Source organism: Bacteroides sp. 4_1_36 (assembly GCF_003466325.1).
Lineage (GTDB): Bacteria > Bacteroidota > Bacteroidia > Bacteroidales > Bacteroidaceae > Bacteroides > Bacteroides uniformis.
The window spans coordinates 346,029-403,228 of the sequence record NZ_QSOX01000001.1 but is presented as its reverse complement, the minus strand read 5'-3'; the positions used below and the strand labels follow the sequence as shown (position 1 = coordinate 403,228).

General features: G+C 47.3%; 57 protein-coding genes and 1 tRNA gene (2 of these 58 cut by a window edge). 36 read left to right on the top strand and 22 right to left on the bottom strand.

What is annotated here, in order from left to right; translation table 11 throughout:
- The 10 genes from DXD65_RS01785 to DXD65_RS01740 all read left to right on the top strand — a co-directional run.
- Positions 1-444: the 3' portion of a hypothetical protein gene (locus DXD65_RS01785; RefSeq protein WP_129643886.1), read on the top strand. The gene continues 141 nt to the left of window position 1, outside the view; only the last 444 of its 585 coding nucleotides appear in the window; the start codon falls outside the window, past its left edge; its stop codon occupies positions 442-444.
- Between the two features lie 19 nt (positions 445-463).
- Positions 464-1,660 carry a hypothetical protein gene (locus tag DXD65_RS01780; protein ID WP_117589264.1) on the top strand — a complete coding sequence of 399 codons (1,197 nt, stop codon included), beginning with the start codon at positions 464-466 and terminating at the stop codon, positions 1,658-1,660.
- Between the two features lie 22 nt (positions 1,661-1,682).
- Entirely contained in the window at positions 1,683-2,147 is a 465-nt protein-coding gene (locus DXD65_RS01775; RefSeq protein WP_147350688.1) for a hypothetical protein, read from the top strand.
- Entirely contained in the window at positions 2,147-3,577 is a 1,431-nt protein-coding gene (locus DXD65_RS01770) for a hypothetical protein (RefSeq protein WP_117887310.1), read from the top strand. The genes DXD65_RS01775 and DXD65_RS01770 overlap by 1 nt, the downstream gene beginning before the upstream one ends.
- A gap of 2 nt (positions 3,578-3,579) precedes the next feature.
- Positions 3,580-4,737, top strand: coding sequence for a hypothetical protein (locus tag DXD65_RS01765; RefSeq protein WP_117866137.1), 1,158 nt, complete (start codon positions 3,580-3,582; stop codon positions 4,735-4,737).
- Between the two features lie 18 nt (positions 4,738-4,755).
- Entirely contained in the window at positions 4,756-5,040 is a 285-nt protein-coding gene (locus DXD65_RS01760; RefSeq protein WP_035449790.1) for a hypothetical protein, read from the top strand.
- A gap of 40 nt (positions 5,041-5,080) precedes the next feature.
- On the top strand, positions 5,081-6,076 hold the full coding sequence (locus DXD65_RS01755; RefSeq protein WP_230373599.1) for a hypothetical protein: 996 nt from the start codon (positions 5,081-5,083) through the stop codon (positions 6,074-6,076).
- Complete coding sequence (locus DXD65_RS01750; RefSeq protein ID WP_147350687.1) at positions 5,988-6,998, top strand: hypothetical protein; 1,011 nt, start codon at positions 5,988-5,990, stop codon at positions 6,996-6,998. Before DXD65_RS01755 ends, DXD65_RS01750 begins: the two co-directional genes overlap by 89 nt.
- A gap of 91 nt (positions 6,999-7,089) precedes the next feature.
- Positions 7,090-7,431 carry a hypothetical protein gene (locus DXD65_RS01745; RefSeq protein WP_117866132.1) on the top strand — a complete coding sequence of 114 codons (342 nt, stop codon included), beginning with the start codon at positions 7,090-7,092 and terminating at the stop codon, positions 7,429-7,431.
- A gap of 62 nt (positions 7,432-7,493) precedes the next feature.
- Complete coding sequence (locus tag DXD65_RS01740) at positions 7,494-8,075, top strand: hypothetical protein (protein WP_117866133.1); 582 nt, start codon at positions 7,494-7,496, stop codon at positions 8,073-8,075.
- A 797-nt stretch (positions 8,076-8,872) separates the two neighbouring features.
- Here the strand turns inward: DXD65_RS01740 and DXD65_RS01735 are convergent.
- Together DXD65_RS01735 and DXD65_RS01730 are read right to left on the bottom strand one after the other, a co-directional pair.
- Positions 8,873-9,277 (bottom strand): hypothetical protein, encoded by a 405-nt coding sequence (locus DXD65_RS01735; protein ID WP_117887308.1) that lies wholly within the window; start codon positions 9,275-9,277, stop codon positions 8,873-8,875.
- A 130-nt stretch (positions 9,278-9,407) separates the two neighbouring features.
- Positions 9,408-9,785: a hypothetical protein gene (locus DXD65_RS01730; RefSeq protein ID WP_117589368.1), complete on the bottom strand. Its 378-nt coding sequence runs from the start codon at positions 9,783-9,785 to the stop codon at positions 9,408-9,410.
- A gap of 76 nt (positions 9,786-9,861) precedes the next feature.
- Here DXD65_RS01730 and DXD65_RS01725 point away from each other — a divergent pair, with 76 nt between their 5' ends.
- The 8 genes from DXD65_RS01725 (at position 9,862) to DXD65_RS01695 (ending at position 14,163) form a co-directional block, all read left to right on the top strand.
- Positions 9,862-10,455 carry a master DNA invertase Mpi family serine-type recombinase gene (locus tag DXD65_RS01725; RefSeq protein WP_117887307.1) on the top strand — a complete coding sequence of 198 codons (594 nt, stop codon included), beginning with the start codon at positions 9,862-9,864 and terminating at the stop codon, positions 10,453-10,455.
- A 258-nt stretch (positions 10,456-10,713) separates the two neighbouring features.
- Positions 10,714-11,055, top strand: coding sequence for a hypothetical protein (locus DXD65_RS01720; protein ID WP_117589104.1), 342 nt, complete (start codon positions 10,714-10,716; stop codon positions 11,053-11,055).
- 130 nt (positions 11,056-11,185) lie between these two features.
- Positions 11,186-11,710, top strand: a complete 525-nt coding sequence (locus DXD65_RS01715; RefSeq protein ID WP_117887306.1) for a glycoside hydrolase family 108 protein — start codon at positions 11,186-11,188, stop codon at positions 11,708-11,710.
- Positions 11,707-12,168, top strand: coding sequence for a DUF6808 domain-containing protein (locus DXD65_RS01710; RefSeq protein WP_117887305.1), 462 nt, complete (start codon positions 11,707-11,709; stop codon positions 12,166-12,168). Before DXD65_RS01715 ends, DXD65_RS01710 begins: the two co-directional genes overlap by 4 nt.
- Before the next feature lie 114 nt (positions 12,169-12,282).
- Positions 12,283-12,465 carry a hypothetical protein gene (locus DXD65_RS01705; protein ID WP_117652699.1) on the top strand — a complete coding sequence of 61 codons (183 nt, stop codon included), beginning with the start codon at positions 12,283-12,285 and terminating at the stop codon, positions 12,463-12,465.
- Positions 12,466-12,484: 19 nt separating this feature from the next.
- Positions 12,485-12,652 carry a DUF6965 family protein gene (locus DXD65_RS20950; RefSeq protein ID WP_158573893.1) on the top strand — a complete coding sequence of 56 codons (168 nt, stop codon included), beginning with the start codon at positions 12,485-12,487 and terminating at the stop codon, positions 12,650-12,652.
- A 689-nt stretch (positions 12,653-13,341) separates the two neighbouring features.
- Positions 13,342-13,668 (top strand): hypothetical protein, encoded by a 327-nt coding sequence (locus tag DXD65_RS01700; protein WP_008664637.1) that lies wholly within the window; start codon positions 13,342-13,344, stop codon positions 13,666-13,668.
- A 213-nt stretch (positions 13,669-13,881) separates the two neighbouring features.
- Positions 13,882-14,163, top strand: a complete 282-nt coding sequence (locus DXD65_RS01695; protein WP_061411824.1) for a hypothetical protein — start codon at positions 13,882-13,884, stop codon at positions 14,161-14,163.
- Between the two features lie 68 nt (positions 14,164-14,231).
- On the opposite strand, the gene DXD65_RS01690 is transcribed toward DXD65_RS01695, so the two are convergent.
- From DXD65_RS01690 to DXD65_RS01640, 9 genes are all read right to left on the bottom strand, one after another.
- On the bottom strand, positions 14,232-14,636 hold the full coding sequence (locus DXD65_RS01690) for a DUF5053 domain-containing protein (protein WP_117589095.1): 405 nt from the start codon (positions 14,634-14,636) through the stop codon (positions 14,232-14,234).
- 42 nt (positions 14,637-14,678) lie between these two features.
- Positions 14,679-14,861 carry a hypothetical protein gene (locus DXD65_RS01685; RefSeq protein ID WP_117589094.1) on the bottom strand — a complete coding sequence of 61 codons (183 nt, stop codon included), beginning with the start codon at positions 14,859-14,861 and terminating at the stop codon, positions 14,679-14,681.
- A gap of 514 nt (positions 14,862-15,375) precedes the next feature.
- Positions 15,376-16,548, bottom strand: coding sequence for a tyrosine-type recombinase/integrase (locus tag DXD65_RS01675; RefSeq protein WP_117589092.1), 1,173 nt, complete (start codon positions 16,546-16,548; stop codon positions 15,376-15,378).
- A gap of 336 nt (positions 16,549-16,884) precedes the next feature.
- The gene (locus DXD65_RS01670; protein WP_117887304.1) at positions 16,885-17,592 is read right to left on the bottom strand and encodes a LytR/AlgR family response regulator transcription factor; all 708 of its coding nucleotides are present in this window, start codon (positions 17,590-17,592) and stop codon (positions 16,885-16,887) included.
- Complete coding sequence (locus DXD65_RS01665) at positions 17,589-18,656, bottom strand: sensor histidine kinase (protein ID WP_008663111.1); 1,068 nt, start codon at positions 18,654-18,656, stop codon at positions 17,589-17,591. Before DXD65_RS01665 ends, DXD65_RS01670 begins: the two co-directional genes overlap by 4 nt.
- A gap of 245 nt (positions 18,657-18,901) precedes the next feature.
- Entirely contained in the window at positions 18,902-20,122 is a 1,221-nt protein-coding gene (locus tag DXD65_RS01655) for an ABC transporter permease (protein WP_005836280.1), read from the bottom strand.
- A 53-nt stretch (positions 20,123-20,175) separates the two neighbouring features.
- The gene (locus DXD65_RS01650; protein WP_005828066.1) at positions 20,176-20,922 is read right to left on the bottom strand and encodes an ABC transporter ATP-binding protein; all 747 of its coding nucleotides are present in this window, start codon (positions 20,920-20,922) and stop codon (positions 20,176-20,178) included.
- A gap of 16 nt (positions 20,923-20,938) precedes the next feature.
- Positions 20,939-22,168, bottom strand: a complete 1,230-nt coding sequence (locus tag DXD65_RS01645; protein WP_005836284.1) for an efflux RND transporter periplasmic adaptor subunit — start codon at positions 22,166-22,168, stop codon at positions 20,939-20,941.
- Positions 22,169-22,182: 14 nt separating this feature from the next.
- On the bottom strand, positions 22,183-23,583 hold the full coding sequence (locus DXD65_RS01640) for a TolC family protein (RefSeq protein ID WP_008663122.1): 1,401 nt from the start codon (positions 23,581-23,583) through the stop codon (positions 22,183-22,185).
- A 210-nt stretch (positions 23,584-23,793) separates the two neighbouring features.
- Here DXD65_RS01640 and DXD65_RS01635 point away from each other — a divergent pair, with 210 nt between their 5' ends.
- The 3 genes from DXD65_RS01635 to DXD65_RS01625 all read left to right on the top strand — a co-directional run bounded on the left by DXD65_RS01635 (position 23,794) and on the right by DXD65_RS01625 (position 26,875).
- On the top strand, positions 23,794-24,015 hold the full coding sequence (locus tag DXD65_RS01635; protein ID WP_005836288.1) for a DUF4492 domain-containing protein: 222 nt from the start codon (positions 23,794-23,796) through the stop codon (positions 24,013-24,015).
- Positions 24,016-24,131: 116 nt separating this feature from the next.
- Positions 24,132-25,706 (top strand): cytochrome ubiquinol oxidase subunit I, encoded by a 1,575-nt coding sequence (locus DXD65_RS01630; RefSeq protein WP_008663125.1) that lies wholly within the window; start codon positions 24,132-24,134, stop codon positions 25,704-25,706.
- 20 nt (positions 25,707-25,726) lie between these two features.
- The gene (locus DXD65_RS01625; RefSeq protein ID WP_005828073.1) at positions 25,727-26,875 is read left to right on the top strand and encodes a cytochrome d ubiquinol oxidase subunit II; all 1,149 of its coding nucleotides are present in this window, start codon (positions 25,727-25,729) and stop codon (positions 26,873-26,875) included.
- Positions 26,876-26,957: 82 nt separating this feature from the next.
- Here the strand turns inward: DXD65_RS01625 and mtgA are convergent, their stop codons facing one another.
- The 7 genes from mtgA to potA all read right to left on the bottom strand — a co-directional run bounded on the left by mtgA (position 26,958) and on the right by potA (position 34,245).
- Positions 26,958-27,662, bottom strand: coding sequence for a monofunctional biosynthetic peptidoglycan transglycosylase (gene mtgA, locus DXD65_RS01620; RefSeq protein WP_005828075.1), 705 nt, complete (start codon positions 27,660-27,662; stop codon positions 26,958-26,960).
- An 80-nt stretch (positions 27,663-27,742) separates the two neighbouring features.
- The gene (locus DXD65_RS01615) at positions 27,743-28,417 is read right to left on the bottom strand and encodes an OmpA family protein (RefSeq protein WP_005828077.1); all 675 of its coding nucleotides are present in this window, start codon (positions 28,415-28,417) and stop codon (positions 27,743-27,745) included.
- A gap of 100 nt (positions 28,418-28,517) precedes the next feature.
- Positions 28,518-29,846: an MATE family efflux transporter gene (locus tag DXD65_RS01610; protein WP_005828079.1), complete on the bottom strand. Its 1,329-nt coding sequence runs from the start codon at positions 29,844-29,846 to the stop codon at positions 28,518-28,520.
- A gap of 32 nt (positions 29,847-29,878) precedes the next feature.
- Positions 29,879-31,216 (bottom strand): ABC transporter substrate-binding protein, encoded by a 1,338-nt coding sequence (locus DXD65_RS01605; RefSeq protein WP_171028991.1) that lies wholly within the window; start codon positions 31,214-31,216, stop codon positions 29,879-29,881.
- 44 nt (positions 31,217-31,260) lie between these two features.
- Positions 31,261-32,052, bottom strand: a complete 792-nt coding sequence (locus tag DXD65_RS01600; protein ID WP_008663130.1) for an ABC transporter permease — start codon at positions 32,050-32,052, stop codon at positions 31,261-31,263.
- Positions 32,049-32,822, bottom strand: a complete 774-nt coding sequence (locus tag DXD65_RS01595; protein WP_035457908.1) for an ABC transporter permease — start codon at positions 32,820-32,822, stop codon at positions 32,049-32,051. The genes DXD65_RS01600 and DXD65_RS01595 overlap by 4 nt, the downstream gene beginning before the upstream one ends.
- A 16-nt stretch (positions 32,823-32,838) precedes the next feature.
- Entirely contained in the window at positions 32,839-34,245 is a 1,407-nt protein-coding gene (potA, locus tag DXD65_RS01590) for a polyamine ABC transporter ATP-binding protein (protein WP_005828085.1), read from the bottom strand.
- A 213-nt stretch (positions 34,246-34,458) separates the two neighbouring features.
- Here potA and DXD65_RS01585 point away from each other — a divergent pair, with 213 nt between their 5' ends.
- The gene (locus tag DXD65_RS01585; protein ID WP_009036881.1) at positions 34,459-35,220 is read left to right on the top strand and encodes an SDR family oxidoreductase; all 762 of its coding nucleotides are present in this window, start codon (positions 34,459-34,461) and stop codon (positions 35,218-35,220) included.
- Positions 35,221-35,320: 100 nt separating this feature from the next.
- A complete protein-coding gene (locus DXD65_RS01580) occupies positions 35,321-37,525 on the top strand; it encodes an alpha-galactosidase (RefSeq protein WP_117748877.1) in 2,205 nt (734 codons plus the stop codon).
- Between the two features lie 342 nt (positions 37,526-37,867).
- On the opposite strand, the gene DXD65_RS01575 is transcribed toward DXD65_RS01580, so the two are convergent.
- Positions 37,868-37,940 (bottom strand) — tRNA-Lys (locus DXD65_RS01575).
- A gap of 138 nt (positions 37,941-38,078) precedes the next feature.
- Here DXD65_RS01575 and ettA point away from each other — a divergent pair.
- From ettA to DXD65_RS01535, 8 genes are all read left to right on the top strand, one after another.
- Positions 38,079-39,776, top strand: a complete 1,698-nt coding sequence (gene ettA / locus DXD65_RS01570; protein ID WP_005828098.1) for an energy-dependent translational throttle protein EttA — start codon at positions 38,079-38,081, stop codon at positions 39,774-39,776.
- A 224-nt stretch (positions 39,777-40,000) separates the two neighbouring features.
- Positions 40,001-42,748 (top strand): TonB-dependent receptor, encoded by a 2,748-nt coding sequence (locus DXD65_RS01565; RefSeq protein WP_005828100.1) that lies wholly within the window; start codon positions 40,001-40,003, stop codon positions 42,746-42,748.
- Between the two features lie 12 nt (positions 42,749-42,760).
- Positions 42,761-45,253, top strand: a complete 2,493-nt coding sequence (locus DXD65_RS01560) for a choice-of-anchor J domain-containing protein (protein ID WP_233556109.1) — start codon at positions 42,761-42,763, stop codon at positions 45,251-45,253.
- 97 nt (positions 45,254-45,350) lie between these two features.
- The gene (locus DXD65_RS01555; RefSeq protein WP_005828102.1) at positions 45,351-46,640 is read left to right on the top strand and encodes a DNA/RNA non-specific endonuclease; all 1,290 of its coding nucleotides are present in this window, start codon (positions 45,351-45,353) and stop codon (positions 46,638-46,640) included.
- 147 nt (positions 46,641-46,787) lie between these two features.
- Positions 46,788-48,125 carry a DEAD/DEAH box helicase gene (locus tag DXD65_RS01550; RefSeq protein ID WP_057256072.1) on the top strand — a complete coding sequence of 446 codons (1,338 nt, stop codon included), beginning with the start codon at positions 46,788-46,790 and terminating at the stop codon, positions 48,123-48,125.
- A 274-nt stretch (positions 48,126-48,399) separates the two neighbouring features.
- A complete protein-coding gene (serC, locus tag DXD65_RS01545) occupies positions 48,400-49,467 on the top strand; it encodes a 3-phosphoserine/phosphohydroxythreonine transaminase (protein ID WP_005828105.1) in 1,068 nt (355 codons plus the stop codon).
- Between the two features lie 110 nt (positions 49,468-49,577).
- Positions 49,578-50,498: an NAD(P)-dependent oxidoreductase gene (locus DXD65_RS01540; RefSeq protein ID WP_005828107.1), complete on the top strand. Its 921-nt coding sequence runs from the start codon at positions 49,578-49,580 to the stop codon at positions 50,496-50,498.
- Positions 50,499-50,601: 103 nt separating this feature from the next.
- The gene (locus DXD65_RS01535) at positions 50,602-51,849 is read left to right on the top strand and encodes a DUF1015 domain-containing protein (protein ID WP_117887302.1); all 1,248 of its coding nucleotides are present in this window, start codon (positions 50,602-50,604) and stop codon (positions 51,847-51,849) included.
- Positions 51,850-51,925: 76 nt separating this feature from the next.
- Here DXD65_RS01535 and DXD65_RS01530 read toward each other — a convergent pair whose 3' ends face one another.
- Both DXD65_RS01530 and DXD65_RS01525 read right to left on the bottom strand, forming a co-directional pair.
- Positions 51,926-52,297, bottom strand: a complete 372-nt coding sequence (locus DXD65_RS01530; protein WP_117887301.1) for a hypothetical protein — start codon at positions 52,295-52,297, stop codon at positions 51,926-51,928.
- On the bottom strand, positions 52,294-52,842 hold the full coding sequence (locus DXD65_RS01525; protein ID WP_035448201.1) for an RNA polymerase sigma factor: 549 nt from the start codon (positions 52,840-52,842) through the stop codon (positions 52,294-52,296). The genes DXD65_RS01530 and DXD65_RS01525 overlap by 4 nt, the downstream gene beginning before the upstream one ends.
- Before the next feature lie 143 nt (positions 52,843-52,985).
- Here DXD65_RS01525 and DXD65_RS01520 point away from each other — a divergent pair, with 143 nt between their 5' ends.
- The 5 genes from DXD65_RS01520 to DXD65_RS01500 all read left to right on the top strand — a co-directional run bounded on the left by DXD65_RS01520 (position 52,986) and on the right by DXD65_RS01500 (position 56,124).
- Positions 52,986-53,381: a DUF6249 domain-containing protein gene (locus DXD65_RS01520; protein ID WP_016273511.1), complete on the top strand. Its 396-nt coding sequence runs from the start codon at positions 52,986-52,988 to the stop codon at positions 53,379-53,381.
- A gap of 50 nt (positions 53,382-53,431) precedes the next feature.
- Positions 53,432-54,007, top strand: a complete 576-nt coding sequence (locus DXD65_RS01515; RefSeq protein ID WP_005828115.1) for a flavodoxin family protein — start codon at positions 53,432-53,434, stop codon at positions 54,005-54,007.
- 18 nt (positions 54,008-54,025) lie between these two features.
- Entirely contained in the window at positions 54,026-54,427 is a 402-nt protein-coding gene (locus tag DXD65_RS01510; protein ID WP_008663162.1) for an FKBP-type peptidyl-prolyl cis-trans isomerase, read from the top strand.
- Positions 54,428-54,491: 64 nt separating this feature from the next.
- Positions 54,492-54,674 (top strand): hypothetical protein, encoded by a 183-nt coding sequence (locus tag DXD65_RS01505; RefSeq protein WP_005828120.1) that lies wholly within the window; start codon positions 54,492-54,494, stop codon positions 54,672-54,674.
- A gap of 109 nt (positions 54,675-54,783) precedes the next feature.
- Positions 54,784-56,124, top strand: a complete 1,341-nt coding sequence (locus DXD65_RS01500) for an MATE family efflux transporter (RefSeq protein ID WP_117887300.1) — start codon at positions 54,784-54,786, stop codon at positions 56,122-56,124.
- On the opposite strand, the gene DXD65_RS01495 is transcribed toward DXD65_RS01500, so the two are convergent.
- Positions 56,121-57,200: the 3' portion of a glycerate kinase gene (locus DXD65_RS01495; protein ID WP_087332576.1), read on the bottom strand. It continues 72 nt past the right edge of the window; 1,080 of the gene's 1,152 nt are visible here — the last part of the coding sequence; the start codon falls outside the window, past its right edge; it ends in the stop codon at positions 56,121-56,123. The two genes, DXD65_RS01500 and DXD65_RS01495, sit on opposite strands and share 4 nt — an antisense overlap.

The following is a 57,200-nucleotide window of genomic DNA, read 5'->3' as shown; positions in this document are numbered from 1 at the left end:
ATTGAAATGTATTCGTACTTAAAAAGATATGGAAAAATGAAAGAAAAATCAAGTTATGCATTGAAAAATGGTGTATTGCTCCAAGTAGGCTTTGGAAGTAGTGAAATGTACACCAACAACAATCTTACTGACGAAGCGGCAGAAAGGTATCTTGCGGAAAATCCTAAAGGGATAGTCTTTTTTGCTTCAACGCCTTCCGATTGGGAGAAAAGGGTTGAAAGACGGATGAGTCCTGCTTTACCATTGGATGAAACTTTGGTTTCAGAATTGGTGAAAGCCTTTGAAGTGGAAGGTGCTACTTCTGAGATTGTGAGAGATGCGTTCAAGACTTATAAACTGAACGGGAAGAAAGTTACAGCTAAAGTATTGGATGCTCATATTAAAGAGGCTCAATCTGTAGTTGACTCTAAGCAGACTATAGAAGCCGTAGAAACGGTGAAATAAAGAACAACCTCACGGAACGATGAATGTAAATGAATTAAAGAAGAAGAGTAATAGGCGTGTTGACACGGGCTATTTACGTAATCTTGGCATCCAAAGCTACGGTGATGATAATTTATATCCCCAACATCTAAGAAATATCATCGCTGCGAGTTCAACGGGTAGCGAATGTGCAGAACGTTATGCCAATTTCATAGAGGGAAATGGGTTTCGTGAGGTTGCTTTTTCTGAATATGTGGTTAACCGCCGTGGAGATACGGCAGATGACATCCATGCTTTCGTCTGCAAGGATGTTGCTGATTACGATGGGATGGCGATACATGTTAATTATAATATGTTCGCAGATATAGTGGAAGTACAGCACATCCCCTTTGAAAATTGCCGTTTGTTGGAGGAGGATGAATCCGGATATATCGCAAAAATCGCAGTTCATCCGGATTGGACAGGAAAGAAAACCCGTCAGGGAAAAGCCATAAAGGTAATACCAGAAAATGTAGAGTTTATAGATGTATTTAATCCACGTAAAGAGGTGGTCTATGCGCAAATTCGGGCTGCCGGAGGGATTGAAAACTATAAGGGGCAGATACTATGGATTAGCAACACAGGGAAATTCGTGTATCCTATCGGAAGAGCTGACCGTGTGATTACGGAAATGAGTACGGATGAGGGATTAGCCAATGTGAAGTATCGTAATGTGCGTTGTAACTTCATGCCTTCCGGGATGATAATTACAAAGAAAGGTGCTTCTTCGGTACGTTTTGATGAAAACGGAAATCCTATAAAAGAGGATAGGACTAATGAAGATACTGGTTTTTCTGATACTATCGTGCAATTACAAGGAGACACCAATGCGACAAAGGTCTTAGAGGTAACCTTGGAATCTGATGAAGAAAAACCGGAGTTTGTGGATATTAGTCCTAAAAATTATGATAAGGAGTTTACCGTTACTGATGCCAGTGTGGTTGAACGTATTTATTCGGCTTTCGGGCAGGAGCCTTGGTATTGTATCCGGATTGGTAAGGTCGGTTTTTCTGGGGATATATTGGAAGATGCTTTTGAATACTATAACTCTATTGTGTCAAAGCAACAACGCATGATTGAACGGGCTTTTCAGAAAATTTTTGCGCATTGGTATGAACCTCTCAATCCTTCCAATGACTTTAGTGTACAACCTCTTAAATATATAAGAAATGCTGCGATGTCTAATAACAACAGATGAGGTCTATAAGTTGGCTCGTACGATGTCAATACACATCGATACGGAAAAGATAGAGGCATATATTCGGGAGTCGGAGAACATTGATTTGAAGTCAGCTTTGGGCGATGCTTTATTCTTAGATGTGAAAGAACATCCGGAAAATTATAGTGAGTTGCTTAATGGTAGTTTTTATACCATAGAATGTGGAGGAAAACGTTCCTTTGTAGGGCTGAAAACGACATTGGCATATTATACCTATGCTCGTATCGTGAAAAATGGAGATGGAAATGTCACCCGTTTTGGATTTGTCAATAAAGATAACGAATATTCATCGCGTTCTGATTTTAAGGAGAAACTTATGGCTTATAATGATGCTTTCTCTGTTGCTGATAGGTATATGAAAGAATGTGTTCGGTATTTGAATGATAACAAAAAAGACTTTCCGCTGTATAGGGGAAGTGGAGGGATTAATGCTAATCGTGTAACTTTTAGAGTACTTGGTGAATAATGCCTGATACACTTGACATATTAAGGAAACTTGCTCTACAGATAAGGAACGCCTCTTCTGAGGGAGAGAATACCGCAGAGAGGGTTGGACGCACGCTGGTCGGAATCTTGAATCTGTTATCCAAATACTCCCCTGAAGAATTGGAGAAGATTTTTCTGAGGAAAGATCGAGCTGACGGCACAAATTTTCTGTTGAAGTTCGGCGAGTTTATCGACTCGATGGTCGCGGGCAAGGGTGCCGGAATATTCCCTGACGGCCGTATGCAGCTGTCCCGCCTCGAGGTCCGCGACAGCCTTACCGTCCTTGAGCTTATCTTCAACCGTCTCTCCGCCATGGAGAGCGACTATTCCTTCTCCGAGTCTGGTACCATCGAAAGTGTATCGCAGCTTGAAGACGGCACATACAGCCTGAAGATGAAGAAACGGTGGGATAACGACTTTACTGCACTGGCAGAAAACGATGTTGTATATGGTGTTGTCAATGACCTTGCATCAGGTGGCGGCAAGTATTATACCTCCTGGCTACGTGTCTTGCATGTTGACATCTCAGCCAATACGATCAACGCTGTGATGTACCCTGATAGCGAGGTGCCGGGTGGCAAGAATTATCCTCCTGAGCCGTTGATGATATTATCACACCGTGGCAACCCGGTTGATACTGAACGGCAGGGTTATTGGTATCTGTCATCCCGTGAGCATTGTATCTGCATGCTTAACGGGGTCACAAAACCCGTCCTTGAGGAAAGCAACTATTCGGTGATCGTCGGCAGGCTGAAGCATCTGTCTCTGTTCGACAACCTGCCCATCAACTACCTGCACTCTTATATCTACGTCCGGGGATTGGTAGCGCAGGACATCCACCGCATCGACTTCCAAGGCGTATTGCCCCGCATCGCCAACGACCGCGGAGAGTGGAACATGGAGACCGCCACCGGAGCAGAACCCTACCAAGCCGACCGCGAGGCACAGACCGAGACCGTACGTGTGATGATGTACGATACCGTGTGGCACTACGGATGCAAGTGGATGTGTCTTGTTTCCGGCACTACCGACGAACCGAAGTACGGAGCAGCGGGCTGGGCAATGGTCGAGGGCAATCCGGATTTCAGCATCGATATAGAAAGCTCCAATGGCTGGTACTTCGATGCGGAGCGTTTTGCGACCACCCTCACCATTACCGGTGAGCTGTACAACCGTGACGTTACGGCGCATATCCTTGACAGTGATGTGGAGTGGACGCGCGATACGGGCAACGTCACCGAGGACAACGCCTGGGCGGTCGCACACGCGGAAACCGGCAAGTCACTGCCGCTGACGGTCAACGACCTCGGCCCCGACTATATGAACATGACCGGGTGCAAGTTCATCGCACGGGTATTGCTGCGTGACGGGCAGAACAATTATGAGACAATGAATTATATAACTTTCTAATTATGCAGACTATACAGAAGAAGATAGAGGTCAACTACCGCCCTCTCCAGACCAGCGGCGGGATAGAGGTTGTCGGCAGCGTGCCGGACGTGCAGGTGTACCAGGCTGACAAGGCCGAGTACACTCCGGACTACACGCTTACCCCCCTGACGCTGTTCCCCCGGTGCAATGCCACCGACCCGGATGCGGTGGTCAAGGTGGGTGCGGTCAACGCGTCATTGGTCAACATGAAGTGGTACGAGCGCTTGAACGGTGTGCGGACATTGATTACATCTGCCAACAAGAGCTATGTCATTACCGAGACCGGAGCCGAGAAGGGTAAGATACAAGTGAAAAAGAATACCGTTCCCGGCAGTCCGGTAACACTGGAGTTCTACGCCGAGTATGTCGATGTGAAGCGTACTGGACAGACGCACGTCTACCGTTTCAGCCGTCTTGTCCGCGCCGTTGACGGCAGCGAGGCGCAACCTAAGCTGATGGTCGACTCTCCGTCGGCACTTGACTGGAACCCGTGTCGGGACATTGCCAGGCAGGCCATCACCGCCAGACTGCTTGTCGGTGATGTAGATGTCACAGCAACCAACAAGTGCAAGTTCTTCTTCTATCGGAAGCTGAATACGGGCGCACTGGAGCAGATTACCGACGGTAACGGCGACAATGACTGGGAGTTCGTATCACTGACAAAGAACGTGCTTACCATAGACCGGGACTATATCGGCCACGAACAGACCTACGTCGTGAAAGCATCGTACTCGAAGGACGGTGCTCCTTCATCCAAGCCGGACAGTGACATAGACTATGTCTCCACCACCATCCGCAGGCGTATTCCCAGCATCGAGATTGACTGGGAGGGATTTCCGCAGCAGGTGGCCGACGGAACCAAGATGATATACCCGAAACCGGTCATCCGTGATACGGCAGGGATTGTCCCCAATCCCCAGGCCATCCTTGAGTGCGAATGGTACACGAAGGCGGCCGGCGCCTCCTCATACGTGCTGGCCGCTGCCGGGTACTCGCCCTCCATCCCATGCACCGACGGCATGATGCTACAGCTGAAGGTGATTGACAAGGGCCCGTATGCGGCGGTGGTGACATCTGACGGCAAGTACGTGACGGATGACAGCGGTAAGTTTATAGTGGCAAGGAAAAGGGATGTTTAACCATTAATCGATAGCAGTATGGCATTTTATATCAAAGTGACGAGAGAGGTTGCGGACAAGCTGGGAGTGGCAGGAATCCGCAACAGCACTGCCGACGGCAATGTGCTGTTATGGCAGGCCGATGTGGCAGGCTTTCCCGGCGATACGGTATTCGACCGGGCGGCAGTAGTCGGGGGCGTGTGCCTTTCCCCGCAGCAGGCCAAGGGTGAGATAGACGGCGTGGAAGATCCGGTGGAGGTCGCCACTCCGGAGGGTTTCATGGATAAAGACGGGGAGGAGGTGACCGATGAGCGTAGCGAGTAAGGTCGGGCAGGTAATCTTTTCGCAAAAGTCTGGCGTTTACATGCCAGCGATTATGTGCGACAAAGGCGACCTCTATCAAGAGTATGATGGTGAATCGGGTGCTCCGACAAACATAGCCCCCGACTTCACCACGATGAAGCCGACGCTCTCCTTCCTTCTCACCTCCTCACGGGTGGCTGAGGGGGGTGTGGTGCCCTCTTCCATCAGGTGGTATTTCAATGACGTGTTGATAAGCTTCACATCCAACGTTTCCACGAACACGTTCGGCGGCGAGACGGGGCATTTCAAGTACATCCCCTACAAGGCGGGCACTACGAACTATTACGGGCTTCAGATCGTGAAGAACCTGGTGAAGGCGTCGTCCGGTGCGAGCTGCAGCGTCAAGGCGGTGGCTACGGTGACCGTGGGCAACGTGTCGGATGAGGTGCAGTTCGTTTACAGCATCCCTATCACCAAGGGTGTGGGCAACCAGAACGTGGTGACCATCGTTTCCGGAGATGACAAATACTTTGCCATCCGTGAGAAGGGAGGCAGTGTCGTTCTCACGGCAATGGCGAGACGTGGAGCGTCAGAGATCACCTCCGGACTAACCTACAAGTGGTCCAGGATGGTTAACGGTGCCTGGCAGACACTCGTCGACCAGACCGGCAAGAGTCTGACCGTTACGGACAGCCTGGTTGACACTACGGGCATCTTTAAGGTGGAGGTGTCGCAGGGCGGCAATCTGATAGGCCTTGACACGCAGACGGTGATGGACTTGTCAGACCCCTACGACATCATAACTAATCCCAATCCCGAGGATGAGACGATTGTTTCCGGTTCCGGAGGTTCGGTGACTTATACGCCTATCCTTGTCAAGCGGGGACAGACCACGAAGGCAAAGAATATGCTGTTCTATTTTGTCTTTATGGATTCGGCAGGGGTCATTCTCAATCCGGCTACGGCGAATGTGGCTGCGGCAAGCGGTACCTGCACTGAAGCTATGTGCCAGCAGGCAGGCGGCAATGTTTCATGGACAATCTCAACGGCAGCATGATATGGCAAAGAAAGCGTTGGCAAGCAAGACGGGAGAAGTGAAGTATCTCCAGCAGGGACCGATCGGTCCGCTGGTCTATCCGGCTGGAGAATATTCCGCATCCACAGGCTACACCCGTACGGCTCTATCGACACCGATGGTACTGTGTGAAGGTCAATACTACGTGTTGGCTAAGGAGGGCACATTTAAGGGTGTCAACCCCAAGACAGACTATGCGGCAAACGGCAGTAAGGCGACATGGGTAGTGATGGACAAGATACAGTATGCCTTTATCGAGGTACTGATGGCGAATTTCGCCAAGCTGGCAAGTGCGGTGTTCTATGGGCAGTATATGTTTTCGCAATACGGAATAAAAGCCGATGGCTCTGCTGTAGAAACGGTAGGCGGATATAAAGATTTTAATTACAATGACCCGATGAATCCGGCAAACAAGTTTCGACCAAACTTACTCCTTGATTTTCTGACTGGGAGCTTCAAGGGACGTAATGTTGAAGTTGAGGGGACAATTATTGCCAATGCATCATTTGTTCGGATGCATGATTTCCGTGCAAACGAGGGGTATTTCTTTTTGAATCCGGCTTTTGGCTCTGAATTTCGGAATGGCCGTCCAAACCGAATTTCCCAGAGTATGTATATGCTTCCAGAGGCTGTCCAATATAATGGGATGAAAATCTCGTTGACAATATATAATGCAGCAATGGGAAGCACTTATGGTTATACTTCAGTTGTAACAACAGATGGATTTAATGAACTTACATTTGAAAATAATGAATATCATTATTGCAATAAGATCGCTATATCAAAAAGCGGAGTATATGAGTTCATGTCATTAGGTGCAATATGGATTCTAACTAAAGGAACGGACGTAGCCTATTCTTATGCGGAATTGGAAGAACGTACTTACGAAGACCCAATTAATTAGCAAAATATTAAACAAAACGAGAATAAAAACAAAATGTTAAACCGGTTGTCGTTTTTATCCGAAAATGACGACCCTCAAAAGTACAAGGGATATGATAGAAAAGGTTAATATAACAGATGCCAATGTGGTTGAGTTAATCAGAGAAAAACTGCCTGCTGCAACAGAAGCAAACAAGGGACTTATGCAAGCTAATGGATTTGAACAAGGTAAGAATATATTAAATGAAGAATACGATAGTAAAATCAGTGCCGGTGTATATTCATCTACTGATAATTTAAATAATATGGGCACTGGAATTTTATTAGCGCTAAGAGGGTTTCAATACACAGCCCATTTATATATTACCAACTCTGCAAGAATATATATTAAAACCATTCGTAGCAATGGAGAGGTTTTGAAAGATTGGACGTTAATAAATAATACCAAAACATAAGAGACTTTTGGAGTATCCATTTTCCTACCCTATCCTTTGACCCTCAAAAGTACAAGGGATATATGATAGAGAAGGTAAACATAAGCCAAGTAATGAACCAGTGTCAGATAGTGACTGATACAAACTATGTGTATGTGGAACTGGCAGATGGTAGTCAGGGGAAAATAAAGAAAAGTGATTTGGCAAATGTGATGAATACATTAATAGGAGGCTTATTTCCAAAGTTATTTTCCACTCCTTCAGCTGGAAATGTAAAAGGCTTTATAATTAGAACAGCAATAAGTACGGCACAATATCGTGCCATAAGGTTGCAATGCTCTATAGGTTTTAACCAAAACAATATGAGTAATGAGAATTTCTCTGTTAATATAAAGTATTGGGAGAACAAATTCGCAGACAGTCGTCTATCCAAAGAAAATTACAGTTCAACAATATGTAACTATATCGTATGCTACGTTGATAATGACAATACTTTCAGTTTTTATTTAAACAGTAAATACCCAAACCATTCTGGCGGCTATCTTATGTTGTATGCCATATCAAATGTTAATGGAAACAAGAACCAAATTCTCTCCATGGAAGCGGTAACATCGGAATATGTTATTGGCTCTCATTCCAAGGAAAATAAAATTACCATTTCATAAGTCTTTCCAATTTTCTGCCTATAATTAAAATCCGTCCTATCCTCACGGACAAGACGGAAAGTCTGTATTAACTAATTGATTAAGTATAAGTTCTATAAATTCCAACTCTTCGGACTTTACTTTATAGAACAAGAACTACTTACTATGCCTAAAAAGACATGCGGTAAAATTAATAAAAATCAATCAGAATGCCAAATAAAAGCCCGCTCAAACCATCGCGGTCTGAACGGGTAGAATACTTCTTGTCAATGCAGTTTGTTCATGGGGCAAACTGCATAAAACCTAAACACTTAACTGGAATAATTGGCGGCATTACCCACCAAAAGCATCCGATCTTCACAGACTGAGAATACTTTCATTATTCCAAAGAATAAAATAGTATTAGTTAAGTAGTATATCGGCTAACTATACAAAGTTACAGTATTTAGTCGGAAACAGCAACCATCTAAGTAAAAACATCCCGATACTTCACAGACCGGGATGCAATGCCAAACAAAGAGAGTTTCCGAATGAAAATCAATATGAACAAAATGTCTTTAAACCTTAATGCAACTAATACCTATTGTCTAACCATAACAACTACAAGTTACTGATAACTTTTAAGGCATAAACCATAGTACAAAATTGATGCCAGAATGATTGCGCAACAATATTGCATTCATTTTCATTAATATAAGGCAAAATCCTCTTTTAACAATACTGTGGAATATTGTGGAGTGCTCCACGGTATTGTGGAATAATTCCACAGTTTTAAGTAAGAGTTGGTGCTTTTCACTCTGACCGTCCTGCAAAGCCTATTACGTTGATATGTCTGTTAACGATATATATTTCCATGAAGACCACTCATCTTTCCCGTTGGCAGTGACACACTTTCTTACAAGGATAAAGTTTTTCCTTGCAGGAAAATCAATATGTATTGTATATTCATCTATATACAAGACCAAGAGCACACCATGCGCGCCATAGGAAGTCCCCGTACCAATTATGGGGTCCCCATGCTTATACACACCAGGTTTCTTGAGGTTATCTATAACTTCTTGACTGTTATATATAAAGGAGCCTCTTGCACATAATATGTCACTCAAAAAAGAATCCAACGGTTCTAAAATGCCCTCTCCCTGGGTGTTCAGCCCGCGTATCTGAGCAATTATTCCGTTAGGCAAACCTCTCTCCACTTCTGACAACTTAATCTTTTCCATCATACCTTTGTACTTTTGAGGGTCAAAGGATATGACGGAAATAAGCAATAAACAGCAATGAGCACAATAAAAGTAAAAGTTACTGAGCAATTTATATCGAGAACGAGTAAGGAAGGCAGGGGAATAACCCCTGCTAATAATTAGTTATCTGCATGACATTTATTCCCGTTTCTTTATTTCCGTTGTTCTTAACAAATACAGTGCCATTGACAGCCTTCTTATTCAAAATAATCTTGCCGACCTCTGTGAAGTCCGTGGAAATACTCGCACCATTATTCAACAATATATTGGCCGATACTCCGGCGCCGATCATTATCAAGGCTGTCGCCCCAGCATCAGCCCATCGAACCATGTACATTCCATAATAGGATGTCTTCAAATCGTATTCCTCCCCCGGTTGCAATGTCAGTCTCCAGGTAGGGAACATCTCATTCCTGATATTCTTTATATTGAGCTGCCTTGTGATGGCATTTATCACGCTTGTGTCTGTAATATCAATCTTCTCTATCATATCCCTTGTACTTTTGAGGGTCATTAGAATACCCTTTTTGGTTAGGCTGTTGAATAAGACTACCTTCACCGCAAAAATGGTTTACGCATATATTCGTGTGTCGACAGACAAACAGACTGTCGAGAACCAAAGGTTCGAAGTCCAGAAATTTGCAACGGAAAAAGGACTTGTAATAGATAAATGGGTGTCCGAGAAGGTTTCCGGTACCAAAATTGCTAACGATAGGAAATTAGGTCCGCTTCTCAAGAGGATGAAGAAAGGCGACACTCTAATCATAACAGAAATCAGCCGATTAGGAAGAAACCTGATGGGTATTATGTCAATGCTTCACCTCTGTATGATTAAGGAGACTTGCGTTCTTACTGTCAAGGAACGTTACGAATTAGGTAATAACATCAACAGTAAGGTATTGGCATTCGCTTTCGGTTTATCCGCTGAGATTGAACGTGATTTGATCAGTCAGCGAACCAAGGAGGCCCTTGCTTACAGAAAAGCTGCAGGAATACGACTTGGTCGGAAAAAGGGGGATAAAAACACGCATTACAAGCTTACAGGAAAGGAACCTCTCATTAGAACTATGCTCGAATATGGTTATTCAAAGGCAGCCATATGTCGTAAGCTTAAATGTAACCCTAAAACATTGGATGACCATTTAAAAAGGATGCAATAAGTAATCGGATTTCAAATATAAATTCCTATATTTGCTTGTAGAAATGTATATAAATACCAAGAGCTTAGTGGCAACTTACGTTGTCATCGAGCTCTTTTTTTATGTCCTTTTTCAAGGTTGTGGAAGCAATTACTTTTGCTGTCACGGAATGTCAGTGGAAAATTGTAATTCAACAACTTGTTTGATTTTGCCTGATGTACATTTGTGCGGTGTCGGACAAAAAATGGTTATTAGTAGATTATTAAATGAATTGGTGAAATGGATATGAATGATTGGGTTATGCTGGTGACCGCCCTCGGTGGCATCGAGGGCATCAAGCAGCTTATTAAGTGGTGGATGTCGCGCAAGACCAATGCGCGTATTGAGGACGCACATGCTGATGTCGAGGAGTTCAAGGCATTACGGGAGTACAACGAGTTCCTGCAGAAGCAGCTTTCGGTGAAGGAACAGCGGTTTGTGGAGCAGACAGACCGGCTCCGTAAGGTGCAGGATGAGTTATTTACACTGAAGGAGGCTAATTCTGACTTGAAACTGGAACTGGCACTGAAACGGTGTGAGAGGAAGAAATGCGGTGACAGAGAACCGCAAAACGGCTACTGATTCGCGGAAAGGAAGGTGTTTCACAACGGCTCCCTTTCCCTTAATACTACACAACTTAAAGTTTAAACAAAGGCGTTTGCAAATATATTGTATTTTTATGTAAAACCAAAAATCAAGGAGGAAAATAAGAATGGCGAATGTGTATAAATTAGCGCCGTGGATTTTCAAATGGGAAGGCGGTTTTGTAAATGACCCTGACGATTTGGGAGGGGCTACGAATATGGGGGTTACTATTTCCACTTGGAAACAAGTAGGATATGATAAAGATGGTGATGGTGATATAGACGTGGATGACCTGCATCTGCTTACCCGTGAGGATGTCGTTAACCGGGTGCTCAAGCCGCATTATTGGGACAGATGGAAAGCTGACGATATTAAATCGCAATCAGTTGCTAATATATTGGTTGATTGGGTGTGGGCATCCGGTGCGCATGGGATAAAGATACCTCAACGTTTGCTTGGTGTAACAGTGGATGGAATAGTAGGTCCCAAGACCATTGCTGCGGTGAATGCCAGGAACCCGCGTGAGTTGTTCGACATGATTAAGATTGCACGGTTCGATTTCATCGAGGATATATGCAAAAAGCGTCCGGCGAACAATAAATTCAAACGGGGGTGGATGAATCGGATTAACGATTTGAGGTTCGAGGAATGAAAAAGTTACCGTGGATATTAATTGTACTGCTGCTTATAGCTTGTGTGGCGGCTTGGTTCCGTCCGCATGAGCAGTCTCCGGCAGAAGTTCGTGTAGAGACGAAGATAAAGACGGTTGTCAAGGTAGATACGATGCTTATCTCTGCGCCGATGGCTGTGTTCTGGCGTTTCGTGCCGGATGATACGACACGGATAGGTGATACCTTGCTTCATCGTAAGCAAGTAGTATATAGAGATAGTTCGTATCGTGCTGTGGTAAGTGGATATGTAGACCCTCGGCTGGATAGTATGACTGTGTATCCGAGAACGGTTTATCAGACGGTGACGAATGATATCTATCATCCGGTGGTTGTCAAGCCAAAGAAAAAGCGGTGGGGCTTTGGTTTGCAGGCTGGATATGGCTATCCGGGTGGTTTTTATGTCGGTGGTGGGGTGAGTTATAATTTGTTTATGTGGTAGAAAAAACATACCTTTGTTGCTGTAGTAGTTTTACTTATCATTCATTTGATAAGTGGCCCCGGCTTCCGTCGGGGCTTTTCATATTTATAAAAGAAATGGTATCTGCTTGTTTCAATGAAAACGGAATTGATAGAGAATATAGGTTTTACAGAGGAGGAATACAATGCCAGGACTTTGGGTGAGGGTGTTGCCTCCTTTGATGAATTCATAAATGCGATAGTCGCATTTGTGGAAGAAAGTGGCGGCAGTCTGGAGGATGCCGTTGATATGGCGAACGACGCGTATTTTCAATTATAAATGATTATATAAAGTAGCTATGGCAGAAGAAAGTAAATATGCTTACGACGAGGAATCCGTCAAGGCAATAATCGAATGGGTACAAACAGCCCGATTGCCTAAAGAGGTGGCATTAAGTGAGGCAGAACATATCTTTGACACCTCTCTGTATGTTAATGCGAATATATGCGATATTAAGCAGCATTAATTCATATCTATTGTGGGTGACATATCCCGGCTTTCGTCGGGGCTTTTTCGTTTGTGTGCCCTTTCTTTTATAAAATTCTCTCAAATCACGTAGGGAATTTCAGAAAAGCAGTTGTCTTTATAGTAGAATCCGGTATATAGTGTTAGTATAGTCCTTCTTTCAGCCATTGCAGTTTCTTTATACTGGATTTGCAGAATGTTCCAACATTGTGTGCTCTAATTGATTGTATATATTGAAAGGAACATGCTGGACCTCAGCTTTTATGCGGCTGAGGTTTTGTCGGAGACAAGAGTGCGTTGTTGAACGTGCGATGGAAATATGTGTTTAACCAAATTATTAGTTATGAAAAAAGAGTTTTGTATGGTAATTGCATTTGCTATGGCTTTAGCCGGGTTATTTATGCTTATGTTTATGTCATTTGATTAGTGAATGTCTGTTTGTTGACTGTTTTATAGAAGGGGCAGCTTATTCAGCTGCCTTGTTCCATTTCCCAGGAATTAAGTAATCCATATTGTGTAATTATTCCCCATGTGTGGTACTCAGTTCCACATATTTCCACACATAATTATTCCTTCTTGTTTTTATAATATGCTGATGTATAATGTATTATGTACTGATGTACATCATGGCATATCGTTTGTCCTATAGTTAATACAAAAACTATATTTATTTACTTAAAACTTACGATTATGAAAAAAGTATTGGTAGCATTAGCAATGGTTATGGGATTAGGCAGTTCAGTAGCATTTGCTTACGTGGTTTCTGGAACACAGTCTGTAGAGCAAACTCAGCAAAATCCTCAGGATGAGTTCACAAAAGTGGAAGTAAAAGACTTGCCTCAGGCAGTTATGAATGTCTTGGCTAAGGACTATGAGGGGGCTGTAATAAAGGAGGCTTTCATTTCCGAGAAAGAAACCGGTAAGATTTATAAGGTTGTGTTGACCATCACCAAGGAAAATCAATCCACTGAAGAAGTGACGGTACTTCTGAATGAAAAAGGAGAAACTGTAGAATGAATGGAAACTCTGTAGTGGTTCGGCATCCATCTACAGAGATGATTTGAGATACTTTTATGTCTATCTCGTTAATGCGAAAGGGGCGGCTGAATAGTCGCTCTTTTCGTTTATATTGTAATAATAGTTCGTTTCTTTTTTGTCAGAAATTCCTATTATAGAGGGTTGTTTTATACAAAATAATGTTTATATTTGTATTCTAATCCCTATTGTATTATGAATGACAAACAACAACTTCTAATTGATTGTATTTCCCTTCTTCCCGTTATAGGCATTCTGGTTTTGATAACTGTTGCCAATGACCAGCTTGTTACTATGGTTGCTGCCTATGTGCTTTGCGGAGAACTCTTATGTGTATTGGTTAGCAGGATATTAAATTTGTACTATATTGATGTGGCTTTTGTTTGGTTGGGTGGGATTATGCTTTGGTTGTGGTATTGGTTCTGGTTGGAGTCAAGCCATGTAGTGATGGAGATTGTGGAAAAGGCAGTTGAATGAATCGCTTCTTTTTCAGTAAAAATCCCCGTAGCGGCTCAACTACGGGGATGGTGTCAAATAACAGAGTATCAATATGAGATACTAAGTGAGCCTATTTTTTGAGATATGTCTTGTAGTGCATTGTTGAATGTCTGTAATTCTTCTTTGGTAAAGCGTGCCGGTTTCCCGTTTACCAGATTGCCATTTAACCTCTGATATAACCACGAACGGCTCTTGTTGAAATACTTTTTCGCAAGATAGCTTAGAGAAACTATTTCGGCAACTTCTTGTAATTGCAATTTGATTGCACTTTCTTCTATAACGTCCAGTTTCTTATCAATGTTCTGTAAGCGCTCTGATACAAAGTTGGCAATAGCTTTCTTGTCTTCTTCCGAATTGTACTTGGCTGCTATTTCTGTCATTTTGGTATAGAACTCTGGAGAGTCTGTACCAAGTAGTGGCTTTAATGCCAGTAATTCATCTTTCAGTGCCATATATTTATTTTTAGTGCCCTCTCCGGAGAGAGGGGCTTTGTTTTACTTCTTTTTTTCTAACTCTTTCAATATTTTGTCGATTGTCAGTAATCGGTCTAATCTTTTATCAATCTCTTTTTCTTGGTTAGTTCCGGTAACTTCGGCAATAAACCTTAGCTGGTCTAATTCTTTTTTGAGGAATGCTCTTTGTATAAGCAGGTCCTTTTTAATTTGTTCGTTACTCATGTTGATTACTTTTGTTATTTGACATTACAAAGATAATAATCTTTTGGTTATTAAACAACTATTGCATGAATTATTTTCGTTATTTCGCATATTTTTTCCATATTTGCAGTGCGTTACATACTTTTATTTGCGTCGGGTAGAACCTGACCGTTGGGCTACTGGTGATTGATTTTGCCAGTAGCTTATTCATATACGGTTCCGACCCCCGTGAGATAGCTTAATGGCATCCTGTATCCGACGTAAGTAGATATGTAACGCAACGGGAAAGCGGAACCGTTCTTTTTCCGCTTCTTATTCTTAATCCGGTTGCGTTATGGGTAAAACTGAATCATCCTTCCCGAAGCTCACGAAGTCCTTTATTGGTTACGGTCACTATCGGCTGACAGTCACGTTTTCCGATTGTGTGAAAACCGCGCTGACGGGAAATATGGACTTAATAGACCGCTTGAACTCCGACATAGAAAAGGAGAGGGAAGAAGCTACTATCGAGGCAATAGCTTTCGTCCAAGAACAATCACTTTAGACTGTCGAAGATTTTTCTCATTGCATCATCCGCATGTTTTCGCATGACCCTAAAATAGTTGAATATTGGTCTATTGGTTTTCATCGACTGGCCGATGCAGTATTCAAGTATTTCTAAGGAGATACCTAATTCAAATCCGTGCTGGACGAATGATTTACGGGCTGAATAATATATCACATGTTTCTTTATGCCAGCTATCTTGGCAAGTTCTTCCATTTTACGTGATACCACGGAGTAGCATTGCCCGAATGTTTTGTACTTGCCAAACACAAGCTTTCCGTTTTTTTGCATGTATTTGTTTATGATTTCTCTGGCTTCCGGTTGGATTGAAAATGCGGTTTTGCTTTCACCGCTTTTCTTGTTCTTTGTTTTCCGTCGGTAATATTCTATCCAATCTTTACGGAAATCAATGTCAAGCATATCTATAAGGTTGATTCCACCGAGGTAATAACTTAGCATAAATATGTCGCGTACTACACCTATGTTGTATTTGGGAATTTCCATATCCCGGATAGCTTTTACTTCGTCAATAGTAAGGTCTAGTTCACGAATATTAGCGGATGGCATTCGGCAGAACTCAAAAGGGTCAATCTCATATTTTACCATATTGTGCTTCTTTGCATAGTTGATAATCACTTTGAGTAATGTCAGATATATTTTGATAGTGGTAGGGGATAACCTCTTATCCTCAAGGTCCATCTCGAAATGCTTTATATTCCGAGGTGTAATCATAGAAAGTAATAAGTCACCTTGTGACTTAATGAAGGACTGGCAGGATAGCCTATATAACTTCTCTGATTTACTTCTTTTCTCTTCTGCGAGTTCAGATAGATAAGAATTCATAGCTGAGGAGAATTTGGCATTGGTATGGTCTTTCTTCTTGATGATGATTTCCCGGAGTTCGGAACATGAATATACATCCACATCATAGATGTTGTCTATGACTTTTTGGTAATGGTTGAGCAGGTTCCGGAGCTTCATGTTCATAGATGCAGCTTCGGGGTGATTGATAACTTGACCATCTTTAAATTGGGACAAGTCATCGATGATACAGTTTGTAGGAATGTATCTGGTACCGGAGTTGTGTGCCAGAGATATTCTTACTTTGTGCTTTCCGTTGATAAGCACTTTAGCTGGTACGATACAAAGTTTAAGTGTTGCCATCTTTTTGTTTAATAAAGTTGCGACAATTTGGTTATTAAAAAATACTGTCCGACAATTGTCCGACAATCAAATTTTGCAACCTGCTGCGAAGTGATGGAAATCTGCTTTTTCCGTAAGTACCTGATACACCTAAAATAAAAGCACTTCCAACGTTCGCTTACGGAGGAAGTGCTTCACACAAAAACTAAACTAGACTTAACTAAACTATTCTATTGGGGGAGTTTCACAACTCCTATCTGTTCGGTGCAAAGATAAAAAAACATATTTTAATATGCAAAAGGATTCTATAATAAATCGACGTTTTTTCCGATTTTATCGACGGATTGGTCGATTTTTTTAGCTTCTTTGGTCTAAAAATTCTTGAAAAGCTTGTTTATAGCTGTCACTTATCGGGATGTAATTCTTTCCGAACACGATGCGGCCACGGTCTATAATACGTATTTTATTCTTCTGAACAATGTAGGAACGGTGGACGCGCATGAAACGCGAGGCAGGCAGAAGTTCCTCCATTGCCTTCATGCTCATGAGAGACAGGATAGGCTTGGGAGAATCCTCCTCGTAGATTTTGAGATAGTCTTTTAGCCCCTCTATGTACAGAATTTTACTCAATTCGATTTGCACCAGCTTATACTCGCTCTTTACGAAGATGCTCTGAATCTGAATCTCTTCCTTGGACTGTTGCAGCAATTCAAACCATTGCACAGCCTTGTTGGCAGCCTGCAGAAAGTCGACGTAGGAGATGGGTTTCAGCAGGTAGTCCAGCGCATTGACTTTGTAGCCGTCTATGGCATACTGGTCGAAGGCGGTGGTAAAGACAATACGGGTGCCGGAATCGACCATCTTCGAAAATTCCAGTCCGTTCAGTTCGGGCATCTGGATGTCGAGGAAAAGCAGGTCGATGTGCTTCTCGGGCAACTCCTTGATGGCTTGTACGGCACTGGAGTATTTACCGACCAACTCCAGAAACGGGGTCTTGTTGACGTAGCTTTCCAGCAACCCTAGGGCGAGGGGCTCGTCGTCTACAATGGCGCACTTCAGATTCATATCTTTATAATTAAAATAGATTTATACTCTTTCATGTCCTCACTCACTCCTTGCTGCCAGTCGTAATGACCGGGATAGGTCAGCTCCAGACGCTTGCGCACCTGTTCCAGGCCGATGCCGCTTCCGCTTTTATCTGCCACGCTTTTGGGATGATAGCTGTTGGTTATTTCGCAATGTATCTCTCCGGGGCTTTCACTGAAGTGGATACGGATAAAGCTGGGCTCAGTGGGGGAGATGCCATGCTTGAAGGCATTCTCTATGAGGGAAATAAAGATGAGCGGAGCTATTTCCGTACGGCTGTCCGGTCGGACGTCTATCTTTGTTTCCACACGGACGTTGGCAGAGAGGCGGATGCGCATTAGTTCGATGTAGTTGCGGATGAAGTCCATCTCCTTGTCCAGGGTGACGAAGTTCTGCTGATTGTCATACAGCACATGGCGCAGCAGTCGGCTCAGTTCCTGCACGGCAGTCTGTGCCTTGTCGGCATCGAAGGCGATGAGGGCGTAGATGTTGTTCAGCGTATTGAGCAGGAAGTGCGGGTTGAGCTGGTTGCGCAGGTTCTTCAACTCGGATTCCGTGCGGCTTTTCTCGGCTTCGCGGCGGGCGGCGTCCATCTGCGCCCAGCGGCGGCTCAGCTTGATGGCAGCGCTGAGGCCGGCGGTGAGAATCATGGTCGAGACGTCGCGCAAGATGAATATCCATTTGGGAGGCCCCATGTGCTGACCGTCATCATCGCCGCGCATATGGTTTTGGAATGTGTATTCTTGCCAAAGGTGGGCGCCGGTGGTAATGCAGATGATGAGCAGTGTGTTCAGCAGGAGATACTGCCGGATGCGTCCCTCGAACAAGTAGCGGGGAATGAGGAGGCAGTAGTTGATGTAGAATACAAGGAAGAATGAGAGGGTACTGCTGCTACCGTGGCGCAGATAGTCCGCAAGGCTGATATTGAAGCCGCTGCGTGTCATCATCAGAAAGGGGAAACCGATGACGATACCCCAGACAATGATGTGTATCAGGGTTTCGATGCCGCGGCGGCGTGGGTTAGGGAGCTGTTGTTTCATCATGATACAAAGATACGGATTTTAGGTGGATATTGGAAATATCCGCTGCCTGCGAAGCAAATCTCTGTTCGCAGGTTGCGGATAAGCGTTTCCAGGTTGCGGATATGTATCCCAAGCTTGCGGATGTCTATCCCAAGGCTTGGGATAGAGATTATCCTTGGTTTCGCATAACTTTTTTCCCTATTGCCGGAAACTTTTTTCCTAATACTTAAGAACTATTTGGCTAACTTCCGGCAAGGGAGAAAAGGTTATTCGTAGCGTATGGCCTCTATCGGGTCGAGGTCCGCAGCTTTCTTGGCGGGATACCAACCGAAGAACACTCCGGTGACGGTACATACGGCGAAGGAGAGGAATACACTCCACGGCTGGATGAAGATGGGCCAGTGGGCAACGCTCTTCACTATCCAGCTGGCTCCGCATCCGATGATGACGCCGATGATGCCTCCGGTGATGCTGATGAGGATAGCTTCGATGAGGAACTGGCTCAAGATGTCGACACCGCGGGCGCCTACACTCATGCGCAGGCCGATTTCGCGCGTGCGTTCCGTCACCGATACGTACATGATGTTCATAATGCCGATGCCGCCCACTACGAGCGAAATGCCGGCTATGCAGGCAAGCAGCGTGGTCATCAGGTCGGTGGTGGAGTTCAGCATGGTGCTGAGTTCCTGCTGGCTGCGAATGGTGAAGTCGTCGTCGTCACTCTCCTTCAGCTTGTGGTTGCGGCGCAGTATCTCGGTGATTTCGTCGGTGGCATTGTCCGTCATGTCCTCGGTGAGGGCGGAGGCGAAGATGCCGCTAAGGTAGGTCTGTGCCAGCAGGCGTTTCATCACGGTGCTGTAAGGGGCAAGCACTACGTCGTCTTGGTCCATGCCCATGGAGTTGTAGCCTTTGGACTTCAGCACGCCCACCACGCGGAAGGGCACTTGGTTGAAGCGGATGATACGTCCCACGGGGTCCTCTCCGCCGGGGAAGAGGTTGTCTTGGATGGTCTTTCCGATGACACACACCTTGGCAGAGGTCTGTATGTCGGCTTCGGTAAACATCTCGCCGTTCTCCACGCTGAGCTGCCGGATTTCGAGATAGTCCGTGCCTACACCACTCACGGAGGAGGGGTAGTTATTGTTGCCTGCGATGAGCTGCCCGCTGGAGGAGACATTGGGGCTGACGGCAGCCAGGAAGTTGGTTTCGTTGCGCAGGGCTTCGTAGTCGGTCAGCTTCAAGGTCTGCATGGCGCTGGGGTCTTGGCGGACACCGCCGCGCATGTCGGCACCGGGGTGAATCATAATCATGTTGGAGCCCATCTCGGAGATTTGCGCCTGGATGCTTTTCTTCGAACCTTGTCCGATGGCAAGCATCGTGATGACGGACGCCACGCCGATGATGATGCCCAGCATGGTGAGGAATGCGCGCAGCTTGTTGTTGTTCAAGGCACGCAGGGCTATTTTGAAAAGGTTTGTTCCGTTCATATCGTTTTAATGGAAAGTTTAAAATTAATCCCTAATCCTTAATCCCTTATCCCTCATTCCTCCTCCTGCTTAGGCAATGCTGCCAGAGCTTCGGCTGCATTCTGGATTTGGGTGTTGATGGTATCGTCCTTGATTTGTCCGTCGCGCAGCACGATGTTGCGGCTGCTGTACTGGGCTATTTCGGGGTTGTGGGTGACGAAGATGATGGTGCGTCCTTCGGCATGCAGCTTTTGGAACAGTACCAGAATCTCGAAAGAAGTACGGGTGTCCAGGTTGCCCGTGGCTTCGTCCGCCAGGATAACGGCAGGATTGTTTACCAGGGCACGGGCGATGGCTACGCGTTGCATCTGACCGCCGGACATCTGATTGGACTTATGTTCCAGTCGGTCGCCCAGCCCCACGGCTTGCAGGGCTTCGATGGCACGTCTCCGCCTTTCGGAAGCCGAGACGGAGGAGTTATACATCAGCGGTAGCTCCACATTTTCCACGGCAGTGGTTTTGGGCAGCAGGTTGTAACTCTGGAATACGAAGCCGATTTTACGGTTGCGTAGTACGGCGCGTTGAGGCTTGCTCATGGTGCGTACGGAGATACCGTCCAGCAGGTATTCGCCGCTGGTGGGCGTGTCCAGGCAGCCGAGGGTATTCAGCAAAGTCGACTTCCCGGAGCCCGATGTACCCATGATGGTGACAAACTCGCCTTCACGGATGGTGAACGAGACGCCGCGCAGGGCATGCACGGTTTCGTCCCCTACCTGGAAGTTGCGTTTGATATTTTGAAGTTCAATGACTGCTTTATTCATAATTCTTTTCTTTGTATTATTTTCCGCTCTTCTTCTTACTTCCCGGAGGGCCAGGCATGAACGGACTCTTCTCACCGCCGGGAGCTTCCTGGCTCATGTCCGGAGCGCCGCTACCGGGCATGCTGCCGATGTTGGCTTCGGTCACCACTACGGTACCTTCGTTAATGCCGCTGATAATTTCCGTGTTGACTCCGTTGGAGATACCTATCTTCACCGGATGGGCGGTAAAGGTATTGCCTTCGCGGGTCCAGAGTTTATGTTCCCCTTCGCAATCCTTCACAATATCGTTGTCTCCGATAAGCGGTTTTTCGGGGTTGAAGCGCAGGGCACGGGCAGGAGCGCACAGTACGTCTTTGCGGTCGAGAGTGAAGATGGTGACGTTGGCTGTCAGGCGTGGTTTCAGTTTCAGGTCCGGGTTGTGGGCAGAGATGACTACTTCGTAGGTCACAACCGTGCTGGTGCTGGTGCTCGACGTGCTGCTTGAGCTGGCATCTCCCAGACGAATTTGTGTGACCACTCCTTCGAACACGTCATTCGGGTAGGCATCTACGGTAAACGTGGCGCGCTGTCCCTCTTCCACACCGCCTATGTCCGCTTCGTCCACGTCGGCCACAACCTGCATCTGCGTCAGGTCGGCAGCGATGGTGAACAGTGTCGGTGTCTCGAAGCCGGAAGCCACGGTCTGTCCTGCTTCCACGTCGCGGCTGATGACTACACCGTCGATGGGAGAGGTGATGGTGGCGTAGGAGAGGTTGCGTTCAGCCTTTGCCAGTGATGCCTGGCTGCTTTCGTAGTTGCTCTTGGCCTTCTCGTAGTTATAGACGGACTGCTCATAGTCCGTGGCGGCGATGAGCTGCTTTTCGTTCAGCGTCTTGTTGCGCTCGTAGAGTTTTTTCTGGTACTCGTATTCGGCCTTTGCACCGTTGTAGGCGGCGCGTTGCGAGGCAAGTTCGCTTTGCAGTGTCACGCGGTCCATCTCGGCAATGAGTTGGCCTTTGGTTACTACGGAATTGTAGTCTACATGAATCTTGTCGATGATACCGCTCACCTGGGTACCCACTTCCACTTCCGTCACCGGTTCGATGGTCCCCGTGGCGGTTACGGATTCGGAAATCTCGCCTTTATGGATGGTTGCTGTGGCGTAGGTCACCTTGTGCTTGGCCTTGGCACCACCGAAGAGCCATACGCCGCCGCCCACTATGATTACGGCAGCTACGGCAATGAGGATGATTCTTTTTTTGTTCATATATATATAAGGTATTATAATTCGATTTTTTCTCCTTGATAAAACTTCAGTAGCTGCATATTCAGTATGGCCATGTATTTGGCTTGCAGTGTCTCCTGCTGTGCGCTGAGCAGATTGCTTTTCTCAGTCAGCAGTTCTACGGTATTCTTCATGCCCAGGTTGAACTGCTCTTGAATCAGTTCATAGCTGGTCTGCGTACTTTTCAGTTTCTCTGTGGCGGCGGCGTAGCGCTGCTGGGCGCTGTTGGCATCGAGCCAGAGGGTTTCGATGGTCTTGTACAGCGTTTTTTGGTCGTCCAGCAGGTCCAGTTCGCTGGTCTGCTTCTGAATCTTGGCTTTCTCTACGGCACTCTTGGTCTGCCGGTTGCTGAAGATAGGCACGCTTACGGTGAAGCCCAGCGAGTTGTTCCAGTTCTGTTTGACTTGCTCGCTGAAGGTGAAGTCATTGCCGTTGGCATGGCTGGTTCCGATGCCGGCGCTGAGGCTCAGCGTAGGCAGATAGCCAGCGCGGGCAATTTTGATGTCGAGGTCGGATGTTTGTATATTCAGTTTGCCGGCTTCTATTTCCGGACGGAGCACGAGGGCAGAACGGTAAACGTCCGTTTTGGTGGGCAGGGGTGCCAGTACGTTTTCCGTGCCGAGTGTGGGGATGTAGAGGTTCATCTCGGATTCGCCGTCCAGTTCCAGGAGTTGTTTCAGTTGTAGTTTGTAGTCTTGCAGGGTGGCTTGTGCTGTCACCAGCTGGTACTTGTCGGTACTCACTTGCGCTTCCAGTTGTGCCAGGTCGCTTTTGGCTATGCTTCCTGCTTCGAGAAGTTGGCGGGCGCGTTCGCATTCGGCCTGGCTCACTTCCAGGGTCGATTCGTTCACTTTCACGGCTTCGGCGGCGTAGAGTATCTGTACGTAGGTTTGTGCGATACTTTCTTCGATGCTGTTCTCGCTCTGTGCTACGCTAAGTTCGGCAATGCGGTTGTTCAGTTGCTGTTGTTTGATGGTGTTGAGGCGTTTCCCGCCGTTGTAGAGGGTCCAGTTGGCATCGATGCCGTAGCTGCCGTTATAGGAAGTCTTGCTCTGGCTGCTGGTGATGTTGTCGCCGTCAATGATGGTGTTTGTCTCGCTCTTCGGGCGATTCACGACACGCTGGCTCACATTGGCCGAAAGGCTGGGGAAGAGGGCGGCCCGGGCGGTTTTTACATCTACCTGGGCACTTTCCGCGTTGAGGCGGTTCTTGCGGATGGTGATGTTTTGCTGCAAGGCATAGTCGATGCACGCTTGCAAGTCCCATTGGGTGGGCAGGCTGTCGGCTGGCTGCTCGGAACTGCCGGGTATCTGCGTGGAAGTGCCGTTTTGGGCGGCCACTCCCATGCAGCTTGCCATACATAGCGCTATCACTGTCAATCTTTTTACGTTCGTCATATCTTCGTTATTCTATGGTTTTACATTTGCAAATGTAGTGGGGTGGAGAAAGGATTGCAAAAGTGATAGACGTTGAGTGAATTTTCCTCGCCTAAAATCTTTTTTGTACCGATGAATGGGAGAAGTCTTTTTTCTGTTCAACTTTTCACCTTTTTATTTGTTCTTTATATAAAAGTATTTTATATTTGTAATCATTATAATTTTATCGGCATGAAACAGACTGCGGTAAACATTTGGCGTTTTTATTTGGAAGGTTTTCGAAGTATGACGTTAGGGCGTACTTTGTGGCTTATCATTCTTGTGAAGTTGTTCATCATGTTTTTCATTCTCCGCCTTTTCTTCTTCCCACGGTTTCTGAATACCCCCGTGGTGGGCGATGACAAGGAAGGCTATGTCAGTAATGAGCTTATCCATCGGAGTCTGGGCGACTAAACACGGAGACACAGAGTTTATTTCCTTGCCCTTATAAATTCTCCGTGTCTCTCTGTTCTTACCCGATAACTTAAAAACTTAATAACTCATAACTTATAACTCATAACTTGATTCTTATGCTTGGACACATTGACACTTCCCTGATTGACTGGTCGAGAGCCCAATTTGCCTTGACCGCCATCTATCACTGGATTTTTGTGCCGCTGACACTTGGACTGGCGGTAATTATGGGCATCATGGAGACAGCGTACTACCGTACGGGTGACGAATTTTGGAAACGTACTGCCAAATTCTGGATGAAGATTTTCGGTATCAACTTTGCTATTGGTGTGGCAACCGGTATCATTCTGGAATTTGAATTCGGTACGAATTGGAGTAATTACAGTTGGTTTGTGGGCGACATCTTCGGTGCGCCGCTTGCCATCGAGGGTATTTTGGCTTTCTTTATGGAAGCAACGTTTATCGCCGTCATGTTCTTCGGCTGGGATAAGGTGAGCAAGCGTTTCCATCTGGCATCTACTTGGCTCACGGGGCTGGGCGCCACGATTTCTGCCTGGTGGATTCTGGTTGCCAATGCGTGGATGCAGAATCCCGTAGGTATGGAGTTCAATCCCGATACGGCACGCAACGAGATGGTGGACTTCTGGGCTGTGGCAACTTCGCCGATGGCTGTCAATAAGTTCTTCCATAGCGTGCTGTCCGGCTGGGTGCTGGCTGCCGTGTTTGTAGTAGGTGTAAGCTGCTGGTATCTGTGGAAGAAGCGCGAGAAGAAATTTGCGCTGGCAAGTGTAAAGATTGCTGCATGGGTAGGTCTGTGTGCCGCCGTGCTGTCTGCCTGGACGGGCGATGGCTCAGGCTATCAGGTGGCGCAAAAGCAGCCGATGAAGCTGGCTGCTATGGAAGGCTATTATGAAGGGCGGCAAGGTGCCGGATTAGTAGCGTTCGGGCTGCTGAATCCTGCCAAGCAGACGCCGCAGGACGGAGTAGACCCATTCCTTTTCCGTGTGGAAATCCCTAAGATGCTGTCGTTGCTTGCCGAGCGCAAGATGGATGCTTTTGTTCCCGGCATCAATGACCTGCTGAAAGGCGGATACCCGTTGAAGGACGGTACTGTAGCGCTTTCAGCAGAGGAGAAAATAGAAAAAGGAAAAACGGCTATCGGTGCGTTTGCCGCCTATCGTGCAGCCAAGGCTGCGGGCAATGAGGCGGATGCAGAGGTGGCTGCCAAAGTGTTGAAAGATAATGTAGCCTATTTCGGTTACGGTTATATCAAGGACGTGAACGAGCTGGTGCCCAATGTGCCCCTTACGTTCTACATGTTTCGTGTGATGGTGATGTTGGGTGGATACTTCATCCTCTTCTTTATTGTGGTGCTGTTCCTGGCCTATAAGAAAGACTTGTCGCGGATGCCATGGATGCATTGGGTGGCTATGCTCACCATTCCGCTGGGCTATCTGGCCGGACAAGCCGGATGGGTGGTTGCCGAGTGTGGTCGTCAGCCGTGGGCCATCCAAGATATGCTGCCCACGAGTGCCGCCATCTCTAAGCTGGATGTAGGCTCCGTGCAGACCACGTTCTTTATTTTCCTGGTACTTTTCACTGTCATGCTGATTGCTGAGGTGGGAATTATGCTGAAGGCTATTCGCAAAGGTCCTGAAACCGAAACGCACACACCGTCACATAACTCATAACTTATAACTCATAACTCACAATGAATGCTTATATATTTCTTCAACACTATTGGTGGTTTGTAGTCTCCTTGCTGGGAGCACTACTGGTATTCCTGCTGTTCGTGCAGGGAGGTAATTCGCTTCTGTTCTGTCTGGGGAAGACGGAGGAGCAGAAGAAGATGATGATTAATTCTACGGGACGGAAGTGGGAGTTCACGTTTACAACGCTTGTCACGTTTGGAGGCGCGTTCTTTGCTTCGTTTCCGTTGTTCTATAGTACCAGTTTCGGAGGAGCTTATTGGTTGTGGATGATTATTCTGTTCAGCTTTGTGTTGCAGGCTGTCAGCTACGAGTTTCAGTCGAAGGCGGGAAATCTGCTGGGCAAGACAACGTATCGCACGTTCTTGGTGATAAACGGAGTGGTAGGTCCGGTATTGCTGGGTGGGGCAGTGGCCACGTTCTTCACGGGGTCTAATTTCTATATCAATAAAGGGAATATCGCAGATGCGGCAATGCCGGTTATCAGTCAATGGGCTAACGGCTGGCATGGGTTGGATGCGTTGCTTAATCCGTGGAATGTGGTGCTGGGGCTGGCTGTGTTCTTCCTGGCACGTATCTTGGGAGCGCTTTATTTTATTAATAATATCAATGAGGATGATTTGGTGAAACGCTGCCGCCGGGCACTTTGGGGAAATACGGCGTTGTTCCTGGTATTCTTCCTGGCCTTCGTCATCCGCACGCTGCTTGCCGACGGCTATGCTGTACGCCCGGAAACGGGAGAGGTGTTCATGGAACCTTACAAGTATCTGACGAACTTCCTGCAGATGCCGGTAGTGCTGCTTGTATTCCTGGTTGGTGTGGTGGCTGTGCTCTGGGGCATTATCCGCACGCTGTGGAAGCCGGCATTCGACAAGGGTATCTGGTTTGCCGGTGCAGGGACGGTGCTTACGGTATTGGCACTGCTGCTTGTGGCAGGCTATAACAATACGGCCTATTATCCTTCTACCCACGACCTGCAAAGCTCACTCACGTTGGCAAACAGTTGCTCGAGCCAGTTCACACTGAAGGTTATGGCTTATGTCTCTATCCTTGTTCCTTTCGTTCTTGCCTACATCTTCTACGCTTGGCGCAGTATCGACAATCGCAAGATTGATGCGAAGGAGATGGAAGAGGGAGGACACGCGTATTAATTAAAAATTAAGAATTAAGAATTAAAAATTAAAGGAGGATGTGTCATCTGTATGCTATTAACTGTTTTGATACATCCTCTTCTTATTCTTTTGTCCGCTTCTCATTTAGCTGGAATTTGGGTACCAGTTTCATCAATCGTAGAATCTGTCCTTGCCTTTTCTTTATGTAAGGGGAGGGGTGTGCTGAGTCGAAGCGTATGGGGTTGGGCAATGTTGCCGCTATTAGTGCGCACTGTCCGGCAGAGAGCTTGGCTGCTGTAGTCTTGAACTTGTATTTGGCGGCAGCTTGTGCGCCATAGATGCCTTTTCCCATTTCGATGGAGTTGAGATAGACCTCCATGATACGTTCTTTGGACCAGAAGAATTCTATCAGTACGGTGAAGTAGACTTCCAGTCCTTTACGTACCCAGGAAGACTGGGGCCATAGGAATACATTCTTTGCCGTCTGCTGGCTGATGGTGCTTGCGCCCCGTTTCCGTTTTCTTGTTTCATTCTCCTTTATCGCTTTCTGTATCTCGATGAAATCGAATCCGTTGTGTGTGGCAAACCGGTTGTCTTCCGAGGCAATGACGGCCATAGGCAGGTGAGGGGATATCTTGTCGGAAGATACCCAAGTGTGGTGCCAGCATGGACTTTCACCCTTAAAGACCTGTTGCACGCTGCGAATAACCATCAGTGGCGTGATGTAGACGGGTACAAAACGATAAGCCACTACCGCTAGGATAGTGGAAATAAAGAAGAATAATATGATGTTGCGGAGGAACCGCAAAGGCTTCGGGAGTTTCATGGAGAGAGTGCCAATGTGATTAATGTGTTAATGTGCCAATATGCATATTGGCACATTAACACATTAATCACTTTACCATATTAATTAGCTGCCTCCGCATTCTTAATCATCTGTTCGCTGGCATACATATATACCTCTACGCGTCGGTTCTGGTCGGCAGACAGACTTTCGTCGTATTCGTTGTATCCCACGCCTTCCACTTTCTTGAACTGGGCCGGAGATACGCCGCAATCCTGCAAATAGTTCTCTACGGCATAGGCGCGGTTCTTGGAAACTTTCATATTGGCTTCGTAAGTACCCACTTTGTCGGTATGGCCGATGATGGCGATATCGGTTGTCGGGTCTTCCTTCAGAATCTGTGCGAGTTCGCGCAGGGAAGCCTTTGCCTCGTTGCTCAGTGCTGCGGAGTTGAAGCCGAAAAGAATACCTGCCGCAAAGGATACTTTGACAGCCGGCAAGCCGTTGGCATCCGTCACCTGCTCCACTTGGGCGCCTTCAATCTTGGCAGCTTCGGCAGCCTTCTTGTCCATCTTGTGTCCGATGGCAACGCCGGCACCCGTACCTACTGCAGCACCTACCGCAGCTCCAATGGCTGCCCCCTTGCCTTTACCTATCAGTCCGCCGATAATGGCACCTGCTGCTGCACCGGAGCCACCGCCGATTATTCCACCTTTGGCCTTGTTGTTCATTGTGCCGCAACTGCCCAGCAGCAATGCGCCGCACAAAAGTAATACTGTAAATTTCATCTTCTTCATAACTCTTTTTCTTTAAAAGTTGACTTTATCTTTAATGTTGCAAATTTATGTATATAATAACCATATTCTTCTTTCTAAAGTTCGCCAGTTCTGTCCTTTTTTAGAGAATTTTCCTTTTGATGAGGACGAACCAGGCTGTCAGTATAAGACCTTTGGCAACGGTCGTTCCACTTACTGCCCACCAGATGGCATCCACTCCCATACCCATGTGCACCAGCAATAACGCCACCGGAATACGCATGTAATTGCATCCGATGCTGACAATGGCAGGCGGCACTGTCCGTCCCAGTCCGTAGAACACGCCCTGCATGGTAATTTCCATCATCATGAACATTTGCGAATAGCCGTCGATGCGGAGGAAATCTCCACCCACACGGTAGGCTTCGGCCTCGGGTACGAAGATAGAGAACACCTCGCTGCCGAAGAAGATGAACAGTAGTGAGCAGAGGCTTCCGAATACGCCCGTCATCCACATGGTGGTGCGCCATGCTTGCTTCACGCGCGACTTCTGCCCCGCGGCATAGTTCTGGGCGATGAACGTGCTCAGCCCCGTGGAGAATCCTTGCGAAGTATTCCAGGTGATGGCCTCGATTTGTCCACCGGTGGTGAATGCCATCAGTCCGATGTGTCCTCCCTGCTCCGAGGCGGTGCGCGAGAGGAACATATTGACGAAGGCAAATAGCGTGTTCAGCGTAGCCACGGGCAGCCCGAGCTTGAAGATGCGCCGGGTGTACTTCTTTTTCAGCGGAACGATAAAGGAGAAACCTCCGAGCACGGCGCTTTTCCCCCGGAGTTTGTAGACGAAGATGCCGAATACTGTAGCTTCGGAAAGCCATGTGGCAAGTGCCGCGCCCACTGTTCCCCAACCGAAGCCGAAGATGAACAGAGGGTCGAGGACGATGTTCATTATCAGTCCCGTCCCGCTGATGTAGAACGGAATCTTGCTTCGTCCTGCCGCGTTGTAGATGCCCGTAAAGGCAGCGGAGAGAAAGATGAAAGGCAGTCCCGTCGACACGATGCGCAGATAAGTCACGGCGGCGTCCGTGATATGCTGTTTCAGCTCGAAGATGTTCAGGATGGGGCGGGCGAAAAGAAAGAGCAGGCCTCCCCAGCAGACGGAGATGAGCAGGGCAATCGTAATGTTGTGCGAGGCAAAGCTGCGTGCGTCCTCTTCGCTGCGTGCACCGATGGACTGGCCTACGCTGACTTCGGCGCCCACTTTATTGAGCAAGGCGATGGAGCCGGACATCCACGTCAGTATGCCTACCGCACCTACTGCAGCCATGGACTCACTGCCCAGACGCCCTACCCATGCCATGTCCGTCAGGCTGTAGGCCATCTGGATGAACGAGGTGGCCATGATGGGCATTGCCAGCGTGAAAAGCTGGCGGTTGATGGGGCCTTGTGTCAGATTCTTTGTTCCTTGCACGTTGACGGGTTTTTAGGTAAACAATGTGTTGCTCATCCCCTTTTCCGCTTTCTGCGGAGACGGTGGCGGCGTTTCTGCTTGTACTTTCGTATCTTGGCATATACCAGCCAGATGAAGAGCAGACCGAAAACGGCGAAGATGAGCAGCACGATGCCTGTGTTGAGATTGTCACCTTTCACGCGGCTCCACATCTCGAGCACTAGTTCCGTGCGGTCGCCGAAGTCGCGTATCATGGCGCAGCGTTCCACTACTCGGCGGTCAGGATATTGTACCGGGTCTATCTGCAGGCTGTCGGCTCCGGGCAGGGGGCCGAAGAAGTAGCTGAGGTCGGAGTGCACGTCGAGCGTGGTATCGGTCTTGGCCTCCATGATTTCCGGTGTGGCTACGGCGCTGACGTAGCCGATGGCATCCATGTTGCGCAGTGCCACGGAAGGCTGGCAGAGGTAGTTGATGAAATAGCTTGCCGCCTTCACGTTGCGGGCGTAGCGGGGGATTACCCAGCCGTCGTACCAGATGTTGCTGCCTTCGCAGGGGACGGTGTAGTCCAGTTCCACACCCACGGCATCGGCCTCCTCGATGGCCCAGACGGCGTCGCCGCTCCAGGTGAAGTTAATCCACGCCTTGTTCTTGGTCATCATTTCCTTGCCGAAGTCGGCTTCCCAGCCGGCGATGTTGGGTTTCATCTCCTTGAGGCGTTGCTCGGCCAGGGCGATGGCCTGCGGGGAGTTGTCGTTCATCAGTTGCTCTACGGTGACGGTGCTGTCGGCCAGCTCCCGGGCGTGGGCGTAGATGATGGCGGTACCGTAGGCATCGCGGTAGCTGTCCTTCATCAGTATTTTGCCGCGGTTTTTGGAGTCCCAGAGGATGTCCCATGTGCCGGCCTCTTCGGCGGTAATAAACTTTTTGTTGAAGAGGATACCAGCGGTGCCCCACATGTAGGGCACGGCATAGTCCTCGGTCTGGCGTTCCGGTTGCGAGGTCTTGTTCAGCTCGTGGCGAATGTAGGGCGACACGTTGGGGATGTAGTCCGGCGTGTGGCCGAAGTTGCGGTCGATGGGTAGCAGGAGGTCTTTGCGAAGCATGCGTTCGATGATGTACTCCGAGGGGCATACGACGTCGAAGTCCTCGTGCCCGCGCTCAATTTTGGTGAGCATGATTTCGTTGATATCGAACACCTGGTAGATGATACGGAGGTCTTCGCCCGTCTGCTGCTTGTACCAGTCGGGAAATTCGGCAAGCACATCTTCATCGATGTAGTCCGCCCAGTTGTATATCTTCAGTACACGGCTGCGCTCTTCTGTGGAGTTTCCACAAGAAGAGAGGGATGCGATACAGCACAGTAGAATCAGTATGTTTATTATCCTTTTCATCATCTTGTTCTTGACAATTGATAACTTATAACTCATCACTCACATCAATCGTTTTTCGTCCGTTCGGCCCGCTTGTTGATTACAATCAGCAGCACCAGCACCGTCACGAAGATGATGGTGGAGAGTGGCCGCAGTTCCGGCGTCAGTCCACCTTTGCGCGCATCGGCGTAGATGTAGGTGGAGAGCGTTTCCAGCCCCTGGTTGCCGATGGTGAAGATGGTCACGGCAAAGTCGTCGATGGAGAGCGTGAAAGCAAGGATGAATCCGCTTATCATACCCGGAAATATCTCCGGAAGAATAACCTTGCGCAGTGCTTGGAACGGTGTGGCGCCCAGGTCGAGTGCCGCCTCGTAGACATTCTGGTTCATCTTTTTGAGCCGGGGCATTACGCTGAGCACCACGTAGGGCGTGCAGAAAGTGATGTGTGCCAGTACCACTGTGGTGAATCCTTGCGATATGCCGAAGCTGACGAACAGCAGGAACAGCGACACACCGGTGATAATGTCTGCATTCATCATCGGGATGGCATTGGCGAAGTTCATTACCTGCCGTGTGCGCGAGCGCAGATTGAAGATGCCGATGGCTGCAATGCTGCCCAGCGCCGTACTGGCGGTGGCGGCAAGCAGGGCAATGGCGAATGTGTTCCAGATGGCATTTATCAGCGAGTGGTGCATCCCGCCCGTAAACAAGGAGCTGTACAGCTTGGTGGAGAATCCCGTCCAGTTGCCCAGCACCTTTGCCTCCGTGAAGGAGAATATCATAATAATTAAGATGGGCGAGTAGAGCAACGCCAGCAGCAGCCACAAGTAGCCGCGGGTTAAGATTCGTGTCATCATATCACACCTCCGCTTTCATTCGATGCCCCGTCCTCCTCGTTGGTAAAGAGGATGGTGATGCCTATCAGCAGCAGCATGATGAGCGAGAGGGCGGCACCGTAGTTCCACATTCCGTTGTAAATATTCTCTTGCACCGTGGTGCCGAACAGTTTGATGTTGTTCATTGTTAGCAACTCGGCAATGGCAAAGGTAGAAACCGTAGGCATAAACACCATCACTATGCCGCTCATCACTCCCGGCATGGAGAGCGGCAGAATCACCTTGCCGAATACGCGGGTAGGAGAGGCTCCCAAGTCCTGCGCAGCCTCAATCAGATTGTGGTCCATCTTCTGAAGAGTGTTGTAAATGGGGTATATCATGAACGGCAGGAAGTTGTAGACCATACCGAACACAAGGGCACCTTCGCCCAGCGGCAGGTTCAGGAAGTCGAACAGCGCCACTGTGGCAAGCGTACGTATCAAGATATTCACCCACATGGGGAGGATGAACAGCACCACCATGGTGCGTGAGGTGTTGAATTGCTTCTGGCTCAGGATATACGCTGCCGGATAGCCCAGCAGCAGGCAGACCAGCGTGGTGATAACGGCTATTCCGATGGAGTAGACAAACGTGTTCATCGCTTCGGGGTGCATCATGAACTTGCGGAAGTTGGCCAGCGTAAACGCTCCCCCTTCGTCCGTAAAGGCATAGAGCACGATGAGCAGCAGCGGTACTATGACAAATACAAGCAGAAACAGCGCGTAGGGTACCGTCCAGTTGCGCCGGCGCATGAAGAAATGGGATAACTTATTGAGCACTTCCTTCCTTATTAAGAGATTGAACAATCCGTATATTTTGAGGGGCGATGGTGATACCTACGCGGTCGCCGTCGTCCCACACGTCGTTGGTGTCGACAAAGATGTCTTCGTCCCAGTCCGTAAACACGGTCAAGTGGTAATGGTTCCCTTTGTAGAGTATGAATTTCACTTCACCCGTCAGTCGGCCGTCCTCTTCGTTGTCTTCGAGGATGACGTGCTGGAAGTCTACTTCCACTTGCACGGCGCTGCCCGGCTCGATGCCCTGCACGGGGAGGCACTCGAAGTTACAGCCCAGGAAGTCTACGTGCGTCTCGTCCACCAGCTTTCCCTCGAAGGTGTTGCAGGTGCGTTCCTTCTTCATCACGTGGATGTCGAAGGGTTTCACCAGCAGGCCGACTTCGCGTCCTGCCTCGAAGGCATGGTAGTCCTGCACCATCAGCTCGTAGCCTTCGCGCGTCTGCACCAGCATTTCGTAGTGTACGCCTTTAAAGATGCAGCTGGTTACGGTCCCCGTCAGCTGTGCGGCGTCGGATACATCGAAGATGTAGATGTCTTCGGGGCGAATCACTACGTCTACCTGCATCTGCTCGCCAAATCCCGTGTCCACGCATTCAAATTCGTGTCCGCAGAAGGTGACGGCTTTATCCTTTATCATAACTCCGTTCAAGATGTTGCTTTCACCAATGAAGTCTGCTACGAAGGAGTTGATGGGTTCGTTGTAGATGTCCGTCGGCACGCCTATTTGCTGGATGCGTCCTTCGCTCATCACGACGATGGTATCGCTCAAGGTCAGTGCCTCTTCCTGGTCGTGGGTCACATATACGAAGGTGATGCCCAGCTTCTGGTGCATCTCCTTTAGCTCCATCTGCATGTCCTTGCGCATTTTTAGGTCCAGGGCGGCAAGGGGTTCGTCCAGTAGCAGCACTTCGGGTTCGTTGACGATGGCTCGGGCAATGGCTACGCGCTGTTGCTGCCCGCCGGAGAGGGAGTCTACGTCGCGGTCCTCATAGTCCGTCATGCCCACCATGCGCAGGGCTTGCTTTACCTTCTTCTCGATGGTGGCACCGGGCAGCTTCTTCAGCTTCAACCCGAAAGCAATGTTGTTGAACACGTTGAGGTGGGGGAAGAGAGCGTACTTCTGGAACACGGTGTTCACCGGACGCTTGTGCGGCGGTGTCTGTGTGATGTCCTTTCCGGCAATGGTTATCACTCCTTCCGAGGCTGTCTGAAAGCCTGCAATGAGGCGCAACAGAGTTGTCTTTCCGCAGCCGGACGGTCCCAGTATTGTTACAAACTCGCCCTTACGGACAGACAAATTCACATCATTCAGCACGGCCTTATCTCCGAAAAATTTCGATACGTGCTCCACACCGATGATGCAATCGGACTTTTGCATAAGCGTCTTTTACTTTATCCAAACGAATTAAACAAATCTCAGAAGAAAGCTGAAATAAAATCAAAACAGTTTCTCGGGCTTTCAAAAAGCGGGTGCAAAGTTACATAATTTATCGGGATTTTTCGCCTTACTCTAAAATTCATTATTCCTATGAAGTTAAAATAATAAGTAATACCTTTGTTGGCAGTATTGATATTAAAACTTAATAACATGATGGAAAAGAAGATTGTACTCATCACCGGAGCCTCCTCGGGAATAGGGGAAGGCTGCGCGCGTAAATTTGCCATGAACGGTTACCGGCTTATACTCAATGGCCGTAATGTGGAGAAACTGAATGCTGTAAAGAAAGAATTGTTGGAGAAATATGGAGCCGATGTGTATCTGCTTCCTTTCGATGTCCGCGACCGGCAGGCTGCCCATGCCGCCCTCGAATCCCTTCCGGAGGAATGGAAGGCGGTAGACATACTGGTGAACAATGCCGGACTCGTCATTGGGGTGGACAAGGAACATGAAGGCAACCTGGATGAATGGGACATTGTCATCGACACTAACGTGAAAGCCTTGCTTGCCATGACCCGCCTCGTGGTTCCCGGTATGGTGGAGCGCGGCCGTGGTCACGTTATCAATATGGGGTCCATTGCCGGAGATTACGCTTATCCGGGAGGTAGTGTGTACTGTGCCTGCAAGGCTGCCGTCAAGGCCCTTTCCGACGGACTCCGCATCGACCTGGTGGATACCCCGGTACGCGTAACGAATATCAAGCCGGGGTTGGTGGAAACCAATTTCTCCGTCGTCCGTTTCCGTGGTAACCGGGAGGCGGCCGATAATGTATATAAAGGTATACGCCCGCTGACCGGCGACGATATAGCCGAAGTGGTCTATTTCGCCGCTGCCGTCCCCGAGCATATCCAGATTGCGGAAGTGCTGGTGATGCCTGCCAACCAAGCCACGGGGACAATTGTCAGCCGGAAATAGAATTTGTATAAGGATATGATAAAATGATACTATTTTATCTTCGGGGAAACGCCTACATTTGCGCACAGCTAAATGAATATAGAATCTAAACAAGAAAAGCATGAATTTCAAGAAACGAACAAATTTTCTCTTTGGAGCACTGCTGCTGACCGGCAGTTTGTTGGCTCAAAACGTATGTGTATCCACTCCTAAAACCTCTTTGGTGCTTTCGGCTCCTGAAGGCGGTACACTGAGACACTTGTATTATGGTAACAGACTTTCTGAAGCCGACTTGCAGAATATCTCTGCGGCAGAAGCGAACCATGCAGCCTATCCCGAATATGGATTGAATGCTCCCGTGGAGACGGCCCTCGCTGTGAAGCATGCCGACGGTAACATGACCCTCCAGCTCGAAGTATTGAACGTGACTACCGAAAAGGAAGGGAATGCCGTGACGACTGTCGTGGCACTGAAGGATAAGGTGTATCCCTTCTTCGTCAACGTCTGTTACCGTGCCTGGCAGGATGCCGACGTGATAGAATCCTGGACTGAAATCTCCCATCAGGAGAAGAAGCCGGTGGTGCTCAATCAGTTTGCTTCCGGCTATCTGCCCATCCGCCGTGGCGATGTATGGCTGTCCCATCTCTCCGGTTCCTGGGCCAATGAAGGGGTTTTGACGCAGGAACCTCTCACTCCGGGCATGAAGGTTATCAAGAATAAGGACGGTGTGCGCAATTCTCATACTGACCATGCCGAAGTGATGTTCTCCCTTGACGGCCGTCCGCAGGAGAACACGGGCAACGTGATTGGTGCAGCCCTCTGTTACAGCGGCAACTACAAACTCCGCATTGAGACACACGATGATGAATACCACCATTTCTTTGCCGGAATCAACGAAGAGAACTCTACTTATTCCTTGAAGAAGGACGAGCTTTTCCGCACTCCCGAACTTGTCCTGACTTATAGTAATGAAGGCTTGAGTGGCGGCAGCCGTAACTTCCATCGCTGGGCACGCCTGCACAAACTGGCGCACGGCACTACCCCCCGCAAGATTCTTTTGAATAGTTGGGAAGGCGTGTACTTTGACATCAACCAGCAAGGTATGGATCAAATGATGGCGGACATTGCCTCCATGGGTGGCGAGTTGTTCGTGATGGACGATGGCTGGTTTGGCGACAAGTATCCCCGTAAGAACGACAGCTCATCACTCGGCGACTGGGTGGTGGACAAGAACAAGCTTCCGAACGGCATTGAAGGCTTGCTGAGTGATGCCAAGAAACATGGCGTCAAGTTTGGCATCTGGATTGAGCCGGAGATGGCGAACACTACCAGCGAACTCTACGAGAAGCATCCCGACTGGGTACTTAAGGCTTCCGAACGTGACGTTGTGTTGGGACGCGGCGGCACGCAGGTAGTGCTTGACCTTGCCAATCCTGCCGTGCAGGACTTCGTTTTCGGTGTGGTAGACAACCTGATGACCTCTTATCCTGAAATAGATTACATCAAGTGGGACGCCAATATGTCTGTCCAGAACCACGGTTCGCAATATCTGACGAAGGATAATCAGAGCCACATGTACATCGAATTCCACCGCGGCTTCGAGAAAATCTGCCAGCGCATCCGTGCCAAATATCCCGACCTTACCATCCAGGCATGTGCCAGTGGCGGCGGTCGTGCCAACTACGGAGTGCTGCCTTACTTCGACGAGTTCTGGGTAAGCGACAATACCGATGCCCTGCAACGTGTCTATATGCAGTGGGGAACTTCCTATTTCTTCCCCGCCATCGCTATGGCATCGCATATCAGTGCTGCCCCCAATCATCAGACGTTCCGCACCATCCCTCTGAAATATCGGATAGACGTTGCCATGAGTGGTCGTTTGGGTATGGAAATCCAGCCCAAAAATATGACGGAAGAAGAAAAGGCTCTTTGCAAGAATGCCATTGCCGAGTACAAGACCATTCGTCCCGTAGTACAGTTGGGAGACATTTACCGCCTGCTCTCTCCTTATGACAAGCAAGGTGTGGCTTCTCTGATGTACGTGGCTCCGGAGAAGGACAAGGCAGTCTTCTATTGGTGGAAGACGGAACATTTCTGTAACCAGCACCTGCCGCGTGTGAAGATGGCAGGGCTCTGTGCCGACAAGCAATACCGGGTGCATGAACTGAACCGTATAGATAATGTTCCCTTGAACTATGAAGGAAAGACTTTCAGCGGTGCCTATCTGATGGCAAACGGGTTGGAGATTCCTTACACACATAAGGTGGACTACCACAAACAGAACGACTATTCAAGCCGTGTGCTTTATCTGGAAGAGGTGAAATGACGTGAATAAAGGTGAGGTTTAGCCGCGTAAAGGTGAACTTGAGCGGCGTAAAGGTGAGGTTGATGGGTACAGTTGGTACAGTGGTACAGCGTCTCTTCTATCTCACACACGCATGTATATAAATAATGTACGCGTTATGAAGTAATGTACATAAGCACATGTGTGTGAAGCAGAAGAGGCGCTGTACCCACTGTACCAATTGTACCACTGTTTGGATGTCCAACTTTTCTTTTCGTACCCTTTTGGGACTTTCAGGTAAGATGGAAACATAAAAAAAGTCCCACAATACATTGATATTGTAGGACTTTTTTCTTTTTGTCGCCTTCTGACTTTGTTTCTATGTGAACCGCTTGGGGCTCGAACCCAAGACCCCAACATTAAAAGTGTTGTGCTCTACCTGCTGAGCTAGCGATTCAATCCTTCATTGCTGTTAAGCGGATGCAAAGATAGATACTTTTTTGAAAATTGCAAAATAATATCATCTTTTTTCTTATCTTTGTCCCCATTAATCCTTGATATTAATCATTATCACTGAACATTAATCATTAAATACATGGCAACAGTAGACGATAAAAAGATTATCTTTTCTATGGTTGGGCTGAATAAAACCATTCAGCAGAACAACAAGCAGGTACTGAAGAACATTTACCTCTCGTTCTTCTACGGGGCAAAAATCGGTATCATCGGTCTGAACGGTTCGGGTAAATCGACCCTGCTGAAGATTATCGCCGGATTGGATAAGTCCTATCAGGGCGAAGTGGTGTTCTCGCCGGGATATTCTGTGGGATATCTGGCTCAGGAACCGTACCTCGACCCCACCAAGACCGTAAAGGAAATTGTAATGGAAGGCGTGCAGCCCATTGTGGACGCGCTGGCAGAATACGAGGAAATCAACCAGAAGTTTGGCTTGCCCGAATATTATGAGGACCAGGACAAGATGGACAAGCTCTTCTCCCGCCAGGCCGAGTTGCAGGACATCATTGACGCGACCGATGCCTGGAACCTTGACAGCAAGCTGGAACGCGCCATGGACGCCCTCCGTTGTCCGCCCGAAGACCAGTCCGTAGAACATCTTTCCGGTGGTGAGCGCCGCCGTGTGGCCCTTTGCCGCCTATTGTTGCAGAAGCCCGACGTGCTTCTTCTTGACGAGCCCACCAACCACCTTGATGCCGAATCCATCGACTGGCTGGAACAACACTTGCAGCAGTACGAGGGTACGGTGATTGCCGTGACGCACGACCGTTATTTCCTTGACCATGTTGCCGGCTGGATTCTTGAGCTGGACCGTGGCGAAGGTATTCCCTGGAAAGGTAACTACTCCAGTTGGCTGGAACAGAAGACCAAGCGCATGGAGCAAGAGGAAAAGACCGCCAGCAAGCGCCGCAAGACGCTGGAACGCGAGCTGGAGTGGGTGCGCATGGCTCCCAAGGCCCGTCAGGCAAAGGGAAAGGCGCGTCTGAACTCCTACGACAAATTGCTGAACGAGGATGTGAAGGAGAAGGAAGAGAAGCTGGAAATCTTTATCCCGAACGGTCCCCGTCTGGGTAATAAGGTGATTGAAGCCAAGCATGTGGCAAAGGCGTTCGGTGACAAACTGTTGTTCGATGACCTCAACTTCATGCTTCCACCCAACGGTATCGTGGGTATCATCGGCCCTAACGGTGCCGGTAAGACTACGCTTTTCCGTCTTATCATGGGACTGGAAAAGGCAGACAAAGGCGAATTCGAGGTGGGGGAGACCGTAAAGGTTGCCTACGTGGACCAGCAGCACAAGGATATCGACCCCAACAAGAGCGTATATCAGGTCATTTCCGGCGGAAACGATCTGATTCGCATGGGAGGGCGCGACATTAATGCACGCGCCTATCTGTCCCGTTTTAACTTCTCCGGTGCCGACCAGGAAAAGCTCTGTGGGGTGCTTTCCGGTGGTGAACGCAACCGCTTGCATCTGGCGCTCTGCCTGAAGGAGGAAGGTAATGTGCTGTTGCTGGACGAGCCCACCAATGACATCGACGTGAATACGCTCCGTGCCCTCGAAGAAGGTTTGGAGGACTTTGCCGGATGTGCTGTGGTCATCAGTCACGACCGTTGGTTCCTTGACCGTATCTGTACGCATATCCTCGCTTTCGAAGGAGACTCCAATGTGTTCTTCTTTGAAGGTTCTTATTCAGAATATGAGGAAAATAAACAGAAACGTCTTGGGAAAGAAGAACCCACCCGTGTACGTTATAGAAAGCTCATGAATGATTGATTTCGGTGCGAATTTGAAAGTATATTCTTTTACTTGTTGACAATACGAAAGCCCTGCTGTAGAATGCAGGGCTTTTTTTGTTTAAAAATATCTCAAAAAAGCCTTTCTACCTTCAAAAAATGTAACATAAATATAACATTAATCTCGTTTTTATTAGTTATATTTGCGACTTAAAACATAAATTAATGTTTAATTAACACTATCTATTAACAAAAAACAGAATTATGAGAAAACATCTAATTCAATTCCTGTTGGTTGCAGTGTTGTCGGTATTTAGCGCCGCTGCATTTGCTCAGACTACAGTGAGAGGTCAGCTTGTTGATTCAGAAACAGGTGAACCGTTAGTGGGTGCCGCCGTCATGGTGGAAGGTACTACACAAGGATCGGTGACCGACATTGATGGGTATTTCAAGCAAAGCGTTGCTTCGAATGCGACATTACTATTCAAGTACGTGGGTTATAAAGACCAGAAGAAGAAGATCACGCAGAAGGGCGCTTCTGTGGATTTGGGTGCTATCCCAATGGAACCGGATGCTGTGATGCTGAAGGACGTAGTGATTACATCGTCTATTGCTGTGGCACGCAAGACTCCGGTTGCTGTATCTACTGTCGACCCCGTATTTATTGAAGATAAGATAGGTTCTCAGGAGTTACCGCAAATCTTGAAATCTACTCCGGGTGTTTATGCTTCTAATGAGGGAGGTGGCTTTGGTGATTCCAACATAAAGATTCGTGGTTTTAAGTCAGAATATGTGGCTATGATGATTAACGGTGTACCCATGAACGGAATGGAAAACCAGAAAGTATACATGAGTAACTGGGGTGGTTTGATTGATGTGGCCAGCAGTATTCAGGTACAACGTGGACTTGGTGCCAGCAAGGTGTCAACTCCTTCAGTAGGTGGCTCACAAAACATTATAACCAAGACTACTGATGCCAAGAAAGGCGGCTTCATCTCTTACGGCATGGGTAATGACGGCTACAGTAAAGTGATGTTCAGTGTCTCTTCCGGTCTGACAAAAGATGGTTGGGCCTTTACTTTATTGGGTGCCAGAGATAAACGCGACGGTTATATTCAAGGTACGGAATCCGAGGCCTACACTTGGTTCATGAGTATTGCAAAACGTATCAATGACAACCATCAACTTTCATTTACAGCTTTTGGAGCACCTCAGTGGCATAATCAGCGTAATATGGCAAATGGCTTGAATATCAAGGAGTATCAGCGTGTAAAACAATGGATGGGTGAGGAAAGTCCCTATCGTTACAATTCTACTTTCGGTTATCGCAATGGACAAGTGATGAACTCTTCACGTAACGAATACCATAAACCCCAGATGTCTCTTAATCATTTGTGGCAAATCAACCATAAGTCAAGCCTCAGTACAGCAGCTTATATGTCTATCGGTACTGGTGCAGGCTATAGTGGTACGGGGGTAACGGGGTACACCAGCTCTTGGTACGGTACGGCCAGTGATGGTACGGTGAACACTCAGTTCCGTTGTCCTGATGGTACTTTTGATTATGATGCTGTGGATAAGCTCAATGCAGATAACTATACTAATCCGGTGAATGTGAGTGGAATGCCCGGTTATAAAGGTTCGCTGATGATTATGAACAAAGCCTCGAACGACCATTTCTGGACAGGATTGATTTCTACTTATACCACTAAGTTTGGTGATTACTTTGATTTCTATGGTGGTATTGACTTCCGCTATTATAAAGGTTTGCACAAGAATGTCATTACCGATCTTTTTGGAGGGCAGTATTATGTAGACTCTTATAACCGTAAGAGTGTATTGGCTGAGAATAGTGTGAATGGTGGAGTCACCTCCTGGGTAAACCAGAAGTTGGGAGTAGGAGATGTGATTCGTCGTGACTACGACGGTTTTGTGATGTACGAAGGTGGTTTTGCCCAATTGGAGTATAATAAAGATAAAGTGAGTGCATTTGTTTCAGGTGGTCTTACAAATACCAGTTATTGGCGCAAAGACCGTTTCTATTATAGTGGTGACAAACAGCTGTCTTCGAAGAAGCATTATTTGGGAGGCAATGTGAAAGCTGGTTTGAATTACAACCTTGATGATTACAATAACGTATTCTTCAATACCGGATTTATCAGCCGTGCTCCTATTTTTGATAATACCTTCATCAATTCTCAGAGTTCACATGAGCGTAATCCTGATGCTAAGAATGAGAAAGTTTACTCTTTCGAATTAGGTTATGGATATCGTAGCCAGTATTTCTCAGCCAATGTAAACGCCTATTATACTATGTGGAAAGACAAGGCTTTATATGATACCGGATCCTATGAAGACGTAAACGGGGCTTCTCAGCGTTGGACAATGAACATGACCGGTGCGCAGGCTAACCACATGGGTATAGAGCTTGACTTTATTGCCAAGCCTTTCCGCTGGATGGAAGTTAACGGTATGTTCTCTTGGGGAGACTGGCGCTGGAATGGGACAGCGAAAGGCTTCATGATGAATACTGAAGGCCAGATTATGGCGAATAGCCGTGGTGAAGTGGTGACAGATATGAGTAATGTAGATCAGTACAAGTATACCATTGAAATGGATAATGTACAGGTGGGCGGTTCTGCTCAGACTACAGCTGCTTTGGGAGTGACATTCCGCCCAATGAAAGGCTTGCGTCTTAATGCAGACTGGAACTTCTTTGCACGCAATTATGCCGATTATGACATTGATGCGAGCCAAGCCACTCAAAAAGAGGCTTACGTGGTGGAAAAACCTTGGGAGATTCCTTCATGGAGCACATTTGATGTAAGTGCAGGATATACCTTTGACTTCGGTAAGATTCGTGCTACACTGAGCGGCAATGTGAACAACTTGTTCAACCAAGAGTACATAGCCGATGCACGCGATGGAAGTAACCATGACTGGGAGACGGCCACACGTGTTATCTATGGTTGGGGACGTACTTATACTGTAAGATTGAAGTTGAATTTCTAAGCGAACATATTTATGAAAAAACATATATTATTAGGAACCGCATTGGCTTCGCTGTTTGCACTCGGGGCCTGCGATTATAACGAGGATAATTTCCCCGGATTTGATGAAAAAGAAACCATCACGGATGTCAGTACCGATACCCTCGTATTGGCTGATGCCCATTATGGCAAAATAGCTTCTATGCCGAAGAACCAAGGGATAGCTCTCGCCAAGGATCCCGAGGGGCAGACTTATCTTACGGCATTGAACCAGCTGGGTAAAACCAAGATGTTTACTGATATGGTAGCTCCTGAAGATTATCTGCCTGCATTTGTCGATTCGCTCTACGCATATCTGTCAGATGGTTCCAAGGTGCTGGTGCAGTACAATATCGGCAAGGAGCAACCTGAATATCTCTCGAAGATAAACGAAGCTCAGACTTTCGATCTTACTTCTGACAATTACGCTACAGTATGGGGGGAAAGCATGGTAGTGAAATATCTCACCCCTTCTACGTTGAAGAAGCTTCCTGCTTTGTTGAAGGAAGGTATCAAGAACCCGAAGACGGGAGATGTGTGCCAAGTGAATTACGCTTGGTCGGAGACCGAGCCCAGTACAGGCGGCGGTGCAGTGAAAATGGTATACCAGAAAGTAACTTCTATTGATGCCGAAGGAGGTAATTATGTCATTGTGGCTCCGACGAAGGACAATACTTGGATTCCTTTCGGTCAGTTCAAAGACCCGGATAAGACGTATGGTTATATGGAGGGTGAACCGGTAGAGATTGCGGATGGTTTCATCACCAGCGATGTGTCCAATCATATCATGACACTTACTCCTACGGAAAAAGGTTTCACTATGCAACGTCCGGATGGCAAGTTCATCTATCAGAGTGGTACGTTTAACAGTTTCAACATCGGTACTTCCATACCCGAGGGTGGGGATTGGAGCTTTGCTTACAACTATGACCGTAAGGCATTTGATGTAAAAAATGTGGAAAAGGACAAAATCATCAAGCTGAATTTCTATGAAAAAGGAAACTCTTATTCATACGGTTCTTATCCGAATGCTACGTTGGGCATTTATATGAATGAGTCGTTCAATGGAAACGAGGGCGGTTTCACTACTCAAAATGTGAAACTTACCGGCACGTTAACTAATGTATGGAAGGTGGATGGTAAATATGGTTGGAAGGGTAGTGCTCATGTAGGAGATAGCGATTTTGAATCGGAAGCATGGGTGGTTTCTCCTATTATAGATTTAGCAAAAGCGAAGGCTCCTCTTCTTAAGGTAGATATTGCCATTAATTTCTTGAATGGTAACAATCGTGCTGATTTTATTGAATTGCTGGCTTCGGAAGATTATGTGGATGATGTGGCTACTGCTGAATGGAAGACTCTGAATGTACCTCAATGGCCGGAAGGCAAGAATTGGAATTATGTAAATTCCGGTGATATTGACCTGAGTGCTTACGAGGGCAAGAAGATAGCCATTGCTTTCCGTTATAAGAGTACTACAGAGTGTGCGCCTACTGTAGAGTTTAAGAATATGTCACTTACAAGTACCGTATCAGGGTATTATGAGGGTGTGGATATTTATAAGGAGATTCCTGAATCAGAAGCTGAAATGCCTGCTCGTGCCGTTACCCGTGCATCAGACGTGAAGCCAAATGCTTCTGCTCTCTACCAGTATGACGGTTCGGCTTGGACTGCCTACGAAGAAAGCGCAAGTATCGGTATCCGTGTGATGCAACCTGCCGATTATGTTTCTACCGGTTCGGACTATTTGAGCGATGCTGATGCCGTATTGCCCGTTTATCTGAAGAATGCATTCCCTTACGCACAGAGCGGGGATGTCAAGGCAGTAGTTTATTTCGGAAATAAGGAGTATGATGTGATGGCCGATGAATATGGCTTCGATGGCACTGCATGGGTGAAGAAGAATACCGAAACGGAAACTGCTGAAATGGCATTCCTGAAGACTGACGACAAATGGATGGAAGCAAAAGAGTATTATAGCAATGACTTTGCTGGTGAACTTCATAACGATGCCCAGATTGTGAATGTGAAGCTTGATGGCATGAATTATGTATGGAGTGCAGGTGCAGGTTATACCCGTATCAAGGCAAGCGGTTATTATCAGCGTAACCGCGATACGGAGGCATGGCTTGTAACCGGTGAGGTAGATCTTACCGAAGCTATTGCCCCACAGATGGTATTCACTGCTTCGGCAGACTATTTGTATGGAGGCAAAATTGAGAACGCAGTGTCTGTACATGTGTCCGAAAATTATATCCCTGCGGCTTCTACTGCTACTGATGAAGAGAAGATTGCAGCATTGCAAGGAGCGGCTTGGAGTGATCCGTTGTCGTTCGAGTGGCCTACAAGCTCTAAAGAGATCGAAATGCGTACTTCCATGGCCGACTATGTGGGCAAGAAAGTATATGTGGCATTCCGTTATGCAAGTAATACTGACCCTGGATTTGCTCCTACATTCTACATGAGTAACTTTGTGGTGAAGGAATAATTCCTGAGGTTGTGCAATAGACAATGTGGTAATGGACTTTACTGTCCATTACCACATTTGCATTCTTAGTATCGTAAAATCAAATTTAGAAACATAGATGAAAAAACTGTCTTACTTATTTCTTTTGCTGGTCGGAATTTGGCTGGCTGGATGTGATGATTCTTCAGAGGCTTCGCTCATTCCCGAGATAATACCTACCGAGCAGGGTTCGGATACTTACGTGATGAAGGGCTATGAGTCGAGCGACAATGGTTTCAACGTGTATAAGCCCAAGGCTATCGGCACCCCTTTCTATATCCAGTCCAAAGCTTTTACCGGGCGTAATTACGCATTTGCTCCTGTTAATAGTGAGTCGCTGGAAGGGCTTACTGTTGTTCCGTCTGCCGATGCTTTCAGCGAAAGCGTTGAGGTGAAACCCTCTACGTGCTATTGGGTGCGTTTCAACCGCTACAATCATTATCAGATGGGCAAGCTCCGCGTGGCCTATATTCACGGTAATGAAGTGGGCATAGAGTATGTGGCTTCTGAGGATATAGATGTGAAAAATGCCAATATTGCTGATAACAATAAAGCAGACAATCTTGAAATCCCAGCTCTCAATGCAACCAATCAATATATTGAATACTATGCAGGCGTGTCTGATGAGGAAGGTGCCGGGCAGGTACTCAATTTCTCTTTGGAATACATCGCTTCCAAGAAGCATTCGGCTTGGGTGGCATTCAGTTTCGACCCGATTACTGCGCAAGACAACGTGAAGCGTGCCAACGAGTGGAATCAAGACGACCCCAATATTGACAACAGCGTGGAGGTGACTGAATCCATGCATAAGAGCGATGGGTACGACAAGGGGCATCTTTGTGCCAGCGAAGACCGTGTGTACAGTAAAAGTGCCAATAAGCAGACCTTCTACTACAGTAATATCTCGCCACAGATAGGGAGTTTCAATCAAAAGTATTGGGCGGCTCTTGAGAAGCAGGTGCAGACTTGGGGACGTTCCACCATCAATGGCACATACGACAAACTTTATGTCGTGAAAGGTGGTACTACTGACCGTTTGCTTACCAATTTCACAGGTGTGAAGAAAGCCAATGACGGGCTTTATCCCACCACCAATGCCGACGGGCTGACACTTGGCGGACTCATTTGCCCCAGCTATTATTACATGGCTCTGTTGAGCGAGAAGGCAGGGGTTTATCATACTATCGCTTTTTTAGTCCCTCATTCTGAATTATTGCCAGAAAAACCTGGAAAAGATGAATTTATGGTTTATGCCGTTTCTATTAAAAATTTGGAGTACGAAACTGGTATCGACTTCTTCTGTAACCTGCCTAATGAGATAGAGAAGACTGTAGAAGCTACTTATAGTGCTGACGATTGGGCTTGGTAAAAGCTTCAGAAACTATAAGGAGAGTCTCCCCTTTTAGTATGACGGGCATGTCATGATTTAGGTAGCTTTCTTAAAAGCTGTTTTCGTTTTGATGGAAACTGACTTCTTATCCGTATCTTTGCATATTGATTAAAAAAAGAGATATTCATGGAACTTTCGGATATACTTCATAATTTGAAGATACAAGAACTTACTCCGATGCAGGAGGCTGCTAAGGAAGCCTATCAATCAGCCCAAGATTTAGTGCTTCTTTCGCCTACCGGTTCGGGTAAGACACTGGCTTTTCTCCTTCCGCTGGTACAGACCTTGAAAGCGGATATACAAGGTGTGCAGGCTCTTGTACTAGTACCTTCACGCGAATTGGCTTTGCAGATAGAAACTGTGTTCAAGTCTATGGGAACTCCTTTCAAGGCTATGAGCTGCTATGGCGGACGCCCTGCTATGGAAGAACACCGGACAATGAAAGGCATTCATCCCGCCGTCATTATCGGTACTCCGGGACGTATGAGCGACCATTTGAGGAAAGAGAATTTCAATGCCGCCACTGTCGTCACTCTGGTGATAGATGAATTCGACAAGTGTCTTGAGTTCGGTTTCCATGACGAGATGGCAGAGGTTATCGGGCAGCTTCCCTCACTGAAAAAGCGTGTGCTTCTCTCGGCCACCGATGCAGAGGAAATACCGCAATTTGCCGGAGTAGGAGGTGATTCCCCGTCTTCCGGCTCCCGGCTCATGAAGCTTGATTTTCTTGCTCCGGAAGCCCTTGCTCCGCGTCTGCGGCTGCATAAGGTCGTTTCTCCGGAGAAGGACAAACTGGAAACCCTCTATAACCTGCTTTGTACCCTCGGCTATCATTCCACTTTGGTATTCTGCAATTATCGTGAAAGCGTGGAGCGTGTTGCCGGGTACCTGCAAGCCAGGAAGTTCCCTTGCGACATGTTCCATGGCGGTATGGAGCAGCCCGACCGCGAACGTGCGCTTTACAAGTTCCGCAATGGCAGTTGCGCCGTACTGATATCTACAGACCTTGCCGCCCGCGGACTGGATATTCCGGGTATTGAGAATGTGGTGCATTACCATCCTCCCGTAAACGAGGAAGCCTATACACACCGTAATGGACGTACTGCCCGCTGGGAGGCATCGGGAAATGCATATCTTGTTCTGCATGTCGAGGAGCGGGTACCCGAGTACATTTCTGAAGACATCGAAACGTACGAGTTTCCGGAGACGCTTCCCAAACCGGCCAAGCCCCGATGGGCTACCTTATATATAGGTAAAGGGAAAAAGGATAAGTTGAACAAGATAGATATTGTCGGCTTCTTGTATAAAAAAGGAGGAATGGCGCGTGAAGATGTCGGGCAGGTGGATGTAAAGGAACACTATGCCTTTGTAGCCGTGCGCCGCAGTAAAATGAAACAATTGTTGACGCTGGTACGCGGTGAAAAAATCAAGGGAATGAAAACTGTTATCGAGGAAGCAAAGTGATTTATCTTATAAATATTCATTTTATTTGCGCTTATTCTTTTGAATATGAAGTAATGAAACCGCCTTGCTTTTAGTTTCTCTAAAAGTATTATCCTTGATAAGTAAAGATAACAAAATGGTGCATATATCTTGTATAAACCATTAAAAAGTAAGCTAAATGCGGCTTAAAAATAGAATTTCATCAGGAAAGGTTTGTTTTGAAGAAATATTTCCGTAATTTCGCAAAGTCGAAAGACATTAATGAACGAAATTGTATAACCAAAACAAACTTCAAATGAAAAAGCATAATTTCAATGCAGGACCTTCTATCCTTCCTCGTGAGGTGATTGAGAATACGGCACAGGCTATTCTTGATTTCAATGGCTCAGGCCTCTCACTGATGGAAATCAGCCACCGTGCCAAAGACTTCCAACCCGTTGTGGACGAAGCTGTGGCATTATTCAAAGAATTGCTCAATATCCCCGAAGGATATTCGGTACTGTTCTTGGGCGGTGGTGCCAGTTTGGAATTCTGCATGGTACCCTTCAACTTCCTTGAAAAGAAAGCTGCTTACCTGAATACGGGTGTATGGGCCAAAAAAGCCATGAAAGAAGCTAAGGCATTCGGTGAAGTAGTTGAAGTCGCTTCTTCCGCTGAATCTACTTATACTTATATTCCGAAGGACTATACAGTGCCTGCTGATGCAGACTATTTCCACATCACTACCAACAATACAATCTACGGTACGGAACTGAAAGAGGATTTGGACGTAAACGTTCCGATGGTGGCCGATATGTCTTCTGATATTTTCTCCCGTCCTATCGACGTATCCAAATATATCTGTATCTATGGTGGTGCGCAGAAGAATCTGGCTCCTTCCGGTGTTACATTCGTCATCGTGAAGAATGACGCGCTGGGTAAGGTATCCCGCTATATCCCGACCATGCTGAACTATCAGACGCATGTGGATAGCGGCTCTATGTTCAATACTCCTCCCGTTGTCCCCATCTATGCAGCCCTGCAGACATTGCGCTGGATTAAGGCAGAGGGTGGCGTGAAGGAAATGGAACGCCGTGCCATCGAAAAGGCCGATATGCTGTATGCTGAAATTGACCGTAACAAAATGTTTGTGGGTACGGCTGCCAAAGAAGACCGTTCACGCATGAACATCTGCTTTGTGATGGCTCCCGAATACAAGGAATTGGAAGCTGACTTCCTGAAGTTCGCTACCGAAAGAGGTATGGTAGGTATCAAGGGACACCGTTCTGTAGGTGGATTCCGTGCATCCTGCTATAATGCCATGCCGAAGGAAAGCGTGCAGGCTTTGATTGACTGCATGCAGGAATTTGAGAAACTTCATTAATAATATTGTTTTTCACCACAGATTACGCAGATTTGCACAGATTGTTTTTATGATTAAACTCTGTGATAATCTGTGTCATCTGTGGTGAGTCTTTTTAATATCATGAAATTATGAAAGTATTAGTTGCAACAGACAAACCGTTTGCCAAAGTGGCAGTAGACGGTATCCGTAAAGAAATAGAAGCAGCAGGTTACGAACTCGTGCTGCTGGAAAAATATGGTGAAAAAGCCAAGCTGTTGGAGGCTGTGAAAGATGCCAACGCTATCATTATCCGCAGTGACATCATTGATGCTGAAGTGCTGGATGCCGCCAAGGAACTGAAGATTGTGGTGCGTGCCGGTGCCGGTTATGATAATGTGGACCTGGAAGCAGCTACTGCCCACAATGTATGTGTAATGAATACTCCGGGACAGAACTCCAATGCTGTGGCCGAGTTGGCTTTCGGCTTGATGGTGATGGCTGTCCGTAATATGTATAACGGTACTTCCGGTACTGAACTGATGGGCAAGAAGCTGGGTATCCACGCTTATGGTAACGTAGGCCGCAACGTAGCCCGTATTGCCAAAGGCTTCGGTATGGAGATTTATGCGTTCGACGCTTTCTGCCCGAAAGAAGTAATCGAGAAGGATGGAGTGAAGGCTGTGGGTTCTGCTGAAGAGCTTTACTCTACTTGCGACGTCGTTTCCCTGCATATTCCTGCAACTGCCGAAACGAAGAATTCCATCAATTATGCATTGGTGAACAAGATGCCGAAGGGCGGACTGCTGGTGAACACAGCCCGTAAGGAAGTCATCAATGAAGCAGAGCTTATCCAGCTGATGGAAGAGCGCACCGACTTGAAATACATGACCGACATTATGCCTGCTGCCAATGAAACATTTGCAGCCAAGTTTGCCGGACGTTATTTCTCTACACCGAAAAAGATGGGGGCCCAGACTGCTGAAGCCAATATCAACGCAGGTATTGCCGCTGCCAAGCAGATTGTAGGCTTCCTGAAAGACGGTTGCGAGAAGTTCCGCGTAAACAAGTAATATTTTTAGTAGGCGCGGATTACGCGGATTTCACGGAGTTTTTATTTTCCGTACAGTTCCGTGTAATCTGCGCCTAAGTATTCCATTAAAACATCTAATTACCATGGCAATCATTAAACCTTTCAAAGGAGTCCGTCCTCCCCAAGACTTAGTAGAACAAGTAGCTTCCCGCCCGTATGATGTACTCAATTCAGAGGAAGCCCGCATAGAAGCGGAAGGTAATGAAAAATCCCTATATCATATTATCAAGCCGGAAATAGATTTTCCCGTCGGTACGGATGAGCATGACGAACGTGTTTATCAGAAAGCTGCAGAGAACTTCCGTATGTTCCAGGAGAAAGGCTGGCTGGTGCAGGACGATAAAGAAAACTATTACGTCTATGCCCAGACCATGAACGGCAAGACACAGTACGGTCTTGTTGTCGGTGCCTATGTTCCCGATTATATGAACGGCGTTATCAAGAAGCACGAGTTGACTCGTCGTGATAAAGAGGAGGACCGTATGAAGCATGTCCGCGTGAACAATGCCAACATTGAGCCCGTATTCTTTGCCTATCCCGATAACGCTGCGCTGGATGCCGTCATTTCCCGTTATACAGTCGGGAAACCGGTATACGACTTTATCGCTCCGGGTGACGGTTTCGGTCATACCTTCTGGATTATAGACAAGCAGGAGGACATCGATGCCATAACCCAAGAGTTTGCCAAGATGCCTGCCCTCTACATTGCCGATGGGCATCATCGCAGTGCCGCTGCCGCTTTGGTGGGCGCGGAGAAAGCCAAGCAAAACCCCAATCACCGTGGGGATGAAGAGTACAATTACTTCATGGCCGTGTGCTTCCCAGCCAACCAGTTGACTATTATTGACTATAACCGGGTGGTGAAGGACTTGAACGGTATGACTCCCGAAGAGTTCCTGGCTGCTGTGGGCAAGAATTTCATTGTGGAGGAGAAAGGTGAGGACATCTATAAGCCGTCCGGACTGCATAACTTCTCCCTCTATCTGGACGGAAAGTGGTACAGCCTTACTGCCAAACCGGGTACTTACAATGACAACGACCCCATTGGCGTACTGGATGTAACCATCTCCTCCAATCTGATACTGGATGAAGTGCTCGGCATCAAAGACCTCCGTTCCGACAAGCGTATCGACTTTGTAGGTGGCATCCGTGGCTTGGGAGAGTTGAAGAAGCGGGTGGACAGCGGTGAGATGAAAGTGGCATTGGCCCTCTATCCCGTTTCCATGAAGCAACTGATGGACATTGCCGATACGGGCAACATCATGCCTCCCAAGACAACTTGGTTTGAGCCGAAATTGCGTTCGGGATTGGTGATTCATAAACTGGACTAAATGAATTGATATAAACTGAAACGGGGATGTCTTCCACTAAAAGACATCCCCGTTTTTCGTTCAGAACTTTGGAACCTTAGGAATGATGTCTGAAATACTGTTTTCTCATCCACCGGTCGAATAGGATAAAAAGTGGAATTGCCAGAATCAGCAGGAGATAGAAGCAAGGTATCTGGATACTTTCTGTCTGTGGGAGGGTGGTGGGCGTAAAGGCTTCCTGGATGCTGTCTCCGAAGTACAGAACCAATCCTGTCCCACTGACACCTATCAAGAAGATAGCAGCGGCAATAGTTGCAAGCAGAATTCTTCTTTCTGATTTCTTCTCGCGCAGACGTATGGCTTCTTCTACCTTCTGCATGGTGCGGTAGGTAAAATTGGACGGCAGGCGGAAAGTAGTCTGTTCTCTTACCGCCTTTTTCAATCCTCTATCTTTTAGTTCTTCGTTCATACTTTTTCTTGTTTCATCAACACATAAATCTTTTTACGTATACGGTGTAGCTTCACTTTTGCGTTGCTTTCCGTCAGTCCCAGGATGAGAGCGACCTCATTCAATGTTTTTTCTTCATAATAGAACAGGCTTATCAGTGCCTGTTCCTCGGAATCGAGTTGCTCCATGGCTCTGTTCAATTTGGCAATTTGCTCTTCCCCTTCATCATTTAAGGCTTCATCTACTTGTGTATCGGATATGTTGGCAAGCAGTGTATCATCCATGACAAAGGTATCAAATTTCTTTTTCCGTGCACTCGAGATGGCCGTATTATATGCAATCGAATAAATCCACGTCGAAAAAGAACTGGTGCCCTTGAAAGACGAGAGGTGCTGGAAGGCTTTCAGAAAGACATCCTGGGTCAGTTCTTCGGCATCTTCCTGGTTGGAGACGATGCGGGCCACCAGGATGAATACCTGCTGGCCGTATGTGTTGAGAAAATGCTCGTAAAGAGCAGTCTCTCCCCTCAAGATGCGCTGGATGATATGTCTCTCGTCGTCTTTCATTTTGTCTGTTAGACGCAAGTTTGTTTGGTTGGTTACAGATTTTCGGAAGAAAAAATATTTTTCCGGAAAAGTGTAACCTCATGTAAACTGCCGCGTCTAAAGGGTACAAAGAAACGAAATTACTAATTTAAATTGAAACGAATATGATGGATTTTATTATGGTGCCTGCGGTGATGACAATCATTACTTTAGGAGTTTACAAATTGTTTGAGCTGTTTGTTTGTAAGAAGGAAAGAATCATGCTGATTGAGAAGATGGACGAGCGAGGACTACTCCCTCAGATGGATACGCCTAAATTACGTGGAAGTAGCTTTTCGTTCTCTGCCCTGAAAATAGGATGTCTGTTGGCTGGTATGGGACTTGGGTTATTGCTGGGTTATCTTATCTGCTATGCGACGATTCCCAATTACTTTACTGCGGACAGAGACTGGATGTATAGGGAGACTGTTTCCCTTATTTATGGGGCTTGTGTGCTGGGTGTTGGTGGAATCGGACTGATAGTGGCTTTTATTACAGAACTAAAACTGAACAAGAAGTAAGGTTATTATGTAGAAAATGCCGACCTTTGCTGAAAAATTAAGAGTATGCAATGAAGGTATTGATTCTTAACGGTAGTCCTCGTCGTCATGGCAACATGTCGAAAATGTTGGAGCTGATGAAGCAGGAACTTGAAGGCTGCGGAGTTGGAACAGTTTATATAGACGTTCCACAGTTGCAGGTACATCCCTGCATCGGTTGCATGAAGTGTCGCAGTTCATTGAAGTGTTGTCTGCCCGAGGATGGGGCACAGAGAGTGTTGCAGTCTATGAAAGAAGCCGATGCAGTGATAATCGGTGCCCCTTGCTATTGGGGAAACATGCCGGGAGAAGTGAAAGTGCTTTTCGACCGTATGGTTTACGGTATGATGGGGGAGAACTCTTGGGGAATGCCCCTTCCGCTTCATAAGGGCAAGAAAGCGATTGTGGTAAGCACTTGTACTACCCCTTATCCTTTCAATATTCTCTATAATCAGACGCACGGTGTGGTGAAAGCTTTCAGGGAGATTCTGAAATGGAGTGGTTTCAAGATTGTGAAAACCATTGAGAGGGGAGGTACTAAGAAGCATCCTGAGCTGACGGAAAAGGATATGCGGAACTGCAAGAAAGCAGTGCACAAATTATTGTAAAGTATTGAAAAAGTCAATATGAGTAGAAAAGAAGAATATAAATTGCAGAACGAACAGTTTCTGGAGCAATTGCGTACGGCAGAAGGAATCAAGGAATTGCCTTGCGGCATACTTTATCGGGTATTGGAGGAAGGCAGAGACGGTCCGACACCACGTCTCAACAGTGTAGTATCTGTGCATTATAAAGGCACGCTTATTAATGGGCGTGAGTTCGATAATTCGTGGAAACGGAATTGTCCGGAGGCTTTTCGTCTGAATGAAGTGATTGAGGGCTGGCAGATTGCCTTGCTACGAATGCATCCCGGAAGTCGTTGGATTGTATATATCCCTTACACCATGGGATACGGTACACGTACCAGTGGACCCATTCCGGCGTATTCCACACTGATATTTGAAGTGGAATTACTAAATATCTCGTGACACTGCTGAACAATTTGCTTTTTTATCTTGTTCTCATATAAGAATTTAGAAAAACTCAATAGGTATGAATATAGATAAGAAAGCAGGGCATATTGACCCGAAAGTAGCATTGTCCCAGGCAGAACATGAAAAGGGAACAGTACCCGGACAACAGATTGGCCTTTACGGTAATGCAGACAAGAGAGATGTTCGTCAGGTCGTAAAGATTCTGAATCCTGACAAAAACAGTATGGAGAGCAGAGGTTAACCCTCTGCTTTTTTTATTACATGCCTCTTTCTTCGTCGAGTCCAGATGATTTGTTGGAGGGTTTTGTATCTTTGTACCCGGAAATGAAACTCTTAAAAACAAAAGCAGGATGCTACGGAAAGGAGACCTCACTCAAGGAGGCATAACCGGTACTTTATTACATTTTACCCTACCCATGATGGTAGGGTCTTTTTTGCAGCAATGCTACAACATTGCAGATACGCTCATTGTAGGCCAATGCATTGGTGCAGGGGCGTTGGCGGCGGTCGGTTCGGCATACACATTGATGGTTTTCCTTATATCCGTTTTGCTGGGACTGGCGATGGGCAGTGGCACTGTGTTCTCTTTACATTATGGTGCCGGAAACCATGTAGCACTGCGTCGTAGCATATTCAGTTCGTTTGTACTGATAGGTATCGTGACACTGATACTGAATGTAGCCGTTTTTATCTGGCTCGGTCCTATTCTCCGGCTGTTGCAGGTTCCGCAAGACATATACGGCATGATGCGCAGCTACTTGTGGATAATCTTCTGCGGTATAGTTTTCACCTTTATCTATAACTTCTACGCATCTCTGCTGCGTGCAGTAGGGGATTCTGTCACTCCGATTTGGTTTCTGGCAGTTTCTGTCGTTCTGAATATAGCGCTCGACTTGTTTTTTATCCTACAACTGGATTGGGGGATTCAGGGTGCGGCTGCGGCCACTGTCCTCGCTCAAGGAGTAGCTGCTCTGGGCATCATCATTTATACTTACAGAAGGCGTCCGGAACTGCGATGGCATCATGAAGATATGTGTTTTGACCGTACTTGCTTGAAGGAAATAGCTTCCTTCTCTACACTGACTTGCGTCCAACAGTCGGTGATGAATCTGGGAATCCTGATGATACAGGGACTTGTCAACAGCTTTGGAACAGCGGTAATGGCAGCTTTTGCGGCAGCTGTGAAGATTGACTCTTTCGCCTATATGCCCGTGCAGGAATTTGGGAATGCCTTTTCCACCTTTATTGCACAGAACTTCGGGGCCGGACGTTACGACCGTATCCACCGGGGTGTTCGCAGTGCATTTGTCACGGCTGTTGTTTTTTCGCTCCTTGTGTCCGTATTGGTTTTCATCTTTGCCAAACCGTTGATGCTTATCTTTGTCCGTCCGGACGAAACGGAGATTATTGCGGTGGGAGTGGCGTACCTACGCATCGAAGGTGCTTTCTACTGTGGCATCGGCATCTTGTTTTTGCTGTACGGATACTATCGGGCCATCCGTATGCCGGGCATGTCTGTTGTGCTGACCGTGCTGTCGCTGGGCACCCGTGTAGTTCTTTCTTACTGGCTTGCTTCGATACCTGAGATTGGGGTGACGGGCATCTGGTGGTCCATCCCCATCGGCTGGCTGATTGCTGACGTGGTCGGTATCTGGTGCTATCGGTATGTTAAAGGAGTTAGAGGGAGTTAAAAGAAAATCCGGCAAATTTGCTCCACTGTCCTTCGGATATTTTCTTGAGCAAATTTAGGCTGCATGGCCTGCTCCAAAGAGACGGGAGAGGGGGTAATGGAGAATACGCCCCGGAATCCGGCTGCATTCAGTATCCCGGCATCCTCTATCGCTCCTGCCAGCAGGATGACGGGAATATGTTGCCTTCTTGCTTCCTGCAAGATGCCCGAAGGCACTTTCCCCATAAGAGTCTGCCGGTCCGATTTCCCTTCTCCAGTGATGATGAGGTCGGCATCCTTAATCTTTTCTGCAAAGTCCAGAGTTTCCAAAAAAAGCTCTATGCCGGGTTTCAACTGTGCATCCAAAAATGCGTGGAGACTGCCGCCCATGCCGCCTGCCGCACCGGCACCGGGATGCAAGGATACGTCTTTGCCGGTAGTGTGGAATATGACGTCTGAAAGATGCTGCATAGCAACATCCAGTTCCTTTACCATATCTGCGTCTGCTCCTTTTTGGGGAGCGAATACGTGGGCTGCTCCATTGGGACCGAAGAAAGGATTGCGTACATCACACGCCGCCGTGAAACATGCCTTTTTCAGTGCGGGATGGGCAGAAGAGCTGTCTATGGAGCTGATTTCCGATAGAAGGGCACCGCATAGGGCGATGCCTTTTTCCATGCTTCCCACTTCGTGTCCTTCTTTATCGAAGAAACGGAATCCCAATGCTTGCAGCATTCCCAGACCGGCATCGTTCGTGGCGCTCCCTCCAAGTCCGATGACGAAACGGAGGCATCCCCGTTCCAAGGCATCGCGTATCAGTTCACCCGTTCCGAAGGTGGTGGTTTTCATCGGATTCCTTTTGTCGGCAGGAACCAGTGGCAGTCCGCTGATGGCAGCCATTTCTACGAATGCGGTATTGCCGTCTCCGGAGATACCGTAACTGGCATCGCACGGTTGCATCAACGGGTCGTGGGCACGGACGGTGATACGTTTTCCGTTACTGGCTGCAAGCAGGACGTCGAGCATGCCTTCTCCACCGTCGGCCACGGGGAGCACGATGGTCCGGCATTCGGGACATGCGGCATGTACCCCTTGGGC

What these genes read in the sequence shown, in the direction of transcription:
- DXD65_RS01640 (WP_008663122.1), bottom strand. Translation starts at nt 23,583, where the DNA reads ATGACGAACGTAAAAAGATTGACAGTGATAGCGCTATGTATGGCAAGC.
- DXD65_RS01745 (WP_117866132.1), top strand. Translation starts at nt 7,090, where the DNA reads ATGATAGAAAAGGTTAATATAACAGATGCCAATGTGGTTGAGTTAATC.
- serC (WP_005828105.1), top strand. Translation starts at nt 48,400, where the DNA reads ATGAAAAAGCATAATTTCAATGCAGGACCTTCTATCCTTCCTCGTGAG.
- DXD65_RS01760 (WP_035449790.1), top strand. Translation starts at nt 4,756, where the DNA reads ATGGCATTTTATATCAAAGTGACGAGAGAGGTTGCGGACAAGCTGGGA.
- mtgA (WP_005828075.1), bottom strand. Translation starts at nt 27,662, where the DNA reads ATGAAACTCCCGAAGCCTTTGCGGTTCCTCCGCAACATCATATTATTC.
- DXD65_RS01665 (WP_008663111.1), bottom strand. Translation starts at nt 18,656, where the DNA reads ATGATGAAACAACAGCTCCCTAACCCACGCCGCCGCGGCATCGAAACC.
- DXD65_RS01700 (WP_008664637.1), top strand. Translation starts at nt 13,342, where the DNA reads ATGAAAAAAGTATTGGTAGCATTAGCAATGGTTATGGGATTAGGCAGT.
- DXD65_RS01645 (WP_005836284.1), bottom strand. Translation starts at nt 22,168, where the DNA reads ATGAACAAAAAAAGAATCATCCTCATTGCCGTAGCTGCCGTAATCATA.
- DXD65_RS01600 (WP_008663130.1), bottom strand. Translation starts at nt 32,052, where the DNA reads ATGATGACACGAATCTTAACCCGCGGCTACTTGTGGCTGCTGCTGGCG.
- DXD65_RS01755 (WP_230373599.1), top strand. Translation starts at nt 5,081, where the DNA reads ATGCCAGCGATTATGTGCGACAAAGGCGACCTCTATCAAGAGTATGAT.
- DXD65_RS01740 (WP_117866133.1), top strand. Translation starts at nt 7,494, where the DNA reads ATGATAGAGAAGGTAAACATAAGCCAAGTAATGAACCAGTGTCAGATA.
- DXD65_RS01685 (WP_117589094.1), bottom strand. Translation starts at nt 14,861, where the DNA reads ATGAGTAACGAACAAATTAAAAAGGACCTGCTTATACAAAGAGCATTC.
- DXD65_RS01775 (WP_147350688.1), top strand. Translation starts at nt 1,683, where the DNA reads ATGTCAATACACATCGATACGGAAAAGATAGAGGCATATATTCGGGAG.
- DXD65_RS01535 (WP_117887302.1), top strand. Translation starts at nt 50,602, where the DNA reads ATGGCAATCATTAAACCTTTCAAAGGAGTCCGTCCTCCCCAAGACTTA.
- DXD65_RS01515 (WP_005828115.1), top strand. Translation starts at nt 53,432, where the DNA reads ATGAAGGTATTGATTCTTAACGGTAGTCCTCGTCGTCATGGCAACATG.
- DXD65_RS01670 (WP_117887304.1), bottom strand. Translation starts at nt 17,592, where the DNA reads ATGAATCTGAAGTGCGCCATTGTAGACGACGAGCCCCTCGCCCTAGGG.
- DXD65_RS01720 (WP_117589104.1), top strand. Translation starts at nt 10,714, where the DNA reads ATGGATATGAATGATTGGGTTATGCTGGTGACCGCCCTCGGTGGCATC.
- ettA (WP_005828098.1), top strand. Translation starts at nt 38,079, where the DNA reads ATGGCAACAGTAGACGATAAAAAGATTATCTTTTCTATGGTTGGGCTG.
- DXD65_RS01530 (WP_117887301.1), bottom strand. Translation starts at nt 52,297, where the DNA reads ATGAACGAAGAACTAAAAGATAGAGGATTGAAAAAGGCGGTAAGAGAA.
- DXD65_RS01705 (WP_117652699.1), top strand. Translation starts at nt 12,283, where the DNA reads ATGAAAACGGAATTGATAGAGAATATAGGTTTTACAGAGGAGGAATAC.
- DXD65_RS01615 (WP_005828077.1), bottom strand. Translation starts at nt 28,417, where the DNA reads ATGAAGAAGATGAAATTTACAGTATTACTTTTGTGCGGCGCATTGCTG.
- DXD65_RS01690 (WP_117589095.1), bottom strand. Translation starts at nt 14,636, where the DNA reads ATGGCACTGAAAGATGAATTACTGGCATTAAAGCCACTACTTGGTACA.
- DXD65_RS01580 (WP_117748877.1), top strand. Translation starts at nt 35,321, where the DNA reads ATGAATTTCAAGAAACGAACAAATTTTCTCTTTGGAGCACTGCTGCTG.
- DXD65_RS01510 (WP_008663162.1), top strand. Translation starts at nt 54,026, where the DNA reads ATGAGTAGAAAAGAAGAATATAAATTGCAGAACGAACAGTTTCTGGAG.
- DXD65_RS01730 (WP_117589368.1), bottom strand. Translation starts at nt 9,785, where the DNA reads ATGATAGAGAAGATTGATATTACAGACACAAGCGTGATAAATGCCATC.
- DXD65_RS01695 (WP_061411824.1), top strand. Translation starts at nt 13,882, where the DNA reads ATGAATGACAAACAACAACTTCTAATTGATTGTATTTCCCTTCTTCCC.
- DXD65_RS01630 (WP_008663125.1), top strand. Translation starts at nt 24,132, where the DNA reads ATGCTTGGACACATTGACACTTCCCTGATTGACTGGTCGAGAGCCCAA.
- DXD65_RS01725 (WP_117887307.1), top strand. Translation starts at nt 9,862, where the DNA reads ATGGTTTACGCATATATTCGTGTGTCGACAGACAAACAGACTGTCGAG.
- DXD65_RS01565 (WP_005828100.1), top strand. Translation starts at nt 40,001, where the DNA reads ATGAGAAAACATCTAATTCAATTCCTGTTGGTTGCAGTGTTGTCGGTA.
- potA (WP_005828085.1), bottom strand. Translation starts at nt 34,245, where the DNA reads ATGCAAAAGTCCGATTGCATCATCGGTGTGGAGCACGTATCGAAATTT.
- DXD65_RS01550 (WP_057256072.1), top strand. Translation starts at nt 46,788, where the DNA reads ATGGAACTTTCGGATATACTTCATAATTTGAAGATACAAGAACTTACT.
- DXD65_RS01595 (WP_035457908.1), bottom strand. Translation starts at nt 32,822, where the DNA reads ATGCGCCGGCGCAACTGGACGGTACCCTACGCGCTGTTTCTGCTTGTA.
- DXD65_RS01540 (WP_005828107.1), top strand. Translation starts at nt 49,578, where the DNA reads ATGAAAGTATTAGTTGCAACAGACAAACCGTTTGCCAAAGTGGCAGTA.
- DXD65_RS01735 (WP_117887308.1), bottom strand. Translation starts at nt 9,277, where the DNA reads ATGATGGAAAAGATTAAGTTGTCAGAAGTGGAGAGAGGTTTGCCTAAC.
- DXD65_RS01715 (WP_117887306.1), top strand. Translation starts at nt 11,186, where the DNA reads ATGGCGAATGTGTATAAATTAGCGCCGTGGATTTTCAAATGGGAAGGC.
- DXD65_RS01655 (WP_005836280.1), bottom strand. Translation starts at nt 20,122, where the DNA reads ATGAACGGAACAAACCTTTTCAAAATAGCCCTGCGTGCCTTGAACAAC.
- DXD65_RS01770 (WP_117887310.1), top strand. Translation starts at nt 2,147, where the DNA reads ATGCCTGATACACTTGACATATTAAGGAAACTTGCTCTACAGATAAGG.
- DXD65_RS01560 (WP_233556109.1), top strand. Translation starts at nt 42,761, where the DNA reads ATGAAAAAACATATATTATTAGGAACCGCATTGGCTTCGCTGTTTGCA.
- DXD65_RS01525 (WP_035448201.1), bottom strand. Translation starts at nt 52,842, where the DNA reads ATGAAAGACGACGAGAGACATATCATCCAGCGCATCTTGAGGGGAGAG.
- DXD65_RS01635 (WP_005836288.1), top strand. Translation starts at nt 23,794, where the DNA reads ATGAAACAGACTGCGGTAAACATTTGGCGTTTTTATTTGGAAGGTTTT.
- DXD65_RS01625 (WP_005828073.1), top strand. Translation starts at nt 25,727, where the DNA reads ATGAATGCTTATATATTTCTTCAACACTATTGGTGGTTTGTAGTCTCC.
- DXD65_RS01520 (WP_016273511.1), top strand. Translation starts at nt 52,986, where the DNA reads ATGATGGATTTTATTATGGTGCCTGCGGTGATGACAATCATTACTTTA.
- DXD65_RS01765 (WP_117866137.1), top strand. Translation starts at nt 3,580, where the DNA reads ATGCAGACTATACAGAAGAAGATAGAGGTCAACTACCGCCCTCTCCAG.
- DXD65_RS01675 (WP_117589092.1), bottom strand. Translation starts at nt 16,548, where the DNA reads ATGGCAACACTTAAACTTTGTATCGTACCAGCTAAAGTGCTTATCAAC.
- DXD65_RS20950 (WP_158573893.1), top strand. Translation starts at nt 12,485, where the DNA reads ATGGCAGAAGAAAGTAAATATGCTTACGACGAGGAATCCGTCAAGGCA.
- DXD65_RS01585 (WP_009036881.1), top strand. Translation starts at nt 34,459, where the DNA reads ATGGAAAAGAAGATTGTACTCATCACCGGAGCCTCCTCGGGAATAGGG.
- DXD65_RS01505 (WP_005828120.1), top strand. Translation starts at nt 54,492, where the DNA reads ATGAATATAGATAAGAAAGCAGGGCATATTGACCCGAAAGTAGCATTG.
- DXD65_RS01650 (WP_005828066.1), bottom strand. Translation starts at nt 20,922, where the DNA reads ATGAATAAAGCAGTCATTGAACTTCAAAATATCAAACGCAACTTCCAG.
- DXD65_RS01605 (WP_171028991.1), bottom strand. Translation starts at nt 31,216, where the DNA reads ATGAAAAGGATAATAAACATACTGATTCTACTGTGCTGTATCGCATCC.
- DXD65_RS01555 (WP_005828102.1), top strand. Translation starts at nt 45,351, where the DNA reads ATGAAAAAACTGTCTTACTTATTTCTTTTGCTGGTCGGAATTTGGCTG.
- DXD65_RS01710 (WP_117887305.1), top strand. Translation starts at nt 11,707, where the DNA reads ATGAAAAAGTTACCGTGGATATTAATTGTACTGCTGCTTATAGCTTGT.
- DXD65_RS01780 (WP_117589264.1), top strand. Translation starts at nt 464, where the DNA reads ATGAATGTAAATGAATTAAAGAAGAAGAGTAATAGGCGTGTTGACACG.
- DXD65_RS01750 (WP_147350687.1), top strand. Translation starts at nt 5,988, where the DNA reads ATGTGGCTGCGGCAAGCGGTACCTGCACTGAAGCTATGTGCCAGCAGG.
- DXD65_RS01500 (WP_117887300.1), top strand. Translation starts at nt 54,784, where the DNA reads ATGCTACGGAAAGGAGACCTCACTCAAGGAGGCATAACCGGTACTTTA.